We start from the raw sequence: 57,671 nt of genomic DNA on the forward strand, positions 1-57,671 counted from the left end.
GATGCCGGTTGATGCGTATGCCCGAGCCACTCCGCCACGGTCCCCCCGCCATCCATCGTGAACCGTTGGTCCGCGTTCCGTTGCATGGCAATGCCCGCACGAAGGACGGCGATGCGTTCGCTGAAGGAGAAGAGGGACGATGTGAGGATGCCCCACGCAAGGTTGAGAGGGGGCGCAAGGCGTGGCAGCGTGAACCGGACGAAGCCGCGGGAAGGATGATGATAGAGAAGTGCGGGGCGTTCCTGCACGCGCAGCAGATGGCGCGAACCGATCGTTGCCGTGAGCGCCAGCGTGCGGTCGTAGCCGGCAATGAGCAGATGCTGCCCGTTGTCCACGACGTCGCCGGTCACACGGTCGATGAACGACGCCGCACGTCCGCCCGTGCGGGCGCGCTGCTCGAGAAGGACGACGGGGATGCCGGAGGAGGTGAGACGGACGGCAGCCGCGAGGCCGCTCAGTCCGCCACCCACGATCACGACGGGTTGGCTGTCGATGGGCGCTGCCACCACGGACCGCGTTTCAACCAGGAGTACTTGAGGTTATGGCTCAACCAGTAGCGGAACGCGATGAGCACTTTCAGGAATTTCGGGATGGAGATCCTGCGTTCGAACACATTATAGTCGGACGCGATGATGCGGTTGAGCGTATGGGCATAGATGGACCACATGATGCGCGCGGCGAAGAAGTACCGCTTGTCCTCGTCCTTCAGCGCGGCACGGGCGAGGTCGAAGTACATGCTTGCGCGGCGGCATTCGAAACGCATGAGCTCCACGAATGCCGGCGTGTACCGGCTGTGCAGCAGATCGTCCTCGGTGTAGCCGAAGCGCCGCATGTCCTCGAGCGGAAGATAGATCCGCCCGCGCTTCGCATCGTCCTGCAGGTCGCGCAGGATGTTGGTCAACTGCAGCGCGATGCCGAGGTTCACCGCATACTCGTGCGTGGATTCATTCTTGTAGCCGAAGATCTTCCTGCACATCAGTCCGACCGACGATGCCACGAGGTAGCAGTAGTCCTTCAGTTCCGCGAACGTTTCGTACCGGGTCTTGTGCAGGTCCATCTCCATCCCGCGGATGAGCTCATAGAAATGCTCGACGGGGATGTGGAAAGCGTTCGCGGTGGCGCTCAACTGATTGAGCAGCGGGGACGAGGAGGTCCCGCGGATCGCCTTGCCCAGCTCCATCCGCCACCGGCGCAACATGACGGTCTTCTTCCGTTCGTCCCGTTCCTCATCCACGATGTCATCCGTGGTCCGGCAGAACGCATAGACGGTATGGATCGCCTCACGCTCCCGGCGCGGGAGCAGGGAGAACGAATAGTAGAAGCTGGTGTTGCTGCTTCGCGTTATGGCTGTGGCTGTCGCGCTCATATCGGTCGTTGCAGGACTGCGTCGATCAGGATCTTCGCTTTGTGCCGTTTCCTCAATGTGGGCCGTGTGCGGCGGACGTCATAATTGATGTCAGCGATCCGGTCCAGGATCGCCACACCTCCCCGTACGGTCAGGGACAGTTCGAGTTTCAGCCGCCCCGGCACGAGCCCGAGGATCGAGGACCCTCCACGGAGAAATTCCCTTGCACGTTCCACCTGGAACGCCATCAGCTCGCGGAACCGGCCATCCTGGGAGGAGCCCTGATTCTGAACCTCAGTATACCCAAATCGGGACATTTCGTCAAGCGGAACGTAGCACCGCCCCCGGCTGAGGTCGACGGCGTAGTCCTGATAGAAGTTTGCCAGCTGCAGGCCGGTACAAATGGCATCCGACGGGGCGGTGGTTTCGGCCCTGGACTGTCCGAAAAGGTGGAGCACCAGCCGTCCGACGGGATTCGCGGAATACCTGCAATACTCCAGCACATCCTCAAAGGTCCGGTACCGTTTCACGGTCACATCCATCCGAAAAGCATGGAGGAGGTCGAGGAGAAGCTGTTTGGGGATCCCGGTTTCTTCCGCAGTTGCCATAATGGCAATGAAGATCGGGTCGGTGGCATCGCCTTCGTAGGCCTTATGGAGCCCGGATTCCCACGCATCCAGCAGGGCGAGGCGCTCCGCGGGTGTCCGGTCGCCCTCATCGGCGTAATCGTCGGCGGTCCGGGCAAAAGCGTACACGGCCGCGACATACGGCCTGATCCGGGCAGGCAGCGCGAGCGATGCCACGGGGAAGTTCTCATAATGCGACCGGGCGAGGGCTTCACAGTGGGCAAACGCGTCCCTGGCCGGTGATGGATCTGAGGCCGTCATACAATAAAGATATCCTTTGTACGTCTCAAGGTCAAACACCTTGCTCTTTTGCCGGATTTGGCGTATCTTATGAGGCATTATCCGTGGCGGGATAGCTCAGCAGGTCAGAGCAGTGGAATCATAATCCACGTGTCGGGGGTTCGAATCCCTCTCCCGCTACAAGACATGATGGCTGCGTCGTTGAATCTGCCCGCCCGCTTCCGTGCCTTCATCAGGCGCCATGCGCTTCTCACACCGCATGACCGGGTCATTGTGGCGGTAAGCGGCGGCATCGATTCCGCTGTTCTTTTGCACCTGCTGGCCGGGGAGCGCACACATTCGCGTTGCGCATTGCTTGTCGCCCATTTCAACCACGGGTTGCGTGGGGACGAAGCGAACGCAGACGAAGCGTTCGTCCGCCAGCTGGCCGCTGAGTACGGCCTGCCCTTCGTTGCAGGCCGGGCAGATGTCAGAGCCATCGCTGCGTCCAGGGGGAGCGGGATCGAGGAGGCAGCGCGAACTCAGCGCTATTCCTTCCTCGAACACCTGCTCGTAGAACACTCCTGTACCCGTATTGCCACGGGCCACAACGCGGACGATAACGCTGAAACTGTTCTGTTCCATCTGTTCCGTGGTTCGGGCTTGCGCGGACTCGCCGGCATCCCGTTGTCCCGGAACAGCGGCACCATCGTCAGGCCCCTGCTGTTCGCCTCGCGCAGCGAGATCGCTGCCTTTGCGGCTTCAGCGGGGATCCGGTTCCGCGAAGACGCGTCCAATGCGTCGGACGATCATACACGGAACATCATCCGCCACCACATTCTGCCCGTGGTGCGCGAGCGGATCCAGCCGGACGTTGCGCACACGATCCTGCGCACATCCGCCCTGGTGCGTGACGCTGAGAGGTTCGTCACAGACGTTGCACGCACCGGCCTCGACAAGATCCTGACGCGTCGCACCGGCGAGGAGGTGCTTCTGCCACTCTCCCTCCTCTCGCCCTATCCCGATGCCGTCCAGTCTGCAATGATCGTGGAAGCCGTTGCCCATGCAACAGGCCTCCGCCCCGGGTTCGAGGCAACACAGCGCGTTCTTGCCCTGTGCACGGCCCGGACGGGTGCGCGGGCATATCTTCAGAACGGTTGGGTTGCCGCAAAGGTTCGCGCGGGCATCCGGATCGGACGCCTGACGGCAACAGCTCCGTATGCGGTACCGGTCGAATGCGGGATCCCCGTGGCGGTACGCGGCGGGACCGTCACCTGTACTCCGGCGCCGCGGGCGATGTTCGATGCTCACCCCCGGCCCGGGGGAGAATATGTGGATGCGCGCCGTACCGGACTGATCGGATTGCAGGTGCGCTCGTGGCAGCGGGGCGATGCCTTCATGCCCCTGGGTATGCGGCGCAGGAAAAAGCTGAGCGATCTCTTCATCGATGCCGGGGTACCGGCACACGACAAGCACCGGACACCGGTGCTGACCACGGCGGATGGCACGATCGTCTGGGTGTGCGGACTGCGCATCGACGACAGGTTCAAGGTCACCGACAGCACGACCGACGTGCTGCGGCTACAGTTCCAACGGGAGAACACATAGAGGCATGGCGAAGAATCTGAAGGTCAACGGCGATACGTTCGAGCTGATGATCAGCGAGCGTCGCATCAAAACCCGTATCAAAGCCCTCGCGAAGGACCTCAATAAGAGGTTCAAGGGGCAGACCCCGGTGTTCATCGGGATCCTGAACGGCTCCTTCATCTTCTTTGCCGATCTCATCCGCGAGATCACCATCGATTGCGAAGTGGATTTCCTGAAGCTGTCCTCCTACGGCGATGCCAAGATCAGCACCGGAAATGTCCGCCTGCTCAAAGACCTCAACGCCGATGTGGCCGGCCGGCACATCATTATTGTCGAAGACATCGTCGATTCCGGCCTCTCCATGCAATATATCCGGGATCTGGCGCTGAAACAGAACCCCGCTTCGTTCACCGTTGTTACACTCCTGTACAAGCCTGCATCCGTCAAGAGCAATATCCAGCTGGACTACGTGGGCTTCACGATCGACCCGGAATTCGTGATCGGCGACGGCCTCGACTATGCGCAGCGCCAACGGACTCTCCGGGCCATCTACAGAATGAAATCCTGATACGAGACCATGGACGAGAACAAGAACACCGACAACGGCGGCCGCAAAGGCACCGACAATAAACGGAGCTTTCCGCGGGGCCCGCAGCGCCAGCGCAAGCCGGGGCAACAGCTCCGCCCCGAAGACGACTTCAACTGGAATAAGGTCCTGAAGGTCGTCCTCAGCTGGTCCGCGATCATCCTGCTGGTCTTCCTGGTCATGACCCTCTTCAAAGGGACCGAACCAACGGAGATCGAGGTCTCGTACGTCGAGTACCAGTCGTTCCTCGCGTCCGGACAGATCGAACGCGCCACGGTCAGAAAGTCGGAGCTCACCAACTTCGACTTCCACGGCAAGCTGAAGACACCCCAGCACGTCTCCCGCAATGGACGTGATGTGCCGCTGACGCAGTTCGTGCTCACCCTGCCCATCATGGACAGCCAGGTGATCCAGAGCTGGAACGAGCACAAGATCGATTTCACCGTGGAAAAGGAGGACAACACCTGGCTGAGCGCGCTGCTGGGCGCCCTCCCGTGGGTCCTCCTCCTCGTCGTGTGGCTCATCATCATGCGCCGCATGCAGGGCACCGGCCCGAAGGGGATCTTCTCTTTCGGCAAGAGCCGCGCCAAGATGCTGAATGAAGGCGCTCCCAAGGTGACCTTCATCGATGTGGCCGGCGCGGATGAGGCGAAGCAGGAACTGATGGAGATCATCGAGTTCCTCAAAGAGCCCAGCAAGTTCCAGAAGCTCGGCGGCAAGATCCCGCGCGGCGTCCTCCTCCTCGGCCCTCCCGGCACCGGCAAGACCCTGCTGGCCCGTGCGGTCGCCGGCGAAGCAGGCGTGCCGTTCTTCTCGATCTCCGGCGCGGACTTCGTCGAAATGTTCGTCGGCGTGGGTGCCAGCCGCGTCCGCGACCTGTTCGACCAGGGCAAGAAGAGCGCACCGTGCATCATCTTCATCGACGAGATCGATGCCGTCGGACGTCACCGCGGCGCAGGCCTCGGCGGCGGACACGATGAGCGCGAACAGACGCTGAACCAGCTCCTCGTGGAGATGGACGGCTTCGAGCAGAACAGCGGCGTGATCATCATCGCCGCCACCAACCGTCCGGACGTGCTGGACCCTGCGCTCATGCGCCCCGGCCGGTTCGACCGCCAGGTGGTCGTCGACCGCCCCGACGTGAAGGGCCGCGAAGGCATCCTGCGCGTCCACACGAAGAACATCCCGCTGGCCGACGACGTGCTGCTGGAAGTGCTCGCCAAGGGAACGCCCGGCCTGGCCGGCGCCGAACTGGCGAACCTCGTGAACGAAGCCGCACTGCTCGCCGCACGCCAGAACGCGCGCGCCGTCACGATGAAGCACTTCGAAGAGGCGAAGGACAAGGTGATGATGGGCACGGAACGCAAGAGCCTCATCATCTCCGAGAAGGAAAAGAAGATCACGTCGTACCATGAGATCGGCCACGTGCTCGTGGCACGCATGCTCCCCGAAGCCGATCCGGTGCACAAGGTCACGATCATCCCGCGCGGCCGCGCGCTGGGGCTCACGACCTACCTGCCCATCGACGAGAAGCACACGTACTCGAAGACCTATCTCGAGACGATGATCACGTACGCCCTGGGCGGACGCGCGGCGGAGAAGCTCATCTTCAAGGCGCTCACCACGGGTGCCGGGAACGATATCGAACGGGCGACCGAGATCGCGCGCAAGATGGTGTGCGAATGGGGCATGAGCGACAAGCTGGGCCCGCTGGCCTACGGTCAGAAGGACGAGGAGATCTTCCTCGGCCGGCAGATCGCACGGCACAAGAATTACAGCGAAGAGACCGCCATCAACATCGATGACGAGATCAAGAAGATCGTCATGACCGGCATGAAACGCGCCGAGAAGATCCTGTCGGAGAACATGGGCACGCTCCACCGCCTTGCCGCAGCGCTTCTCGAACGCGAGATCCTGGACGGCGTGGAGATCGACGCGGTGATCCGTGGCGAGGAACTCCCTCCTGTTGAACGACGGGTTCCTGTGAAACCCGCCGAATTGCCGCCCGGAAAGAAATGAACGGGTTGCAAAGCGTCGAAACGAGTTACGCGACCGAGCTCATACGGAAGGGGATCCATATGAGCTCGCTCGCCATTCCGGTGGTGTACTACTTCATCACCCGGGAAACGGCGCTCAGCATCCTTATCCCCCTGCTTCTGCTGTTCGGCATCTCCGACCTTGCACGTATCTTCATCCCCGCGTTCGGAAGCTTTTACGAGCGGTGGTTCGGGTTCCTCCTCCGTCGCCATGAACGGGCCGAACAGGGGCACAGGCGCCTGAACGGTGCCACCTACGTGCTGCTCTCCGCAACGCTCTGCGTGTGGCTGTTCCCGAAGATGATCGTACTCACGGCGTTCGCCATCCTGATCGTCTCGGATACCGCCGCGGCGCTCGTCGGCCGCAAGTTCGGCAAACACCGCCTGATGCAACACAAGTCGATCGAAGGCTCCACCGCGTTCTTCCTCTCCGCCCTGATCGTGGTGGCCATCGCACCGAAGGTGCAGTACCTCCCCCTGGAGTACGTCATCGGCGCGGTCGCCGCCCTCGTCGGCGCCGTGGTCGAAGCCGTCTCGGGCGAGATGATCGACGACAACCTCAGCATTCCTCTCAGCATCGCCCTCGTCATGTGGGGACTGTACGCTCTCCTGCTCCCCACCCTCAGCTTCGTGGCCCTCGAAGGCCTCCAGTAATGCGCGCGTACCTTTCCGGCGGCATGGAGTACGTGAACGATGAGGGGCGCTCCTGGCGCGAAGAGATGGAAGAGTGGCTGGCGTCAGCGCTGGGATGGGAGTCGTTCAATCCGAACCGGAACAGCGATGCACTGCTTGCCCGGCGCACGCCGGACGTCCCGTTCCGTACCCTCAAGTCCACCGACCCCGCACGCTATCAGCAGATCGTCGAAGAGATCGTCGCGGTGGACAGCCACGAAGTGGCGGAAGGATCGGATCGTGTGATCTGTCTGTGGGATGACGGCGCAGCACGGGGGGCAGGCACGAAGGGCGAACTCACCATCGCACGGTACTTCAACAAGCCGGTCTACCTGGTAACGACGATGCCCTACGAGGAGATACCCGGGTGGGTGCTGGGGTGCACGACAAAGCGGTTTACTTCATTTGACGAACTGAAGCGCTACCTGCTGGCGAACAACTAACCCATCCAGCAGTCATACCAATATTCTTTTCTGGTCCTGTCTTTCGTTCTCCATCCTCGATCTTCAATCCTCGATCTTCAATTGTTGTCTTCCATCGACGATCGGCAATTGACAACCAGCGATCTTGTCTTCTTTACATTACTTCTCTTCCACTGATTTCTTCCGCCCCATTGGACTCCCGCAGAGCATCCAGATTGTCCAGCGCCCATCCCGCCAACCACAACAGCGTCGGACCGGTGATGTTCACGCCATGATGCGGCTCCGTATGAAGGTCGCCGGCGAACTCACGCCCGGTCACCGCCGCACGTGCGAACGCATCCAGCTTCCCCCGCAACGCAAAGATCGCCGCCTGGAACGTGGAGCACGAGACCGGCGGATTCTCCTCGCCGTGCACAACGTACGCTTCGGGCAACTTCGCCTGGTGCAGATAGCCGTGCCAGTGCGCAAGGGCCATGCCGGATGAGGTGAGCGTGGAAGCGAACCGCGACGACGGCATCATCATCTGCTGGAGCGCGGCGACCAGCGCATTCGCAACGGCATGCGAGAGGATCGTCTGCGTGTCGTACGAAGGCTTGGAATCGATCCCGGAGCAACACCCCGCGGCGTGGCAAAGATGATCTTGCCGCACGACAGCCCGAGCTTCACAAGATCGCGGTGCGGGTCAATATTGGACTTGTCACATCCCGACCGGGTCATCAGCACCCAGACCTCCGGCACCTGCATCCACGCATCGCCCGTCGGAAGATGCGCCTTCACCCAGAGTTGGTCATCGAGCGGAATGAATTCGCCACCAGCCAGTCCGGCACCGAACCGCGCGGCGGCCTCGGTCATCGTGATCACCGGCGCAGGCGTGACGGGAAGCTGCCGTGAGAGGAAACCGTAACTCATCCCCGACCGGTGGTCGAGATACGCAGCGGCAAGCCGCTTGTAGTAGCGGTTGCGGAACTCCAGGCTCTCCAGCGACGTGTGGAAGAGGATGAGGCCGGTATCCGACCAGAGTTTGCCGCTCTCGGTGAAATCCTGGATGTACGGACGGTATTGCGGCTCGCGGAGATCCACGCCTCCCTCACGCACATCGAAGTCGGATGCGTGCGGCGGTACCACCGGGGCCGCGATCTTCGGTACCAGCACGTGGAAGACGTCCCGGTCGAAGGTCTCGTAGGAACAACGGATGAGCGCTCCATTCATCGTGCAGACGGTCCAGACGGTATCGTCCACGTAGATCACGACCTGCACGATGTTCCATGCCAGCATCTTCACGATGCTGTTCAACTTGTCCTGGGAATCCTTCTCCGAGGTCGCGGGACACGGCCCATCCACGATCCCCACCACCGTCGCACGGCGGAGGTTCGTCACGTGGTCCACCGGCAGGTTGCCGGTCTCCAGATCGCCCGGAGCGATCACCACGATGCCTTCGCGGAGTTTGCCCGCGGCCGGATCGCTGAGTGCATCGTTGTACGGGATCACCGTGGTGCTGCAGGTTCGCAGCGATGCCTCGAGCCGCTCGCTGAACGCGCGCACGCGGTCCGATGCCTCGTGGACGGGAAAGAACGTGATCGTGAGACTGCGTGCAAGGGCATCGGGAACGATCGGGACCGGCTTCGTGATGCCCAGGATGGCATTCACGGCGGCTTCCGACAGCACGGGTGTCCTGCTCTGTACGGCGTTATCCATGCATTGTTCCCTTGTCCAACTCCACTCCCTGCAAACGAAAGATCCGGACCAGCCAGTCGCCCAGCGCCGGCCATATGGTTGACGCGACGATAAGGAACTTCGGCCCGGCGAACGACACCACGATCTCCCTGCGCCTCTGACGCACCGCCTTCACCGCTGCCCGCGCCACCGCTGAAGGTGGAAGGCGACGGGACGTCAACGGCAGCTCGAGGCCGTCGATCATCCCCGTATCCACGCGCTCCGGGAAGATCGTGGACGCGAAGACACCCGTTCCCCGCAACTCCTGCCGGAGGACATCCATGAATCCCGTCAGCGCATACTTCGATGCCGCATACGCAGCATCAGGCGGAAGGCCTTTCTTGCCGTCCACCGACGAGATCGCAATGATGTGCCCCGACCGCCGTGCGAGCATCTGCGGCAACACGGCACGGATGAGATGCACCGCGCCGTAATAGTTCGTCTCCATGCACATCCGGATGCTCTCGAGAGAGAGATCCTTCACCGCGCCGCGGATATACACGCCGGCGTTGCACACCACGATATCGATGCCGCCCATGGCTTTCATCGCTTCCGCAACGATGCGGTCGACGTCCGCGGGTGCTGTCACATCGGACGCGACGGTCAGCACGTCTGTCCCGTTGCGTTTCAGCTCCGTTGCGATGGCATCGAGAGCTGTGGTGTTGCGGCCGGAGAGGACGAGCCGTGCGCCATCACGCGCGAACGCCCGGGCGATCTCGGTCCCGATCCCGCCCGTCGCACCTGTGATGCAGACGACCTTTCCGCGTATCCTGTCCGTCCCCAATGCTCAGCTCCTTGGTACACCAGCCTCTCCCCGCCCTATCCCGTATCCTTCGTCCTTCTCTCTTCCCTCGTCTTGACTTCCCCTCTTCAATCTTCAATCTTCAATTCTTCTCAATCTTCCTCAATCTTCTTTCTTCATCCCCTTCTTCCAGACCCATTCCTTCGACCTCACGGCGCCTTCTGCCATGCCTTCGATCCTCGCCAGCAGCGACCCGTCATCTTGCAGGCGATAGATGATGCGCTGCGGAAAATCGTTGTCCACATTCTCGAAGACCACATGGTTCCTGGCGATCTCCTTCAGGGAGAACACGACCGCCGGACGGCCACCGGGCATGGCGGCGTACACCACGGTGCCTGCGAGTGTCTCGATGCGGAGATACTCGAACCAGACGAAGCCCGCGGAATCCACGTCGCGGTGGACACCGAGCATCACGCCCGCGGAGGGACGCATCCAGAACTCTTCCACCTTTGTGGCGCCATCCATCCCCGTCCACATTCCCGCGAGCCATTCGAGGGAGGCAACGCCGCTCCGTTCCTGCCGCGGCCCCGAGCCGGCGAAGGCGCCGGACACGGCGACACACGCAACAACGATGACCCACCGCAGATCACGCATGGCTGAAATTTCTGGAGAAATCCGGAAGTGGCAACGATCTTAGAAATATAGTGTACGAACTCGCCCGTCAAAAATCAACGAAAGCAGAAAGGGCTACAGACCTTCCCGGTGCACGATGTGGCCGCCCACCACGGTCATCTGCACGGGAACATCTCTGATCCTCTCAGGCGGGATCGCGAAGATATCCTCGCCAAGGACCACCATATCGCCCAACTTACCGGGCGTGATGCTCCCTTTGATGCCCTCCTCGAACGACGCGTAGGCATTGTTGATCGTGGTGCAGCGAACGGCCTGCTCCACGGAGACCTTCTGCTCCGGCACCCAGCCATCGGGGTTCTTCCCGTCCAGCGTGCGGCGGGTGACGGCCGCGTAGATCCCTCCGAGGGGATGCAACGGAGACACGGTCCAATCGCTCCCGAAGCATACATGCACCCCCGCATCCAGCATGGAGCGGAACGCATACGTCATCTTCACCCGGTCAGCACCGATGCGTGATGCAGCCCAGACACCATCATCGATGGCGTGGTATGGCTGCACGGACGCGATCACCCCCAGGGCCGCGAACCGTGCGATATCTTCCGGCCGGAGATGCTGCGCATGCTCGATCCGGAACCGCCTGTCCCATGCCGGGTTGGTCCGCACGACCTCCTCGAAGATATCCAGCACAGCGCTGTTCGCGCGGTCGCCGATGGCATGGATGGAAAGCTGCAAACCGTTCCGGTCGGCTTCGAGCGCCCACGCACGCATGCGGCCATCGGAGAGCACTTCCATGGGGAGCCCGCACGTGTCCTCATTGAGATACCGCTCGAAGAACCACGCCGTAGTGGATCCCAGCGAGCCATCCGAGAATGCTTTCATTGAACCCAACCGGAGGAACGCATCGCCGGCATGGTGCGTGATCCTCTGTTCCGCGATGGCGCGATGCCCCGAGAGAGGCAGCCGGGCGAAGATGCGGCAGGTCAGTTCGCCGGCATCCGCCAGCTTCCGGTAGACCGGGATGTGCGACGGTTCGGCGATGTCGTGGATCGAGGTCACGCCGTTCTTCCGCGCAACGACCAGCGCATCGCGCACGCGCCGTTCGAGATCGGCGGCCGTGGGCTTCGGGATGCAGGCGAGCACGAGATCCATGGCGGCATCTTTCACGATGCCGGTCGGCTCGCCCGTGGCTGGGTCGCGCTCGATCTTGCCGCCGACCGGATCAGGTGTTGCACGTGTGATGCCGGCGGCCGCGAGCGCGGCGCTGTTCGCGAGCGCCATGTGCCAATCGAAGCGCGGCAGGAACAACGGGGTGTCCTGTGAGAACGGATCCACCCACTCCTTCCGCGGCAGGATCTTCTCCGCCCAGTGCTCGTGGTCCCAGTCGCCGCCCTTCACCCATGCACCACGGTGCGTGTCCACGAATGTCTGCAGCGCCGCAATGAACTCCGCTTTGCTCGCACAGGTGCGGGTATCCAGTCCGCTGACCGCCTCGCCCCCCAGGACGAAGTGCACATGGTCGTCGATGAAGCCGGGGAGCAGAAGTCTCCCCCCGAGGTCGATGGTCTCCGCGGCGGTGCCCGCGAAGCGGCGGGCATCCGGAGTGGAACCGACGAAAACGATATGCCGGTCCCTGACCACGACGGCCTCCGCCGATGGATGCCGGGGATCAACGGTGTGTACTCGTGCGTTGATGAAGCAGATCATGATGAGGGTTCCATGCGGACACGTTTACGGGAATTGTAGTACAGATACACCGGCAGGCCGGAAAGGATCAACCCGAGCGACGCCAGCAATCCTGCCGCGGGATAGGCGAGGAACGTGCCGACCGCCACGTACAACTGCGAGAGGATCGCCAGCGCTGCCATCCCCTGCCACCATGGCGAGCGGTACGATGGCTTGTAGTCATCCCTCCCACGGAGGAAGAAGATCGCCCCGTAGACGATGCCGTTCTGCAGGGCATACGACAGCGTGAAGTACCCGATCATGTTCTCGATGTCGCCGAGCAGAAAGAGCACCACCGCCAGCACGGCCTGGATCATGATGGAATGATCGGGCGTCAGATACTTCGGATGCAGATGGCCGAACACCGAGAAGAACAACCCATCCCGTGCGATGGCATACTCCAGCCGCGGCTGGACCATGAGGCTGGCGTTGAGCACACCCACCATCGAGATGAACACCGCGACGGCGAAGACCGCTCCCGCCACGCCGGCGCCTATGCCGATATACCGGAACGGATTCACGAAATCGCCTTCTGCAATGAGATCATGCCAGGGCACAATGGCGGACGTGCAGAGGGAGATGAGGGTATATGAGATCATGATGAAGAAGAGCGAGCCGATCAGCGCAAGGGGCAACGTCCGCTCGGGCCGCTTCACCTCGCCGGCCATGTACAGGATATTCGTGAATCCGGCGTACGACCACAACGTGGACGAGATGCCGGCGGTGATGACGGTGGCAAGCCCGAACGTGGTGGCCGGCATCACGCCGCCCGCCAGGTTCCCCGAACCCATGAAGAACATGCCGATGACGACGATCCCGAGGAGCGGCGCGAGCTTCGCAACCGTGAGGAGGATCTGCAGGTTCCCGCCGGTGCGCACACTCCGGTAATGCAGCAGCGCCAATCCGATGATGAGCACGGCGGCCAGGCCACGGGAGATGACGGGATCGGCGAAGACGGGCGAGAAGAATTTCAGAGCAGCGATGGCGCCGAGCGCCACGATCGTGAGCGTCGGCGTGTCGCTGGTCAGAAAGGCGGTCCAGGTGTAAAAGAACGCCAGGAACGGTGAGCCCGCCTTCTGCAAATAGTAGTAGGCCCCGCCCTGGATCGGATAGGCCGTGCCCATCTCCGCCAGAATGAGGATCTGCGGGATCCAGACAACGCCACCCAGGAACCAGATGGCAACCGTGAGGAGGGGCGTCTGGCCGATGCGTGCGACGATGGGAAGACTCAGGAAAACACCGGATCCGATGACCGTGCCGACCACGAGGGAAGCGGTCTGCAGCAGGGAGAGCTCGCGGCGCGGGGCGGGGGTCTGTTCATTCATACTGCTCAAAGTAGCACAATGGGGGCAGACCTGCAACGCTTGCGTTTCGTTCCGCTTCTGGCTACTTTCGGGTCATCATGACGAAAACGCTCTGCATCTTCGAAGACGGGCAGTATGCGAACCTTCTGCCCCTGGCGGCCCTCAGGCCGGTATGGGACCTGCGCTGCGGGATCCTGACGCTCGGACAGAAGATCGAACACTCCTGGCCCGGCTCAAAGGTCCGCCTCGCCTGCCGCTCCTACCTGCTCCCCTGATGCAGGAGGAACACCCCGACCGGCCGTTGAACGCTCCGGCTACCGGTTCATGCCTCTTCGTGAACGGACGGGTCCTTGCCAATGCGGTACTTGCGCGCCACATCATTCCCGAAGGCCCGGACACGGTCTTTGTGCACAACCACACCATCGTCGCCGTTCGCGCGTCCGAACAGACACTGCGCGGACTGGGAACGGACGCCGACGGGCTCCCGGATCTCGCCGCGCTGACAGCCTTGCCGCGGGTGGATGTGGCGTGCACGCTCATCCGCTACCCCTGGGACCTCGTGAATGCCAACGGTGGGGCGATCACCGATGACGCGGCGCTGATCGCGGGCAATGCACCTCACCTGGAGGGAGTGAAACTCTACGACGGAGCGCATCTGGTGAACCCCGGCGCGATCACCGTCGGCCGTGGCAGCATCATCAAACCGGGGGCAGTGCTGGACGCCGAGAAGGGACCGATCGTGATCGGTGCGAACGTCCGCATATTCCCCAACGCGGTGATCGAAGGGCCGGCATTCGTAGGAGGCGGCTCGCTGATCAAGATCGGCGCGAAGATCTACGAGAACACGTCCATCGGCCCCATGTGCAAAGTGGGTGGCGAGGTGGAAGGATCGATCCTGCATGGCTTCGCCAACAAACAGCACGACGGCTTTCTGGGCCATGCCTACCTCTGCCCGTGGGTGAACCTCGGCGCGGATACGAACAACAGCGACCTGAAGAACAACTACGGCTCGGTGCGTGTCACGATCAACGGCACGGAAGTGGACAGCGGTTCGCTGTTCGTCGGCGTGATCATGGGCGACCATGCCAAGAGCGCGATCAACACCATGTTCAACACCGGCACGGTGGTGGGCGTGGGGAGCAACGTCTTCGGTGCGGGGTTCCCACCGAAATACATCCCGGCGTTCTCGTGGGGAGGGGCAGAAGGGATCGAGACCTACGCGATCGACAAATGCATCGACGTCGCACGGAAGGTGATGCTCCGCCGGAACCAGACGCTCACATCGGCCGGCGAAGCGCTCCTGCGGCATGTCTTCACGTTGACGCAGAACGAACGCACGCAGAGTGTGCGAACGTAGTACTGCGGGAACGTTCTCATCATTTCACTCTTGCCCCGGCCGCCTCCGACAGAGCGGCGACCAACTCACGGCAGAATGCGGGGATGTCGGCAACGACCCGTCCCCACACCAGATGACCTTCACGAAACGCAGGCTGATCCACCCAGAGCCCCCCGGCGTTGATCAGGTCGTCCTTGATCCCAAGTGAGCCTGTCGCGTGACGACCCCGGACGATGCCTGCCGAGATAGCCACCAGGCCTCCGTGGCAGATGATCCCGACCGGTTTCCCCGCCATATCCATATCCCGCACCAGATCCGTGACATGGACAGAGCGGCGGAGTTTGTCGGGGGCCCAGCCTCCCGGGATGACCAACGCGAAAAGATCCCGGGCATGAAGCGAATCGATCCGTGCCGAGGGTTGGATCTCCAGGCCATTCTTGCCGCGAACGGTGTCCACATCGGGGGCCGCTGAGATCACCTCCGCCCCTTCCTCCTCCAGCCGCATTAGGGGGACAAAGTATTCCAGCTCTTCAACCCCGTCAGCGACAAGGATCGCGATCTGTTTTCCTGAGAGGCGCATCCGGTTCTCCCTTCCCATGGTACGGAACGATGAGTGTACGTTAGTTCTGTCCCTGCACGCGCGGCAACGGCCCCATCTCCAGCTCCAGCACTCCACCCTTCATCAGATCGCTGTGCGAGAACGCCAGCGTCCCGAGCTTCGCACCGTTGAGCTTCGCGCGCTGAATGTACTTGTTCGTGGGCGAATTGTTGTGCGCCTCGACGCGGAACGTGCGGCCATTCTCCAGACGGATGGTCACTTCGGAGAACTGTGGACTCGTAATGGCATAGACCGGCACGCCAGGTGTGACGGGATAGAACCCCATCGCACTGAAGACGACAAATGCGGACATCCCACCGCCGTCCTCGTCGCCGGGGATGCCGAAGACCGTATCGTTGAACCATGTTTCGAGAAGAAAGCGGGTCCATTTCTGTGTCTTCCAGGGCGCGTCGGTGAAATTGAAGAGGTACGGAATATGAAAGCTGGGTTCGTTCCCCATCGAGAACTGCCCCACCAGCCCGGTGGCGTCAGGGAACGTTGCCCAGAGACTGTACTTGCTCCTCCCCAGCCCTTCGCGGAAGAGCTGGTCAAGCCGCGCCTCGAATCCACTCTTCCCGCCGAGCAGTTCAATGAGGCCGGGAATATCGTGCTGAACCTGCCAGAGATAGGTCCAGCCGTTGTTCTCATCATAGTAGTCACGCCCACCCATGCCGCCATCGAACGCGGGGTCGATCGCGATCCACGTCCCCCGATCATCTTTGGGCATGAACATGCGCTTGTCTGCGTGCCAGAGATTCTGATAATTCCGTGAGCGCGCCTGATACCGCGCCGCCACGTCCTTACGCCCGAGCTCCGATGCCATCCCGGCCACGGCCCAATCGTCGTAGCTCGCTCCCAGGGTCACCGCCACCGATTGCCGCTTCTCCCAGGTATCCACCAGTGGCTCCGTCTCCTTCTCGCCGGGATGAAGTGCCGGAAAGTATCCACGTGCCTCATAGAAGTTGTCCAGATCGCACCGTGGGCCGTTGCGCCAGGGTACCATCGTGGCATGATCCCCGTTCTTTAGCATCCCGGCAAAGGCGCTATCCACAGAGAAGTCCCTGATCCCCTTCCGCCAGGCATCCAGGAACACCACGGAGGAGTGAAAGCCGTTCATGCAGGCGTGGTCACCATAGATGACCGGGAAGGTCGGCATCCAACCGCTCTGCTGATACATCCGCACATACGACTGCAGCATGTCGGCTTCCATGGCCGGATGAAGGACCATGCGCAAAGGGTGATGGGCCAGATACGTGTCCCAGGACCAGTCATCCACGTAGAACGGCCGGCTCTCCGCGTGTACACTGTTGTCGAAACCGCTGAAGTAGGACCCCGATTCCGAAATGTTTACCATGCGTTCGTGAGAGCGCCACAGGGCAGTATAGAAACTCCGTTTCCACGCCTCGGTGCCGCCGCGTACGGTGATCTGGTTGATCACTTTCGACCATGCCGCTTCCCCCGCCGGCAGAGTTCCGCGAACGCAACCCCTTCCACCTCGTTGCGGAAATTGATGCGCGCCTGTTCCTGGCTGACGAACGAAATAGCATAGCGGAATTCCACTTCTTTCGGAGCCTTCGCCGGGAAGGTGAGATGCAGGTTCTCTCCCACGGGTCCATCGACGCCGGGCAGTGCACTGCTCTGGCCGTAGAGATACACCGTCACGTTCTTGAACTTCTCGTGGCCGGAGATCTCACGGCCGTTCACCTGAAAGGCTCCACCCGGATGATAATGCCCCAGCAGCACGTGCTTCTGCGCCGTGTCCGGGAACGTGAAGCGGAAGATCGCCGAGCGCGCCCCCACGGCATACTCCACCCTCACTCCCATGTCGATCAATGAGGTCGAGCAATACCAGGGCCGGTTGATCTCCAGATCATGATCCCATGTCATCCGTGCCTTCAGACCCTCGTCGGTCACGACGCCGACCGCGGGCTTGATCGTGAAGGCCTTCGCTATCCGGTGCGAGATCACGGCCAGCGGAAAACAGGAGATCTGATCATCGAGGTAGTCCCGACGGTCAGGATAGATGCGCATCATCTGGTTGGGCAATTGCACCGCCGGCCGGGTCGGCTCAAGGATGAGGCCGACATTGCCGATGGTCATGTCGACGTACGGAAGACCGTCCTGGCCCGCCGCGTCAACTGGTCCGGCGGCGAGAGCGAGGAGCAACACACCTATCCTGCCGGCATACATGGAGAGCACCATGGTCGTGAAGCTTCTCATCGAGTGAACACCCTTCTTCACAAATGATGTGAACGCACGGTGTGACCGCCGGACCGGTCCGTCACTATGCCCGGCGGGTCCGGGCACCTACTTCTTCGGGTAGAGGAAGTTCTCTTCCGCTTTGATCCTCGCCACCTTCCCGTCCGCCCCCATCTCAAAGTACACCAGCTCCCCGCTCCCGTCATCACCACTCACACGGAAGACACCGTCCTTCTCGTAGGCCAACTCGGACAACGACCCCATCGGATCATCCTCGGGTGGATAGCTGAACCCGTACATCATCAATTTGTTGTCCATGATCAGCACCTTCGTCTCCCATCCCGCGGGGTCCGTGTAGGTACCGGTATACTTCTGCCACGCCGGGTCGAACTTCGCCGGCGGCGCGGGCACAGCAGTGATCTTCGCGATCGCGGGGGCAAGCATCGCCATCGCACGCGCGGCAAAGAAGCCCGGCTCGCCATCGTCGGCATTCACCATCACGATCACGGCAACCTTCTCTTTCGGACTGACCGTGAACTGGGACCGGTTCCCTCCCACCCATCCACCATGGCCATACGTAGAACGCCCGTCACCCTTCGACACCGAAAAGCCGAGCCCCGCCCCGCCTGTCCACGACTTGTTCACCCACTGCGCACGATGCATCTCGCGCAGCGTGCTCCCCTTCAGCACCTGTCCGGGAGTGTTCTTTCCTTCGAGCATGTGGAACGACGCCCACCGCCCGAGATCCTCCACCGTCGAGGAAATGTTCGCGGCGGAAACCAGCCCGCGCGCATCCAACATGTCGACCGCTTTGCGCGAACCGTCGTCCAGTTTCCGGTCATACCCTGTGGCCCACCGTCCGCGGAGCGCCTCCTGCGGATGGACGCTGGTGCTCGCCATCCCGAGCGGCTCCAGGATGTTCTTCGTCACGAACGCATCGTACGGCATGCCGGATGCCGCCGCAACGATCTCACCCAGGATCGCCATGCCCAGATTCGAATACTTGTACCGTGTCTCGGGTTCGAAGACACTCTCCTGATCGTGGAACGCCGCGATCATCTGCTCGCGCGTCGGAAAGATATGGTCGGTCCAATAGGGGAATGCCGCCTCGCGTGGCAGGCCGGAGGTATGCGTCAGCAGCTGACGGATGGTGACCACGGGACCGTCGGCATGCCGGTTCTTGTACGTGAACCACGGGAGATGCGCGCTCACGGGATCGTCCAGGCGCAGCTTCCCGCGGTCGCGCAGGAGCATGACCGCCGTCGCGGTGAACGTCTTCGTGATCGACGCGATGCGGAACACCGTTCCTGGCGTTACCGGCGCCTTCGTCGTCAGGTCGGCGACGCCGAAACCGCGCGACCACACGATCTCCTGGTCATGCACGACCGCGATGGAAAGGCCGGGGATGCTCCGATAGGTGCGTTGGGCCTCGATCCACTGCTCCAAGAGTGCGATCTTCGGCGCAAGGTCGGGATGCTCACGCAGCGGCCCGGCAAGGACGGGAGGGAGGAACAACGCGCAGAAGAGGACACAGAGCAGCGACACGATGAGCGGACGCTTCATGGAGAACCTCCGGTGGTCAGATGAGAGTTGGTGTCACCGCTTGGGGACCCAGGCCATACAGATGGATGAACGCCCTCCCCAGAAATGATGTCCGACGCTCCCCTCGTACAGAAGCACGATCCAGGTATCGTTCTCGAAGAGTGCCGGTGTCCATATCGCTCCGCCGTCCGGCCCACCGTGGATGCCTGCGCCAAAGATCGGGTTCCCGGGATGACGGTCCCAGTGCGTGAGGTCCTTCGATCGCGCCAGCCCGAAGAACTCCGGCTCGTCCGTGTCACCCGCACTCCCTCCATACATCAGATAGACCCAGCCGGCGGAAGCCCAGATGCGGGGGGAGGTGATCGATTGTGCATCCCAGTCTCCCGTCTTCCCCTGGAACACCGGCTGATCGCCGATCTCGTAGAACTTGCGTCCATCAGTGGAGAAGGCCAGATGCATCCTGTACCCATCGCGGTGCAGGCGCTGGAAGACCATGTACAGCGTATCACCCAGGACGACGAGGTCCGGCGAACTGCCGCTGATGACGGGGCCGACCTTGACGTACTGCTCCCCGTTCGCACTCACCGCGAGTCCGATGGTCTGCGCGCTGTCACCGGTCCCCGCATAATACAGATGGATCTGCCCTTTGAACAGGACCGCCGCCGGTGTCGATGCGCCGTTCCGGTCGAAGGCACCCGCTGCCCCGGCATCGATCACCGGAAGCCCCCGGTTGATCTCCTTGAGCGTGAGCCGGCCCGCTCCAAAATCCTCCACCTCCACCACACCGATCCTGTTCATCGGCGTGGTGGATCCACCCAGCACGCCCGTGCCGTGAAAGAACAGCAGGGTCTTCGTCTTGAACAGGAGCAGTTCCGGGCTCCCCACGCCCCGGCTCTTCCAGGTCGTGCCGGTGGTGCCAAAAACAGGATTGTCGTTGTACCGGCTCCAGGCGAGCACGTTCGTGGTGAACGTGTTCGAGAAGAGGTCCCACAGATTCTGCGCAGAACACCGGCCGGCGCCGAGCAGCACCATGCTGCACAGTGCAGCATACCGCACACGGCGTTCCGTCATCACACACATTGCCGACCAGTTGCGACGCATCATTGCCTCATCGTATGAGAAGATGTTCTTTGAAGGTCGGCTGTGTGCCGGCCATCTTCAGGAACACATCGAGCGGCACCAGCGCGAAGTCGGAGCCGAGCTTGTCCAGGATACCCTTCACGCGGCGGATGTCGCTCCACTGGCGCACGTGCATCACCAGAAAATAGGGGCGCGTCTCATTCAGCGCGGCGAGTTCCTTGAGGTCCGCGACCGCATCCTCCTCGGGCCGGGTCTCGGAAAGGTAATAGTCGAACGACAACAGGGGGCGCCCATCACGCACCATGAACGAATGCGACGGCGCATACCCGTTCAGGAAACCGATCGCATCGGGCATCCCTTTGTAGAACGCGTCCATGACCTCGGGCGTGACGTCGGAGTTCCCCTCCACCGTCGCCCCTTCGGAATAGTCCATGATCTCAAAGACATTCAGATCGAGCTGCTGCATCAGCTCACGCGCCTTCGCCACCGCTCCCGGCAACGCGGCCGGCGGAATGGCCTTCGGGTACATGTACCCCGGCCCTCCAAGCGAACCGATGAAGTAGTCGTTCGGGGTCGCCATGCCATAGAAGTATTCGAGCATCGTGGGCGCAAGCCATACCCAGTTCATCGTCACTTCCCATGCATAGGGGATCTCGCCACGCCCCGGCTTCAGCCATGCACCGAGGCCGAGACAGTCGGTCTGCACACAGGTGATGTACACCTTCTTGCCGGGTGTATAGGTGACGCCGGGTTTGACGGTATGGTTGTTCTTGAACGTGAAGCCCGGGGTCACGGTGGTCTGACTGCTGAAACTCATGTTCGGGAGTGTGTGGAGTCCATCCACGCGGAGGGTGTAACTGGATGCGAGGCGGACGTGGTCCCGTTCCTTGTCCTTGGCGTAGGAATGCCATCCCATCACCATGGACATCGGCTTCTGGCCGGACATGATCTTCTTTGCGAGCGCATACTCCGCGGAGTCCACGGGTTCGGTGGAAAGGTCCGTGAAGAACGCCTGCTTCAGGATCCCGAAATCCGCGACGCCCGGCTTCATGATCTTTCCGCTTTCACCGCCCATCCACACCACGAATTCCCGGCTGCACCGGTCCCAGTACCGGTCATAGGCCCATTGATATATCTGAACATCACTCTGGCCGGCGAATGTTCCACGCAGGTCCATCACCGGCTTCAATCCCGCGGCCTCCGCCATGGGAATGAGGTCCTCGCTCACCACGACCGCCTTCTCCAGCCCGGCGATGGTGAAGGCGACGATCAGCGACGTCCGGACGTTCTTGTCCCACACCACGTACCCCTTGACGTACTGCCTGAACGTGTTCAGCGCACTCTCGGGCGTGGTGAGTTCCGTGAACGCATACTGGTGCTTGTTCTTGTAGAATTCAAGCACCGACGGCGTGAACAGGAAGTCCCATTTTTCGGGATACACGAAGTAGAGCCGCGGTCCGCCGGTATTCGCCAGCCCCTGCAGACTGATCAGCATCGCATGCACCGGCAGCTTGCCATCGATGGCCCAGTTGTCCGCCAGCTTCATCATGTACGCCTGCCGCACATCGGCGCGGGTGAACGTGTACGTCGGCATGGAACCCTTCGGACGCGTGGGGCGCACCTGCTTCCACGTGAGGATCGTGCCGTTCTCCGACAGCGTGAACCAGTGCTCGGTGGTGAGCGACCGCTCACCCTGCGATACCAGCAGCGGGTACTTCTCGGTCACCACCAGCGTCTCGCCCTTCTTTTCCCACCGCGCGGAGAGCTCGCGTGTGGAGCCCGGCTTGAGGCGTACGCCCATGAAGACGTTCGTCGGCCACACGCGGTCGCGGACGGCCGCAGTGTGCACCTTCCCATCCACCGGCAACGTCACGGTATCCCGGAATGCACGTCCGCCGCCCCACGTCTGCTGGATGGTCACCGCGTTGCCCGCGAGCACGATCTTCAGTGCCACGGTGTTGTAGAGCTCGATCCCCGAACTCTTCTCGCGAAGCATCTTCCACTCGCCATCGATGCCCGCGGCATATACGCCGCCCGCCAGCAGCATCATCGCCACGGCGGCACCAAGCACAGAATACATGATACGTTTCATGGTCATCTCAATGATAGGTCAATGTCCGGTGGTCTTGAACCGCTCCTTGAATGTCGGCTGCTGGCCGGCCATCACAAGGAACTTGTCGAGCGCTACGACCTCGAACTCCGGCCCGAGCTTGTCCAGGATCCCCTTCACCCGCTTGATGTCGCTGGATTCGCGGATGTGGACGAGCAGGAAATACGGCCTGGCCGGATTCACCCGCGCCAGTTCCTGAAGATCTGCAACGGCATCCCCTTCGGGGCGCTCGGGCGAGAGATAGTAGTCGTACGACAGGAACGGCCGCCCGTTGCGGACGGCGAACGTATGCGATGGCGCATAGCCGTTGATGAACCCGATCGATTCCGGCAGGCCATCGTAGTACATCTTCACGATATCCTCCGGCAGGTCGGTGTTCCCTTCCACCGTTGCGCCTTCGGAGTAATCCATCGTCTCGAAGACCCGGAGGTCGAGTTCTTTCATCTGCTCACGCGAAATGGCGATGAGCTTCTTGAGTAGCGGCGGCGGCACGGCCTTCGGATACATGTAGCCGGGGCCGGACAGGCATCCGATGAAGTAATCGTTCGGCGTTGCCAGGGTATAGAAGTACTCCGCCATCGCCGGTGCCATCCAGGTGTAGTTGGTCAGCACTTCCCATGCATAGGGGATCTCGCCTCGTCCGGGCTTGAGCCACGCGCCCAACCCGATGCCGTCGGTCTGCACACACGTCACATAGACCTTCTTCTCCGGCACGTAGGTCTTCCCCGGAACGATCGTATGGTTGTTCTTGTACGCGAACCCGGGTGACGCCGGCACCTGTGCGCTGAAACTCAGGTCTGGAAGCGTATGCAGCCCTTCCACCCGGTGGCCGTAGCGCGATGTGAGCGTGACGAACTCACGTTCGAGGTCCTTCTTGTACGAATGCCACCCCATCACCAGCGACATCGGCTTCATTTCAGAGAGGAGCCTGTCAGCCAGCCGGTATTCCGTCGTATCCGTCAGACGGCAGGAGAGGTCGCTGAAGAACGCGCCCTTATAGATGCCCCAATCGGCGACCGCGGGCTTCATCACCTCGCCGAACTCACCGCCCATCCAGATGATGAACTCCTTGTTGCAGCGTGCCCAGTACCTGTCGTAGGCCCAGGTATAGATCTGCGTGTCGTTCATGCCCGCGAACGTTCCACGGAGATCCACAACCTTCTTCAGCCCGGCCTTTTCCACCATCGGGATCAGCTCTTCGCTCACCACCACCGCACTTTCGAGCCCGGCGATGGTGAACGCAACGGTCAGTGAGTTGCGTACCTTCTTGTCCCACACGATATACCCTTTGACAAACTGCTTCAGGGTGGTGATGGCAACTTCGGCGGTCCTGAGCTCCTGGAACGAATAGTTCCGGGTGTCGCGATAGAACCCGAACACGGAAGTGACGTAGGTGAACGGCCAGTCCTCCGGATACATGATGTACATGAGGGGGCCATTCTTGTTCACCACGCCCTGCAGACTGATCAGCATGGCATTCACGGGAAGCTTGCCGCCGATCTCCCAGTTATCCTCCAGCGTCAGCACATACGCCTGCTTCCAACCCACCTTCTTCAACTGGTAGACGGTCGGCGGACCCGAGGTACGTGTGGATCGCTCAACGGCATACGTCAGAACCTCACCGGTCCCGGCGGTGGTGAAGCGGTGGCGCGCGGTGACGGACGTTTCACCCTGCGACCCGCGCAGGCGGAACGTCTCTTCCACGATGAGCCCGTCCTTTCCCGGCACCACATGCACGGCGCGTTTCGAGCCGGCCACCATGGAGAGCCCCATGAAGACGTTGGTCGGGAAGGCGCGCTCGGTCACGGGCACCTGGACCACGCTCCCGTTCAACGGCAGAACGAGAGAATCCACGAAACGGCGGACGGTGCCGAACTGGCGGACGAGGGTGACGTGCGACGGCGTGGTGGTGATACGGACGAACAGGGTACCATACAGATCGATATCGGTGCTCTTCGCTTTCATCGCCTCCCAGGAACCGTCGAGCGAAGGCACGGCGCTCCAGGCAAGCGAGATGGTGACGATGCTGAGGGCAAGAAGTCTGCGGACTGCGGAGAACATGGAAGCGTTCCTTAGGTTGTCAGGTGCGATGGCGGCCGGTGAAAAAGGGGGTGTCGCCGGAAGGACCCCGCATGCGGGGTCCAAGGAAGATACGCCTTTTCAAGGGGTTATCAAACGCACCGTGCACCAACGGTGAAACGACCAGCGGCAAACCGTCAGCGGTGACACCGGCACAGCGAGACCGTCACGGCGCAACTGCTACCGATGGAACGGTCGGCGGTAGAACCCCTGGCGGTGAACTGTGAGCAATGAAGCGCTCAGCGGCGCGACCGGATAGTGACGGCATTGCCGAAGATCTCTTCGCCCGTGATACCGGCCGCGGCGTACATCGCAAAGATGTTGGCCACCGGAGTTTCGGGCGGAATGGTGTGCGACGCGGCAAGGATGAACCCGCCGCCATCCGCGGTCATGACCTCGATGAGATCGCGTGTCGCGGCATACACGTCGCCTGCGCTCCCGCGGGGGATGAGCCCGATGGTGTCGAGCCCGCCCATGAAAGTCAACGACGCGCCAAAGTCCCGTTTGAGCGCGGCGGCATCCATGCCGGAGCAGCCGTGCTGGATGGGGTTGAGCACGGTGATGCCGATCTCGATGAGGTCGGGGATGATGTCGCGCATGGCCCCGCAGCAATGGTAGGCAACGGGCACGTTGCGGGTTGCACCGGCCGCAACGATGCGGGCGAGGTGGGGTTTGATGAGCGAGCGCCACTGGCGGGGGTTCATCATCATGCACTGCTGCCCGGCCACATCGTCGCCCGTCCAGAGCCAATCCAGCGGCAACGTCCTGAACGCTGCATCGGTCAGTGCGAGCGAGAACTCCGTTGCCCGCCCGAACAGCGAGGCGGAGACCTCCGGCTGCAGTGCCAGGTCCTCGATGGCCTGCTCCATGCCGCGGACGCGGCAGAGAAGTTCGAAGAGACAGGGGGAGACATCAGCCCCGATGAAGCTGGTGCCGGCATACGGACGGATCCGCTCGAGCTGCTGCATCAGATGCGGGATCGCGCCATACGGGAATGTATACGCAGCGAGCTCTTCTTCGGATGCCTGTGCGAGCGGAGAGTGCCGCACCTGGTTGAACTGCCCTTCGCGTACCCACGTGATGCCCCACGCATCCGTGTGGGTCTCCCCTTCGTGCTCATGGACGATCCCCTCCATGGCATAGTTGTTCCCCACCCACACCTGCCGTACGTCGTTCCCCATCGCTTCATCCACCTGATGGGGGGCGATGCCCAGATGCTTCGCAAGAATGGCCGCCGTGTCGGGATGGAACCACATGAAGACCGGCACACGGTCCACCGGCTGACGCAGGAGGGCGGCAGTGACGCGTTCGCGCGATGTCATAGACGGCTGAACCGTTCGAGGAACTGCTGTTCCTGCGGGGTGAGCTGTTCGATGCCGGCGGTGTCGATCTTCGCCATGATGCGGTCGAATTCCGAACGGTTCACCTCATGCATGCCCGTGCGGTCAATGGACCGCCACCGCTGCACATCCGTTTGCCCGAAGGACGGGAGCGGTACGATGAACTTCAACCGGCGCGCCCGCGACTTGCGGTCGCGCAGGACGAGATACAGATACCCACCCACGAACCCGCCCAGATGCGCCCAGTGTGCCGTATTCCCACCGCCGCTGAACCCTCCCCAGACGCTCATGGCGGTCATGACGATCACAAGCGTGCGCGCCTCCACGGGAATGATGCCCCAGATGAGGATCTGCTCACGCGGCCAGAAGCGAGCGAAGGCGAGGAAGACGCCGTACACGCCGCCCGAAGCACCGATGATGGGTGTATGCGGGGTGATGTACGAGAGCAGCGCGCCGCCCATCCCCGCGATGAAGTACAACAGAAGGAAGTCGCGTCCGCCCATCTCCGCTTCGAGCCGTGGTCCGAAGAAGAAGAGTCCGAGCATATTGAACAGGAGGTGAAAGGTGTCGGCATGCAGGAACATGTACGTGACGAGCGTCCAGGGATACTGCAGGATCTCCGCCGGCACCATGGCGAACTGTTGCCGGATCCCGGGAGCGGCATAGGACAGGATGAAGATCACCACATTTGCAATGATCAACCGTATGGTCCACGACTGCATCATACCATCACCTTGCTTTCGAAAAGAGAGATCCACCCGGCCGCTTCTCGCGGCCGCAATGCACGGTCACACCTATTGCTGCGGCTGGGCTTTGGGTTTGCCCGACCGCGCCTGGAAGAGTATCCCGCCCATCACCAGGGCGATGAAGATGATGGATTCCAGGAAGCCCCCCACATGGAGGGCATGGACGACCAGATAGGCGCCGAAGATCGACGACAGCAGGATCAGCGCCCACTTGACGATGAAGAAGGCGAGGATCACGCCGATCACCGCGCCCACCGCCATGGGGATCCAGGGAAACGTCTCGGCTCCCCATCCCGCCTGCATCGCGATCACGTATCCCGTATAGGCACCGCCAAACACGCCGGCGACCACCACCGCGACCTTCTGCACGAAGAACGCGATGAACACGCCGATACCGCCGCCGACGAGGGCTGCGATGATCAGCACGGTCGATGATGCGTTCCCGAACAGTTGCGTGGCAATCGTGAGTCCCGCAAAGAACCCGACCGCCCCGAGGAGCAACCCGAGTCCTTTCCTGCCGAACGCAAGCAGCGCAAGTCCGACGAGGATCTCGATGTAGGTCACATAGGTCATGAATGGCCTTTCGTCATATCATTACATGTCACACGCGTGAACGGTCACGGCCGCGCCCCGTAATGGGCACAGGCCTTCTCCAGAAAGCTATCGAACGCACTGCCATACCGCTCGATATCCAGGAACTCCGTGATCATCGCCCGTTCGCGCTGTCCGTAATCCGGACACGAGAACGGGTTCTCATGGATGCCGATCGGCAGTTCAAGGAGCGGGACGCCGGTATCGCGCCGGATCCCCTGTAACGCATTCATCATCGCTCCCGCGGGCATCACCTGATCTTCCGTCCCCGCGATCGCCAGAAGCCTTGGCGCGAGCTCCTTCAACCGCGCGTCCAAACGGGCCCGGTTGGGCATGAGGCCAAGAAATGCGTTGAACCAGGAGGCTTCGCTGTGATGCTCGAGCCAGTGCTTGCAACGGCCCGACATCATCTTGTCGCGGTACTTCACGTACATCTTCATCAGCGCCACTTCCGCGGCGTGGTCCAGGATCAGGATCGACGACAGGTTCACGTCCCTGATCGCGGCGCACGATGCGAAGATCACTCCCCGGCTCTGCGCGAACCACCCCTTGTGGTTCTCCAGCAGCAGCGCGAGCGCCACATATCCGCCCGCGGAGAAACCAAGCACATCCACACGTGCATCCGCGGTGAAGTGCGGATGCCTCCCGGCACGGATCTCCGCCACGAGATCGATGAGGTCCCAGTACGCCTGCAACGCACCCCAGATGAACCGTTCGGGGTGGACGCCGAGGCGCTCACTGATCACCGCGTTGAAGCGGTGCGCGAACTCGTTCCCCGGGATCTCCTGACGCCGCCGGTAGATATCCTGCTGCTCCTCCGCCCACTCCCGGCGCACCCGGTTGATGTGGAAGGGCAGCGGAAACATCGCCACGGGGATCTGCGCGTTCGTCCAGATCTGATATGCCCACGGGATGTACTTGGTGAAGCTCCGTTCATTCAGCCCGTGCAGCAGGATCACCACATGGTCGTGCTTCCGCAACGGGCCCGTGCTGTGTTCTCGCAGCAGCGGAAAGCGGAACACGCTGTTCTCCTCGATACGGCAGTCGATCGGCTCGCCGATCGTCGGCTCGGCGGGGAACTCCAGTCCATGCTCGGGACAGACATAGCCTTCCTGTCCCATGAGGTACGATGCGTGCCGCGACCGGTGTTCCAGATAATACAGGTCCACATTTTCGTCGGCATACGACAGCGGTACCGTATCCGACCATGCATCGTTATGGCGGAACCGCTTGGCGATCTCTCGATAGTCGGGGTGTTTCACCTGTTCCTCATGCCCGGGCGGGCGGCTCCACAGCCTCCAGCAGGAGTTCGGCGATATCCTTCACCGCCACCTGTTCCGCTGCGCCCTTTTCTTTGATGCCGTCCGTCAGCATGGTCATGCAGAACGGACAGCCGGTACCGATCACATCGGGTTTGAGTTCGAGCGCTTCTTCCGTGCGCTCGATGTTCACGCGCTTCCCTTCCCGCTCCTCCATCCACATCCGTCCGCCGCCCGCGCCGCAGCAGAAACTCTTGTCGTGCGACCGCCGCATCTCGGCAGGCTGAGCGCCGTTGACGGCGGCGATGAGCTCGCGCGGGGCATCATACTCGCCGTTATAGCGCCCGAGGTAACACGGGTCGTGGAAGGTGACCGTCCCCTGCGCACTCTGGCGCAGCTTCAGCTTCCCTTCCTTCACGAGCTGCTCGAGGAAGGTGGCATGGTGGACGACCTCGAACTCGCCCCCGAACTGGCGGTACTCCTTGCCGAGCGACTGCAGACAGTGGGGACACGTGACCACGATCTTCTTCACGCCGTAGCCGTTGAGCGTGGCGATGTTGTCGGTCATCAGCGTCTGTGCAAGATACTCGTTCCCCATCCGCCGCGCCGGATCGCCGTTGCACTTCTCTTCGTTCCCGAGGATGGCGAAGTTCACGCCGGCCATCTTCATGAGCTGCACGAACGCACGGGAAACCTTCTGGTACCGCGCGTCGTAGGAGCCCGCGCATCCCACCCAGAACAGGACGTCGGCCGTCCGCACATCCGCCATCACCGGAACCTCCAGCCCCTGCGCCCAATCCGCGCGCGTGGAGTGGCTGAAGTTCCACGGGGTGAAGTTCCGTTCCAGGTTCGAGAACGTGACCTTCAGTTCGTCGGGGAAGCGCGATTCGTTCAGCACGAGCCCGCGGCGCAGATCCACGATCGCATCCACGTGCTCGATCATCACCGGGCACTCCTGCACGCATGCCATGCATGTGGTGCACGCCCAGAGTTCCTGTTCGGTGATGAAGTTGTCCAGCAACTGATGCCCCAGCACCTCCTGCACATCTGCTTCTGCCGTGTCGGCCGCGATGCCGGCAAGCGGGGCCTTCTCCATTGTGCGCGCACGGATATCCACGAAGATCTTCCGCGGATTCAGCAGCTTCCCCGTGGTGTTGGCCGGGCATGATGCGGTACAGCGCCCGCATTCGGTGCAGGTATAGCCGTTGAAGAGCTGCTTCCAGCTCAGGTCATCCACATCCGTGGCGCCGAACTTCGTGGCGGTTTCATCGGCGAGGTTGATGGGCTTCAGCGCCCCGCGCGGCTCCAGGTTCGTGAAGTACACGTTCGGCACGGAGGTGAGGACGTGCAGGTGCTTCGAATACGGCAGATAGTTCAGGAAGCCGAGCACCGCCAGCATGTGCCCCCAGAAGAAGATGCCATACCACACGGCCACGCTGCCGGCATCCATACCCGCGAACATCGCGGCGAGCGGCGAGGAGATGAACCGCGCGCCGTCAGCGAACGAAGGATGCAGGATGGTGCGGGCAGCGTTCTGCCCGAACATCGTGACCATCACGGTGAGGATGAGCCCGAGGATCAGGATGGCGTCCCATTTGGAATGCCCTTCCACCTGCAGGCGCTTCGGCGGCGCGATGAGCCGGCGGAGGATGGAGACGACGACCGCCAGCACGACGAGGCATCCGATGAGGTCCTGCAGGAACACGAGCGGCGGATAGAGCGGCCCGAGGAACGCGAAGCTCGCGCCGGGGGCGAGGCCTTCCAGCACCGACTCGACGATCGCGGAGAGCAGGATGACGAACCCCCAGAAGATCATGAAGTGCAGGAGTCCGGCGACGGGCTCGCGCAGGAGCTTGGACTGTCCGAAGGCGATCTTCACGACCATCCCGATGCGTTCGCCGATGCGGTCGAAGCGGTTCTCGGCTTTGCCGATGCGGAGATAGCCGATCAGGCGGAGGGCGCTGCGGCCGAAGAGCGTGAGGGCGCCGGCGAGGACGAGGCCGAAGATGACCGATTGTACTGGCATAGCGTGGACTCCCTAACTGAAAATCGATCTCCGATGACTCTTCTGGATCTCGGAATGGACCCGGAGGTATGCTCCTCCATCGGAAACTCGGATCTTGTGGAAACTGCACCGGGGCTCCCACACATCCAGCCGCTCCCGACACGAGTTTCCGCTGGAGGAGCATACCTCCGGGTCTGTCACCAGCATTGCATCCCAGCGGGCGGGAGGAGCATCCCCACCAGCATCCCATCCGATCGAACAGCATCTCCTCATCTGTATGCCAACCGAACGAACAGGATCTTCCCACCAGTGTGCCATCCGAACGGACGACAGCTCTCCGCCTCCCCGTCCCCTTCGCGTGCTTCCCTACAATCTGTACAGACAGAGCTTCTTCTTTTCCTGCACGTACACGAGGGTGCCCTTCTGCACGAAACACGTCTCCATCACGGCGCCTTTGGCTTCGCGTGCGAGCACCACGTCGTGCACGATCTTCCCCTTCTTCTTCTCCACCACGGCGAGCACGTGCTCGAGCCGGGAGATGCCGAGGAGCTTGCGCTGGACAGCGGTGGCGGCAACGAAGAATTCGGGAAGGTCCATCATTTCGACAGGGCCAACGATCTCACCGGAGTTCCATTCCTTGAGCACGAGCGCACCCTGCGGATGCGCGCCACACCGCTCAACGGTCACCGGCTCGGGATACGTCACGCCCGTCCACCACTCCGCTCCACTGTCATTGGTTTGCTCGGGCTCGCCGAAGATCTCTTCGCCCGTGCGCGCGTCGACGAGAATGTTCGGGTCGTACTCTTTCCCATCCGTCAGCACGCGGAGTGTCCGGCCACGCACAACGTCAAGGGTCCAGAGCGGCTGCGACCAGAGCTGCTTGCCGGTCGGTATGTCCACGACCGTGATCCCGCGGTGCATGGGCATGTCCGGCGAGACGAACCCATGAATGAACAACAGGTCGCCTTCGACCCGCTCGATGCCGGTCCACCACTGCTCGTCCACCGTGAGCCCCTCCCAGAGCATTGTCCCTTCCGGGAATGCAAGGGCAAAGAACGCAACCCGGCGGTTCTCGGTGTCGCGCAGCTCGCCGACGAGCCTGCCGTTCACTGCGGGGTGGACACGCCAGACGTTCGCGCCGGGCGAATAGATCACGGTACGTTTCACCAGGCAACCTCGGCCAGCTTCTTCTTCATCGCCATGATCGCCTTGCCGCGATGACTGAGGGTGTTCTTCATCGCCACGCTCATCTCGGCAAAGGTCTGCGTGTACCCGTCGGGCAGGAAGATCGGATCGTACCCGAATCCGCCACCACCGGAGGGGGCTTCCGTGATGACGCCGGGACAGACACCTTCCACGCAGTGGACCGTCTTCCCATCGGGGACGAATGCGAGCACGCAGCGGAATTGCGCCTTACGGCGGCGCGGGGCAACACCCTTCATCTCCGCGATGAGCTTCCTGCAATTGTCGGCATACGTGGCGCCTTCGCCCGCGAACCGGGACGAATACACACCCGGACGACCATCGAGATAGAACACTTCGAGCCCGGTATCGTCGGCCAGCGACGGCAGCTTCGTCCGCTCCCATGCCTCCATGGCTTTCTTGATGGCATTCCCTTCGAGCGTCGGAGCATCCTCCTCGGTCGGCGGGAACTGCGGAAAGTCCTTGAGCGTCTTCAGCGTGATCGACAGTTCCGCAAAGGCAGAGCGGAATTCCGTCGCCTTGTCTGCGTTGTTGGATGCAAGGAGCAACTGCTTCATGAGGTCTGTATCCTGGTGAGAAGGGAGGCAAGTTCGGTGCGCGCGGCTTCAACCGTCCGCGGAAGATCCAGTGTGCGATGCATGCCCTCGCGGTACAGCCACACACCATCCACCATCACCGCGGACACATTGTCCGGGTTGCCGGTATGGACGATGTTCCCGGCGATGGACTCCGCATCGAGGGTTTGCGGTGCGTTCCAGTATTTCGTCAGATCCAGCAGGACGATGTCTGCCTTCTTTCCCGGCTCGATGCTGCCGGCCTCGGTGGCGATGCCGAGCGCCGCGGCTCCGCCCATCGTGGCAAGCCGGAGGACGTCCAGCGCCCGCATGGCGGTCGGCCCGTGCACCGGCTTCTGGATGAGCGCCGCAAGCCGCATCTCCTGGAACATATCCAGGGTGTTGTTGCACGGCGCACCATCGGCGCCGAGGGAGACCGGGATGCCACGCTCCAGGTACCTCGGAATGTCGGCGATGCCCGATCCGAGTTTCATATTGGACGACGGGCAGTGCAGGACCTTCGCCTGCGCCTGCGCCATGAGGTCCACTTCATGATCGTTCAGCCAGATGCAATGCGCGAGACAGGTGACGTGGTTCAGGATGCCGAGGAGATCGAAATACTCAACGTTGTCCATGCCGCACCGCTTCCGCACGGCTTCCCGTTCGTGACGGTTCTCGGAGGCGTGCGTATGAAAGAGCATCCCCGGGAATGCACGCGTCATCGCATGGGCTTCCTTCAGCAGCGCGTCGCTGCACGACAGGATGAACCGCGGTGCCACGGCGTACCGGATGCGCCCGTTGGCGCTCCCGTGCCATTGCTCCGCCTGCCGGTGCGCCGAGGTGATGGCCGCATCGGTGTCTTCCTTGAGGAGCGGATACATCTCATTGACATCCATGAGCGCCTTCCCGAGGAAGGCGCGGATACCGGATTCCGACACCGCACGCACCACATCCTCCTCGTGATGCACGCTCCCCATGTCCATGATGGTGGTCGTACCCGAACGGATGAGCTCGGCGAGGCCGATGCGCGCGGAGGCATACATGGACGACGGCGAATGCGCCGCTTCGAACGGGAAGATGCGTCCCTGCAGCCAGTCCAGCAACTCCAGGTCTTCCGCAAGCCCCCGGAAGAGCGTCTGGCAGAGATGGATGTGCGTCTGGATGAACCCGGGGATCGCTACGAGCCCCGGCGCATCCACCACATGCCAGTCCTCGCGTTGCACCCCCCGCAGATCCTCCGGCGTCAGCACCCGGGCGATCGCATCGTTTTCCACGGCGATGGCGCCACCCTGAACGACGGTATTCCGCGCATCCATGGTCATGATGGCACGGGGAAGGATCAGGGTGCGGTTCATTTGCCGCTCCCGAGCAGCGCTTCGAGCGCAGCAGTGATCGTATCGACCTCCACGAGCGTGATGCCCGGCGGCGACGTCCGACCTTTCTGTATGTTCCGGCACGGCACGATGCACCGTGCGAATCCCATCTTGCGCGCTTCCGCGAGCCGCTTCTCCATCTGATGGATCGAGCGGATCTCCCCGCCCAGTCCGATCTCGCCGATGATCGCGGCATCGGCACGCACGGGTGTGTCGCGCAGGCTCGAAGCAATGGCAACGGCCATGCCGAGGTCCGCCGCCGGCTCATCGATACGCACACCGCCGGCAACGTTCACGAACACATCGTACTGCCCGAGCCTGAGCCCGGCGCGCTTCTCGAGCACGGCAAGGATCATCTGCAGACGTTTGCTGTCGAACCCTGTCGCCGTGCGTTGCGGCACGCCGTAGCTCGTCGGCGCCACCAGCGCCTGCACCTCCACCAGGAGCGGCCGCGTCCCTTCCATGGCAGCCACCACGGCGGATCCCGATGCATCCGTGCGGCGCTCGGCAAGGAACACCGCCGACGGGTTCTCCACCTCGCGCAATCCGGTGTCGTGCATCTCGAAGATACCGATCTCGTTCGTCGAGCCGAAGCGGTTCTTGATCGCGCGGATGATGCGGTAGGAATAATGCCTCTCGCCCTCGAACATCACCACCGCATCCACCATGTGTTCCACGACCTTCGGTCCGGCGATGACGCCCTCCTTGGTGACATGGCCGACAAGGAAGACCGGGACGTTCTTCGCTTTCGCGTGACGCATGAAGAGTGTCGTGGCTTCGCGGACCTGGCTCACCGTGCCCGGCGCGCTCTCGAGCTGCGGGTGGTACATGGTCTGCACGGAATCCACAATGATGAGGTCCGCCGGCGTGTCATCGATGGCCGCAGCGATGAGCTGCAGATCGGTCTCGGCGAGCAGCAGCACGCGATCCGATGGCTTCGGATCGAGGCGTTCGGCACGCAGGCGGATCTGGGAAGCGGATTCCTCACCCGTAATATAGAGGGTGGTCACATTCTTGACCGTGGCCGCGAGCTGCATCATGAGCGTCGATTTCCCGATGCCGGGATCGCCGCCGATCAGCACCACGGAGCCAGGCACGATCCCACCGCCGAGCACACGGTCCAATTCAGGGATGTGCGTGCGGATACGGGGTTCCGGAGCAACGGGGATATCGCCGATGGGGACGGCCGCGGTCGCGGCACCCTTCCGGCGTTCCGTTTTGCCACGGGCCGGAGATGCGACGCGCGTCTCCTCAACGAGGGAATTCCAGGCACTGCAGTTGGGGCAACGTCCTACCCACCGGGCGGACTCGTATGCGCATGCCTGGCACACAAACATGGAATGATCACGGGCCATAGAAGTCCTTTAATATAGCGAAAGGGCGGTATTTTTGCATGACGATTTCATGGGGAATTATCGTACATTGTCACCTGTTTGGTACACCGGTGGAGGCCCCGGAGGTATGCCCCTCCAGCGGAGACTCGCGTCGGGTCCGGCTGGATGTTTGGTAGCCCCGGTGCGGTTTCCACAAGATCCGAGTGTCCGCTGGAGGGGCATACCTCCGGGGCCAAACTGCAAAGCTTCGAATTTCTACCCGAGGGGCATACCTCCGGGCCAAGCCAAGGCTCCGAATTTCTACCGAGGATCAGCGCCTCGGGGCAACGTAGTCGGCTCGTTGCACACGATGTGCACATTGAACCTGACACGAACGTGATACCGCCCGCATGGTGCTTTTCCGACATACCGCTGTCCTGATCCTCCTGGCCGTCCTCCCCGCGGGCGCATTCTCCGCATCCAATTCCCGTCCCATCGCCCCCCCGAAGACCGAACTGCGCGCGATCTGGGTGACCACGGCCGCAGGGCTGGACTGGCCCCACTCCACCGACCGGCGCCAGCAACAGCAGTCGCTCCGCACCATCGTGCTCACCGCCAAAGAGATGGGGTTCAACACGATCTTCTTCCAGGTGCGCCCCCGCGGCGATACCTACTTCCGTTCAAAATTCGAGCCGTGGGCCGATCGCCTGACAGGCACGATCGGTAAAGACCCCGGATGGGATCCACTCGCGATGCTCCTCGCCGTGGCCCATGCCGAAGGCATGGACGTCCACGCCTGGGTCAACGTCTTCAAGATCCGCGGCCCCAACCCGGTCGGCGAAAGCACTCCCCGCCACCCATCACGCGCACTGGCTGCATGGTGCGTGGAGGATGCCGGCGAGATCTGGCTCGACCCCGGACGCCCCGAAGTGCGCACGTATCTTCTCAACGTCGTGATGGACCTCGTGCGTTCCTACGATATCGACGGCCTCAATTTCGATTTCATCCGCTACCCCGGCCATCGGTTCGACGACGCGGAGACCTATGCGCGGTATGGCAAGGGCATGGCACTCAACGATTGGCGCCGCGCGAACATCACCGCGTTCGTGCGGGATGCGTACAAGCAGGCGACGGCAGCGAAGCCACGGCTACGCGTCGGTTCCTCGCCCCTCGGCGTGTACCGCAGCGATGCCAACGGCGACCGCCGCGGAAGCTACTACTGGGTGTTCCAGGATTCCTATGGGTGGCTCAAGGAAGGGATCCACGACTATGTGTCGCCGCAGATCTACTGGATGAATGAACCGTGGAACCGCGAACCGCCATTTCACCGTGTGGTGAAGGACTGGAAAGGATTGACCGGCGGGCGCCACGTGTATCCCGGCATCGCTGCCTACCGTCCGGAGATCCAGAAGGACCTCGGCGCATACATCGACACCGTGCGGTCGTCGGAGCTGCACGGACAGGTGTTCTTCCGCTGGGAGAATATGATCGAGCCCGGTGCGCGCACGAACCGCTACCGGATGCCGGCCAACATCCCGGCGATGCCATGGAAGGATCCCGTCCCGCCGATGCCGGTCACGGACCTGGCCGTCGAGGAGCCCTCACCGGGGATCTACCGCCTGCGTTGGACGATGCCCCCGCCTGCCGACGATGGCGATACGGCGGCGTACTACAATGTGTACCGTTGGACGAACGCACAGATCCCGATGCATCTCCCGGAGTCGCGGATCGCGATCACACGCCCCGGGACGCACTCCCTTGTTGACTCGACCCACTCCGATGGGAAGTCGCGGTACTATTACGCCGTCACGGCATTCGACCGCTCTCACAACGAAAGCGCCCCGTCCCCGGTCATTTGCAGCGTCACGGAGCAGGTCATGGGGCCGGCACTCGCACCGCTCCCTCCGACCCCACCCAAACCCGTGACGCTCGGCGTCACGATCGAGCATTCCACGGGACGGCCGACGCTGGTGCAGTATTCGATCCCGGAACGTACACGGGTGGCAGTGGACATCATCCGCCGCCGCGAGGGGATCCCCGATACGCTGCAATCCATGCTCGTCCGCGCGGTGCAGGACGGGGGTACCTACTCCGTCTCGCTCGACGGCATCCCTCTCGATCCGGGCGCCTACACGATCCGGCTCACCACCAGCGAGAAGAGCATCGAGCAGCAGATCCGGGTGGGACAGTAAGAAAGGAGGAGGGAAGAACGCAGTTGAGCTCTCTGTAGACTCTGTGACTTCCTTCCTTCCTCCTCCGCTTCAACTCTTCGTACGCCGCGCCCTCAACGCCCTGTTCAACGTCTCCAGATACCCCCTCGCTGAACTCTCGATGACATCGGTGCTCACGCCCCGGCCATGGAACTCGTCGCCGTCGATGCGCACACGCACGAACACCTCCACAAGCGCGTCGCCACCACCACTCACCGCTTTCGTCAGATATTCGGTCAACTCCCCGCTGATCCCCGTCGCCTTCCCGATCGCACGATAGGCAGCATCCACCGGGCCGTCGCCTGTCGCGGTTTCCCGGAACCGCTCACTCCCCCGACGGATCTCCACCGTGGCCTCGGGGCGCAACCGTGTGCCGCTGTGCACCTGCAGCATCTCCAGGTGGAACTGGTTCTCCGTGTCATCCCCGCCGCCGCCAAACAGCGCGAACAGGTCCTCGTCCAGCACTTCGTGCTTCTGCTCCGCAAGCTGCTTGAAGAGCGGGAACACGCGCGCAAGATCGTCCGCGGTGAGCGTGCAACCCAGCTCCGCATAGCGTGCCTGCAACGCAGCAGCATCGCTCTCCGTGCCAAGCACCGTATGCTCTTCTATCATGCCCACGAGTCCGGGGGTGAGGCGGCGCGTCGAGCCATGCGCCGCGCTCCCCGTCTGGCCGGACGCATGGAACACGCCGGCCCCGACGATCGGCTTCATGCGCGGCACGGGCATGCCGGTCATGCGCCCCACCAGGCGACTGGCGGCAGCGAGTTCTTCCGTATGGAGATCGGTGGTGCATCCCCAGTACCCCGGATTGACCCAGGCTGCAAGGGCGACCTCTTCGAGCGGCGCGATCCCTGCCCGTTCCCCGACCCCATGCATGCTGCAGACGATCTCGCGTGCGCCCGAACGGACCGCACTGAGGCTGTTCGCCACCGCAAGGCCGAGGTCGTTGCGACAGAGGGCTCCAAGGACGACATCCTCGGCACCGGAGAGCCGTTCACGCACGGCACGGAACATGGCCCCGAAGTTCTCGGGCAGCGCATACCCCTCGCCGTCGGCAAGCACGATGGTCGTGGCACCGGCACCGACGGCACGATAGACGTACTGCAGCAGTTCCTCCGGAGAGAATGATGTCGCCTGCGTGAAGTGGACCGACACATCGGCACAGTGGTCGGTGGCAGCACTGACGCCTTCCTGCACGCTGGCGAGCGCCCGGTCCTTCTCCTCCTGCGGGAGTCCTCCGCACGCATCCACGATCACACAGAGCCGCGGCATGCGCGCGCCCTGCAACGCCTCCCACGCACGGTCGACGTGCGCCCGGATGGGCCGGCAGCGCGCACTCACACCGCACTGCCCGATCGTCCCCGCGATAAGGCGGACCGCCTCAAAATCTTCCCCCGATGCCATGGGCTCACCCGCATCGATGGTGCTCACACACAGCCGTTCGATCTGCCGCGCGATGCGCAGCTTCTCCTCCGGGTTCATCGCACACCCCGGCACCTTCTCACCCTCCCCGATCGTCGCGTCGTGGATCTTCAATGTATCATTCATGGAGAGCCCCCGCGCATGCACCCCGCCGGCGGTGGTCATTGGCCTTCCGCCTTCGGCGCGACCACAAGCAGCCCGTATTCCACGCTGTCCACGAGCGCACGCCAGCTCGCTTCGATGATGTTCGCGCTCGCCCCCACGGTGCTCCAGCGGTTCACGCCGTCCTGCATGTCGATGAGCACGCGCGTGATCGCTTCGGTGCCGTTGTGGCTGTCCAGGATACGTACCTTGTAGTCCGCGAGGTGGAACCGCTCGATCGCCGGATAGTGCGGCGCCAGGGCCTTGCGCAACGCACGGTCGAGGGCGTTCACCGGCCCGTTCCCCTCCGCGGCTGTATGCGCGAGCTCGCCCTTGACGCGGATCTTCACCGTCGCCTCGGCGAACGTTCCGCGCCCTTCACGGTGCTCGACGTTCGCGACATGGTCCACAAGTTCAAAGAGCGGGACATATGCGGGGTTCTGGCGCTTCAGCATCATCGCCACGGACGCTTCGGCGGATTCGAACGAGAAGCCGCGCGATTCGAGTTCCTTGATCTCGGACAGCACGTTGGAGATCGCCGCTTCCTTGTGCCCTTCCAGTCCGTGCTCCTCGGCCTTCGCCACCACGTTGCCGCGGCCGGAGAGCTCGGAGACGACGATGCGCATCTGGTTCCCCACCACCTCGGGGTCGCAATGCTGGTACGACTTCGTCGTGCGGCGCATCGCCGCAACATGGATACCGCCTTTATGGGCGAAGGCGGATTTCCCGACGAACGGCAGATGCTCGTCCGGCGCGAGGTTCGCGATCTCCGCCACGAAGTGCGAGATGTCCGTGAGCTGCGCGAGCTTTCCTTCGGGTAGGCACCGCTCGCCCAGCTTGAGTTCGAGGTCTGCCATCACGGAGACGAGGTTCGCGTTGCCGCACCGTTCGCCATACCCGTTGATCGTTCCCTGCACCTGCGTTGCACCGGCGCGCACCGCGGCGAGCGAGTTGCTCACGGCACATTCACCGTCGTTGTGGCAATGGATGCCCAGCTCGCCGCTCACCTGCGCACGCACGGTGCGGACCACGGCCTCGATGTCCCACGGCAGGCTGCCGCCGTTGGTGTCGCACAGGATCACCACCTCCGCGCCGCCCGCGAACGCCGCCTTCACCGTGCGGAGGGCATAGTCCGCGTCTTCCTTGTAGCCGTCGAAGAAATGTTCCGCGTCGTAGAAGACCCGCCGTCCCCGGGAAGCAAGATACGCGACGCTCTGTTCGATGATACGCAGGTTCTCTTCCGGTTCGGTGCGGAGCACTTCGCGCACATGGAGCATGGAGGTCTTGCCCACTACAGTGCAGACCGGCGTTCCGGCGTCGAGGAGTGCGATCACGTTCGGGTCCGTGGCGGGGTCGCCGCCCACACGGCAGGTGGAGCCGAACGATGCGATGGCGGCATGTTTCCACTTCATCGTGGCTGCACGCTGAAAGAATTCCACGTCCTTCGGGTTCGAGCCGGGCCATCCGCCTTCAATGAAGGCCACACCCAGGTCGTCGAGCCGCTGCGCGATGCGGATCTTGTCGTCACAGGACAATGAGATCCCTTCGCGCTGGGTCCCATCCCGAAGCGTGGTATCATAGATGCTGATCATCGCAACTCCTCCATGGTGATGATGCTGCTGTTGTCGTGACAGAACACAACCGCCCGCTGCTCACCAGAGGCGAACCGTGCAGTGACCGTTACAGGAATATCGTGTGGAGGGTGTGCGCTGCCGTCCTCTGGTGCCGCTGTCAGCCGATGCTATGAATCGACGGAGCGCCCAGGGGCAGGGAAAGCGCGGTAATTCGGATATTGATCATGGAACGAACAACGCCGGGGAGGCGCTGGGAGCGCGCCTCCGGCCGCTGGAGCGTGGCGTTATGGACGTTGTTCTTCATGATGATGTCTGAATACAATATACGAGTCTGGCGGGCGATGTCAAGAAGAAAAGATCATCGCACGCCGAGTGCCTGTACCAGGAACAGACTGAGCTCCGGCACGTACGTGATGAGGAGCAGGGCCAGAAGAAGGATGATCGTGAACGGTATCACCGACCGCACCACCGTGAAGACCGGTGTGTGGAACCGGAGGCTCGAAATGAACAGGTTCAGGCCGACCGGCGGCGTCAGGTACCCGATCTCCAGGTTCGCCAGGAAGATGATCCCGAGATGGACCGGATTGATCCCGTACGCGCTGGCGATCGGGACGACCAGCGGCACCACCACGATGATGGCCGAGAAGATATCCATCATCATGCCGACCACGATGAGGAACATATTCAGGACGATAAGGAACAGCACCGGACTGCTGATGAAGGTCTTGGTGTATTCGAAGAGCTGCATCGGCACTTCTTCGTCCACCAGATAATTCGTCAGCCCCATGGCGGTGCCGATGATCATCAGGATCGCGCCGACCAGCAGCATGCTCTCGCGCATGACGCGCGGCACGTCCGAGAAGAGCTTGATGTCTCTGTACACGAACACTTCCACGACAAGCACGTAGAACGCGGTCACGGCAGCGGCTTCCGTGGCCGTGAACAGGCCGGAGTAGATGCCGCCGATGACAAGGACCGGAAGCGGGACCTCCCAGGCGGTGGCCCTCAGCGCAATGAACACCTCGCGCCAGGAGAACGGGGTCCGCGGCACGCGTTGGACGATTCCCTGCCGGATGCTGTAGGCCCCCAGTGCGACCACCAGAATGAGACCCGGAATGATACCGGCCGCGAAGAGCTGATCCACACTGATCTTCGCGATCACGGCATACAGGATCAGCGGGAGGCTCGGCGGGAACAACAGCCCCAGGCTTCCGGAGGTGGTGACGAGTCCGAGCGAGAACCGCTCGCCATACCGCTCATTGGTGAGGATCGGATACAGGAGCCCGCCCAGCGCAACGATGGTCACGCCGGAGGCGCCGGTGAACGCCGTGAACACCGCGCACGTGATGAGCGCAACAACACCGAGTCCGCCGGGGATCCAGCCGAACAGTGCACGGGAGAGATTCACAAGGCGCGTGGGCGCCTTGCTCTCCGCCAGCATATAGCCGGCGAAGGTGAAGAGAGGAATGGCAACGAGCGTGGGGTTGCTGCCGATGCGGTACAATTCCACGATCACCGCGGAAGCATCGATCTCCTGCGCGGTGAAGGCAAGCATCGCCGTTGCACCGATGATGGTGAACAGCGGCGCCCCGAAGAGCGCAAGAATGGCGAAGCCAGCAGCGATCAGCCAGGTACCCATGGTCAGGCACCCCTTTCTGCCGGCGGGTGAACGGTCCACCAACCGTGCTCAACCACCTTCAATGCGAAGTGGAGCATGATCATCACATACCCGGCAGGGATGATGGCCATCGCCGTCCAACCCGGAAGCCCGAGCACGAACTCGCCACCCGCTTCCATCTCCGCCGTCAGGAACGTCCACGATGCCACCGCAAGGTAATAGCAGACGATGGTCCCGAAGAGATGCGTGATCGCCGCCGACGCATGCTTGACGCCTGGAGAGAGGAACTTGGTGAGCGCATCGATGCTGATGTGCCGCCCCTCGAACGCCGCCAGGGCGCCGCCGACGAAACCGGCCCAGAGGACCATATGGCGGACGATCGTATCGCCCCAGACCAATCCGGTGCCGAACACGTTCCGCAATACGACCTGCGCGAAGGCGAGCAGGACCATGGTGCCGAGGAAGATCACCAGCAGGACCGTCTCGGCCTTTGCCAGCCCACGGTCAACGGCGAGGACATATCTCATTACTTTTTACCCCGCTGCGTTGCACGGAAATCGGCGATGGCCTTCTCGACGCGGTTCAGGAAATCCTGGTCGAACAATTTTCCAACGAGCGACTGCCGCGCCTTCTTGCCGGTCGCGGCGAATTCCTTCAACATGTTCGGGTCGGCCACCTCCAGGATGGTGACGCCGTTCTTCCGCATCGTCTGGATCGCGGCGGCATTCTCATCGCGGCTCTTGCGCGTGAGCTCGCCCATGTACTTCCGGCCGTTCCTCAGAAGGATCTCCTGAAGGTCCGGCGGCAGCGTGTCGAACTTCTTCTTGGACACCACGACCGCACCCGAGGCATCCGCCAGCGGCACGTTCAGCATGTACTTCACACGCGTGTTCCATTGCAACGCCACGGCAGCCAGCGGCGCCGTGTACGCACCATTGATCAGTCCGGTCTGCAGCGACGTGAGCACATCGGTCACCGACAGCGGAATGGGGCTGACGCCCAGCGACTGGAACGCGGCCGCGGCGATCGGATCGCCTTCCCATGCCCACATCTTCACGCCGTTCATATCGGCAACGGAGCGGACCGGCTTGTTGGTGAGCACGTACACGAACCCGACCTCGGCCCAGCCCAGGTTCACAAAATCATTCTTCGCGAACTCCGCGTTCAGTTCCTGCTCGAAGGTCTTGAGGAAGAAGTCCACTTCCGCCGGGTTCTCGAACAGGAACGGCGCATCGTGGATGCGCAGCTTCGACGAGATCTCGCCCACCCCCACACCGGTGATGCCGGCGCTGTGGAGCTGGCCGAGACGGATCTTGCGCATGACGTCCTTGTCCTCGCCCTGCACGCCGCCGGCATACAGCTTGAATCCCAGGCGCCCGCCGCTTTCCTTCCGGACCGCGGCATCGTATTCCCGCATGACGTTCAACCACGTCGTGCCGTCCGTGGCCAGCGTGGCGAACTTGATGGTGTACTGCTGTGCGGACACCGGGATGGCAGCAATGATGGCCAGACACACGACGGCCATGATCTTCAGAAAATTCTTCACTCGATCTTCCTTTCTCATCAGAACAGATCAGCACGACGGTCCATCAGGAGCCGTGCCTTCTTCTTGGCAAATGCGTTGGCGAGCCGGAACTCAGGGAGGATATCAATGGAGGTTTGCTCGACCTTCGCCAGGCTCTCGTCGAACAACGTCTCATCGAGAGTCTGGACCGCGACCGAGCGGGCAAGGTACACATACGTCATCAGGAACTTCCCGCCATTGATGCGCAGCGCGGCATCAAAATGCTTCCGGGCGAGGTCCACATTGCCGCCGAGCATCTTCGGACGGCTTCCATACAGCGTGCCGAGGAACACATGCGCACCACCATAATAGTAGGTGCTGTCGTGGCGGACCACGAACTCCATCAGCGCTTCGGCGCGCGGAAGGTCTCCGATGGCGTCAGGGTTGTTCAGACTGAGATAGATGTAGCTCCCCCATCCGAAGGCCGCCCAGAAGGCGCCGGGAACAAGATCCTTGTCCTTCTTCGCGAGGACCGCCCTCAGGTCATCGATCGTCCCGTCCAGCGCCTTCGCCACATCTTTGTCCTGGCGGAGGATGCGGATCCCGTAGTCCCTCCCGCGGAGATAGAACTCACGCGCACGATCCTGCAACGAATCCTCGAGATACCCCAGCGCATAACTGCTGTACCCCTGACTGCACAGGGTGAGCAGGGTCGTGTTGTTGGGGTCGCTCTTCAACATCACTTCGAGCAGCTTGATGTTGCCGGGAAGGGCCTGCCCGGCAAAATCCATGTCCGCATCGGAGGTGATGGCCGAGAACCCGTCATTGACGATGTTCCCGACAGTGGAAACGGCGATGGTCTGCACGCAGCCGGTGAACAGGAGCAGGCCGGAGAGAAGGATGAAAAGGACAGGACGCATATGGGAGCTCAAAGTCATGGGAATACGGAAAATATACGCAGAAGGGCAGAGTATAGCAACATGCCCCAGGGCCCCGACCTTTGCAAATCGCGCAAAAAACCGCTAACTTTTCGCATGCGCATTCTGGTGGTGGAAGATGAGAAGAAAGTGGCGCGATTCATCCAGCAAGGACTGGAAGAAGAGCACTATGCCGTGGATGTGGCCCACGACGGCCTCAACGGACTCGCCATGGCTGAGTCGCAGTCGTATGATGCGATCGTGCTGGACGTGATGCTCCCCGGCAAGGACGGCGTGGAAGTGACGCGCGAGCTGCGCGCGAAACACAAGTCCACCCCCATCCTCATGCTGACCGCCAAGACCTCCACCGAGGACAAGGTTGCCGGGCTCGACAGCGGGGCGGACGACTACCTCACCAAGCCGTTCGCATTCGCCGAACTCCTCGCCCGCCTCCGCTCGCTGCTGCGCCGCGGAACGCAGGAGAAGACCACGGTCCTCGCTCTTGCCGACCTGGTCCTCGACACCGTCTCGCACAAGGCACGCCGCGGCGACCGCAGCATCGAACTCACCGCGAAGGAATATTCCCTGCTCGAGTTCTTCCTCCGCAACAAGGACCGCGTGCTGAGCCGCACGATCATCGCCGAGCATATCTGGGATTACCACTTCGACACCGGCACGAACCTGATCGACGTTTACATCAACCACCTCCGGAACAAGGTGGACACCGGATTCGAAAAGAAGCTCATCCACACCGTCCGCGGTGTGGGGTACGTCATGAAAGAGGACTGAACCGATGGCATTCATCTTCCGTTCGGTCCGCACCCGGCTCACCCTGTGGTACACGCTCCTCCTCCTGTCCACACTCATCGTCTTCGGCGTCCTCGCGTACTACGTGACAGGCGAGACGCTCTCCGAGAATCTTGACCACTCCCTCCGCGCGGAGGCACGGTGGATGCGCGATTTCATCCAGCCCCAGGCGAGCAAGATCAAGCCGGGGAAGCGCTCCATCGACATGATCCTGAACCCGCGGACCCGCAAGCCGGGGCCGATCGCCCCCACGGGCGAGGACAGCCTCGCCGCGGAATCCGACGAGATCTGGAACCAGATCTTCCGGCACAGTCTCCAGAACACGAAGAAGACCTACTTCCAGTTCAGCGATGCCCGCGGAAGGATCCTCCACCGCTCGTACAGCCTCGGCACCGACAGCCTCGCGGTGCCCGATACGCTGCAGCCGAGCAACATCATGCTCACCACCGTGTACCTGAACGGCGAACCGGTGCGGGTGGCGGCAACACGCGACCGGAACTTCACGTACACTGTCGGCTATCCGATCGGTGATCTCCGTGACCTTCTGGACAACCTGTTCTCGATCTTCCTGATCCTGATCCCGGGCGCCGTGGCCATTTCCGTGTTCGGCGGCCTCGCCCTCGCCAAGAAAGCGCTCCAGCCGGTGGACGAGGTCGCCACCGCCGCACGCCGCATCACCGCCGAGAACCTGGACCAGGTCATTCCGATCCGCACCGGCGACGATGAGATCGGGCGCCTGACCGTCACGATCAACGATATGATCGGCCGCCTCCACGGCTCCTTCGCCCAGGTCCGCCAGTTCTCCGCCGACGCTTCCCACGAACTCCGTACGCCGCTCACCGTGGTGCGCGGCGAGATCGAACTCGCCCTGCGCAGCAAGAAGACCCCGGAAGAGTACCGGCGCGTGCTCGAGAGCGCGCTGGAAGAGATCCTCCGACTCACGACGATCATCGACAACCTGCTGACGCTCGCAAAAGCGGAACAGGGGCTGTCTCAACCCAATTTCTCGGAAGTGGACCTGAAGGACCTGGTCGAGGAGCTGTACGAGGACAGCACGATCCTTGCACAGTGGAAGAAGATCACGGTCTCGCTCGAGTCCATTTCATCGATGTCGATCGTGGGCGACCGGGTACGCCTGCACCAGCTCTTCCTGAACCTGATCGACAACGCCATCAAGTACACACCCGAAGGCGGCTCCGTGATCCTTGCGATGGAGCGGAAGAACGGCACGGCGGTGTTCAGCGTGCGCGATACCGGCATCGGCATCCCGCAGGAGGATCTGGGGAAGATCTTCGACAGGTTCTACCGGGTGGACAAAGCCCGTTCCCGCGAGCTCGGCGGCACAGGACTGGGGCTTTCGATCGCGAAGTGGATCGTTGACCTGCACCGGGGAACCATCACCGTGACGAGTGAGACAGGCGTGGGGTCGACGTTCACGGTGAGCCTGCCTTTGGGATGAAGCACAAGTAAATGATCGAAGGGAGACGGGAAGAGGCAAGGGGGAAAAGGGAGAGGAGAAAGGGAGTGGAGGAAAGGTGCAGGAGGAACGGAAGCGGAGGAAGGGGGAAAGGTAGAGGAGGAAAGGGGCAGGAGGAACGGTGTAGGGGACAGGATAGAGGGGACAAGGCAGAAGGGATCAGCGGCAAAAAGAAGGAAGAAGGTAAAAGGAAGAAAATGCCGGAGCGCGTTCCATGCTCTCTTTCTTCCTTCTACCTTCTTCCTTTCGTTTAGAAGTCCAGGCCTAACGAGAAATAATACTTCGGCGGCGAGAACGAGTTGTAGTCCCATGCCCACGCCACATCGAGCCGGAGCAGGAACGCCAGGAAGAAGATCCGCGTACCGGTTCCCATCCCCATCAGAAGGTCCCGCGTCACCGTCGCACCATTCTCGTTCTTCGTGAACGCCACGTAGTTGCGCTCCTTGTTCCACGCACTTCCCATATCGAAGAACATCACGCCGCCCAGGCTCTGAAGCCCGAGCGGGAGCGGACCCGCCTGGAGGAACGCGAACAACGGGTACCGGAGCTCGAAATTGAACAGCGTGTACTTGGAGCCGATCGCCGCATTGTAATTGTGGCCACGCAACGGCAGGCCCGCCTGCAGGAAGATGTAATCCTCCGCATTCTCCAGCGGGATGTAGCCGCCCTCGAACGTGTGGTTGATCCAGTTGTCCACACCGCCAATGATGTACTTCTGCGGATTCTTCCCGAAGCTCCCGCCACCCGCCAGACGGAGCGCGATACTGTAGCCACGCCCCAGACGCAGGTAGGTCCGGTAGTCCCCCGTCACGTTCACGAAACTCAGCCCATTCGCCCCGAGCTTCGGCGTCCCGTACAGGTCGAACCGATAACGCGATCCCGCAACCGGATTCAGCAGCCCCCACAGCGAGGTGTCGTGGGTGTAGCTGATGCTCGGCACGACAACGCTGCGCGACTGTGCCGGGTCCGAGGATACGTCCAGATTCTCACGGGAAATATTGAACCAGCTCAATCCCATCTCCAACCGGCGATACCGGTCGAACGGATACAGCGCCATCACGTTCGCACCGTACGTACGGAAGCGGTACAGGCTCCCGCCGTACACGTCGTTGACGATCACGAAGCGCGCACTGTGGAACCCGCCGAACCCGAAGTCCCAACGGTTCGGCAGATAGTAGTACTGCAGCGCGTAGTCGCTGTTCTTCAGGTCCAGCAACAGGTTCGTCGCAAAAACGATCTGGTGGTCGCCCAGCATGTCGCTGAACGCCATGATCGTGGAGCCCGTCACGCCATAGAACGTGTCGTACCCGGCATTGCCGTACACGATGTCCGGCGAGAAGTTCAACTTGTACTTGTTCACCCGGAACTTCCCGTCCTCCGTCATGTTCCCCGCGATGCGCGGAAGACGGGCCAAGGACGAATCCTTCGGCACCATCTCGGCCCGGGGTTCCGCAAAGACATAGTTCGAGAAGTCCAGCTGGATGTCCTGACCGTACAGGCCGCTCGTGTCCTTCGGGGCCGGCGCAAGCGTGTCCGCGGTCACCGCGGCCACCTGCACTGCGGTCCCGAGAGAGTCCCGCACCGGTGCTCCGGCAGTATCCGGCGCTGCGGTTCCGGGAGGATCCTGCGCCACGGCCTTCGCCGCAACCGCCGTCGTGTCCTTTGCCGGGGCCGGGACATCCCCCACCTTCCGGAACACGGTCGGTTCGACCTGCGCGATCTTGAGGTCACGCTCGAACGGACTCCGCATCACGAAGATGTCGAACCCGGACTGGTTCAGCGACGAGAACGCAAGCTTCGAGCCATCCGCCGACAGCGATAACTGATACACGCCGCTGAGGGAATTGGTCAGCGGCCGGATCACGCCCGATGCGATCGTCAATTCATAGATGTTGTTGATGCCGTTGTGGTCCGAGACGAACAGTACCTTCTTGCCATCCGGCGAAGCGACCGGCGAGGTCTCGCCGCTTTCCATCCAGTCCGTCAGCCGCGTGACGCTCTTCCCCGCCACATCGATCTTGAACAGGTCCAATTGATGGCGCAGCAGCATCACGTACGCGTCCGCTGTGGCACCTTCCGCACTCGCCCGGTCGGAAGAGAAGAAGATCGTGCTGCCATCCGCCGACCAGCAGGGCTGCTCGTCGCTGTACACGTCATTGGTGAGGTTGATGAGTTCGCGCGTGGCCAGGTCGTACGTGTAGATGTCCGATTGCCGTGCGGTGTTCCCGACGAACGCGAGCCTGTCGCCCTTCGGCGACCAGTCCACGGAGAAGATCCCCTCGAGATCGAAGGTCAGCTTCTCCATCTCGCCGCTCTTCACGTCCACCAGCATGATCGCATCGCGCTCACCGGCCTTCGTCGCGATCGCGAGACGCTTCCCATCGGGCGACCACCCGATCCCCGGCGTCAGCAGATGCAACTCCTCGAAGTTGTTCGTCTGCTGTCCGTCAACGATCTTCTCCAGGTCCTTGCCGTCCACGGCGTCCATGACGAACACATCGAAGAAGTCGTTCCGGTTCGAGATGAACGCCACCCGGTCGCCCTGGGGCGAGATCGCCGGACTGGTGTTGTAGAACCCGCCTTCCTTCTTGTGATTGGTCAGCCGGCGCGCATAATCACCCGGATCCTCCCGCCGTGCGATGTCCGGCCAGTAGGTCACCTTCTGGTCCTTCTGCCAGCGCTCGGACAACTCTTCCACCGTGAGGCCGATGGACGAGCGCATGCCCTGCTCCACATTCCGGGCGCTCTTGATCTTGTTCAGCATCTCGCCGATCTTCTGCTCGCCGTACTTGCGGGCGATATAATAGAAGACCGACTGCCCGCCGCGGTAGGCGAAGTATCCGTACAACTGATTGATGGGCGGAAGGTATTCATGCACGGTGGCATCGCGCAGGAACATGTCGGAATCCGTGTCCCACTTGAGCGCCGCGTATTCCGCCAGCCCCTCGCTGAACCACAACGGGAGCTGCAGCGAGATGTTGTTCGAGATGATCGACTGGATGCTGCCGCCGTAGAACATGTCGTTCATCACGGCATGCACGAGTTCATGGTGGATGACGTGGCGGAACTTGCCGTAATCCCCTTCATAGGGGACCACGACACGGTTCTTGAAGAGCTCGGTCACGCCGCCGATCCCTTCTTCCATGTACTCGCTGATGACGTTCGTCTGCTGGAACTCGTTATGCGAGTTATAGATGACGAACGGGACGCGGTTCACGAGCTGATACCGGAAGAGGGTGCTGATCGACGCATAGGCGGATTCCGCCGCCATCGCCGTGAACTGCGCAAGCGCTTCACCATCGCCGGCAAAATAGATATCGAAGTGATCGGACTGAATGAAGGACCAGGTGAAATGCTTGTACTGGACCTTGTTCTTCCCGAAGTTATCGGGTTGCGCCACAGCGGCCGTGCCCAGCACGGCCACCAGGGCCAGCACACCCGCGATTCTCCTCACACGCTGAGTCATCTTCCCACCTTTGGTTGCCTCTTTAATATACAAAACCACCCGCTGTGTCAAAAGTTCCGCCGGGGCTTCGGGACCGGCACGATCGCCAGATTGAGCTCCCGGTGCTCCGGATCCACGCTTACCGTGCGTACCCGGATGTGGTCCCCCAGCCTGTATTGGCGCCCGCGCGACCGCCCCCGGAGGGCATACTGGCGTTCATCGTACATATAATAGTCATCGTCCAGCTCGCGGACGTGCACGAGCCCCTGGATCAGCAGGTCGCGCAATTCCACGAACAGCCCGAATTCCATGACCCCGGTGATCACGCCGTCGAATTCGTCGCCGATATGGCGTTTCATGTACTCGATCTGCATCACCTTCACCGATGCCCGTTCCGCATCCACCGCCACACGCTCCCGCTCCGAGGACTGCCGGGCAATGTCCGGCAGGGTCCCGTGCAGCTCGTTCAGCCGCTCCGCGGACATCTGGCTGGTGTACTCCGCCAGAAGCCGGTGCACGATCAGGTCCGGATACCGGCGGATCGGCGAGGTGAAATGCGTGTAATGCTTGAATGCGAGCCCGAAGTGGCCGATGTTCTTCTCGGAATACACGGCCTTGGCCATGGACCGCAGGGCCACTTCGTTGATGACATCCTCCACCTCGCTCCCCTTCACCTGGTCCAGCAGTTTTTGCAGCTCCCGCGAGCTCACACCGCTCTTCACATCCAGAGAGAAACCGAACTGCTTGACGAATTTCCCGAGGTCCGCCAGCCGTTCGGGGTTCGGCAGATCATGCACACGATAGATGAACGGCGCCGCACCCCCGGGCACTTTCAGGTGCGAGATGTGCGCGGCAACGATCTTGTTCGCGAGCAGCATGCACTCTTCCACGAGGCGATGCGCATCCAGGCGCTCCTTCCGGACGATCTTGTCCGGGAACCCCTGCGCGTCGAATGTGAACTTCGCTTCCGGCGTCTCGAAATCCAGACTCCCGTTCTTGTGCCGGCGCTTGTACAGCGCACGGGCGAGCGTCCGGAGCCGCAACAGTTCCTGAACGAACTCACCCTTTCCCGCTTCCATGATCGCCTGCGCCTCTTCATATGCGAAGCGCCGCTTGCTGTGGATCACCGAACGGGCGAATTCATATTTCTCCACCTTCCCGTCCGCTGTCACATCCATCATCACGCTGTACGTGAGGCGGTCGGTGGCCGGCCGCAGACTGCACAGATCGTTCGACAACCGTTCCGGCAGCATCGGCACCACTTCGTTCACGAGATACACGCTCGTCCCGCGCGTGTACGCTTCGCCGTCGATCACCGACCCTTCGGTCACATAGTGGCTCACGTCGGCGATATGCACGCCGAGACGGAACATGCCGTCCCCGAGGTCCTCGCACGACAACGCGTCGTCGAAGTCCTTGGCGTCGATCGGGTCGATGGTGAAGCACACCGTGTTCCGCAGGTCCAGCCGCCGTGCGATCTCCGCCGCGGGGATGGTGCCGGGCAGTGATGCCGCGGCATGTTCCACATCGTCAGGGAATGACGGCGGAAGGCCGAAACTCCGCGCCACGCTGAGCACTTCAACGCGCACGTCGCCGGAGGGGCCGAGCACTTCGACGATCGTGCCTTCAGGATTGAGATGCTCATCCTCCCAGGGCTCGAGCTCCACCACCACCTTGTCGCCCGGCTTCGCCTTGCGGGCTTCTTCCGCGGTCACGTAGATGTCCCGCGAGATGCGCATATCATCCGGGATCACGAACGCGAAATCCTTCCGCTGCTCCATGCGCCCGGTGATGCGCGTGACGGTCCGCTCCACGACGCGTACGATCTCGCCTTCCGGCCCTTCGTCGCGACGCTGGGTCCGCGGCCGCGCAAAGAGCGAGACCTCCACGAGGTCGCCGGAAAGCGCCGTGTGCTGGAACTTCGGCGCGATGCGGATGTCCTTCTCGACCCCCTCCACGCGCACGAACCCGAGGCCGCGGCGCGTGACCATGAGCCTGCCGGTCAGGACGCGCGGCTGTGCCTGTGCGCTCTTCTTGCGCTGGACCACATAGCCGAACCGGCCGCGGTCATCAGCATCCACAGTCCCCTTCCGTTCGAGGTCATCGATCAGTGTGCGGAGGTCCTGGTATTGTTCCTTGCCATTCACCTTCAATTTCCTTGCGAGGTCCTTGAGGGTGATACGTGTGCGGGGATGACCGGCAAAATGAGCCATCACCTGTTTTTTGAGATCGCGCAATGCGCATCCCTTTCAGAGAATGAATTTCAGAATGAGAATCTATAGAAGAGACGTGCGGAGTTGGTCCGCTTAAGGTCGTTGGCCTGTCCGAAGGTCCCGCGCTCTACCTTGCTCTCGAGCTCCATCATGAGATTCCGGAGCGTGGGAGTGTTGAAGATGCTGCCGAAGGAGTACAGGACGCTGAAGTTGGCGTTCCCCAAAGGATCGTCGAGGATCTGGCCGCCGTACCGCCAGTAGCCGTTCCACGCCTGCCCGCTCAATCGGATGTCCGCGGTCTCGCCGGGACCGCCCCTGGTGTTCCAGTTCAGCTCGACCTGATTGATGATGCCCGTCTGCGCCCGCAGGAACTCGGACAACGTTCCGGTGAGCAGCGACGACGCACCCGTCAGCACGGATTTGGTGAGGGTATTCCCGACCTCCGCGGACATCTCGCCGCGCTCGGCAACGGTCAACGGGAACGACCCATAAATGATGAACCCGATGGCATCGGATTGCACATCGTTGGACTTGAGCCCGCGGTACGACGCATAGTCGACGTCGTCGATGGTCATGTTCATCACCAGGCGCGGCGACTGCCGCGGCCCCCTGATGTCCACGGTCACGACCACACGCTCCTCACGGTTGCCCAGCGTATCGATCACCGCACGCGCGCCCTTGTACGTCGCGCGGATGTCCAGCTCCGGATTCATGAACGGCCCGGTGAAGTTGATGCGCCCTTCCGCATCGAACCTCCGGTAGAAGCTGTAGTACGCACGGGAGATCGCCAGATCGCCCAGCCACCACCGGCCGTCTTCGGTGATCGAGAACCGCCCGTCGATGTTCGCCACGAGCTCTTCGCTCGAGATCGGATTGAAGATCATGCGGATGCCCGTCGTCCCACCGGTCGCATCGATGTCCAGATCGTACCGCAGGCCATCCATGAACGACACCGTCCCCTCGATGTTCTCCGCCGCATGCATCGCCCCCGCAGAGCGGGCGCCCGCAAAGTACCGGTCCGCCGCCGACAGCACGGCCTTCTCCCCGTACTTCGAGGTATCGTCGTAGATGATGATCGGCACGGACAACGCCGACTCTTTCACCACCACCTGCTGCGTGGGCGGGAAGATGAGATTGGAGTTGCGGATCAGCACCCGCCCCTTGATCAGCGACCGGTCGATGTTCCCGGTGAACTTGAGCCCGCCCTGACCGATCTCGACGAACAGGTCACCGTACATTTCCAGCGAGGACTTCCGCGTGGCTTCTTTCACCGCATGCAGGGTTCCGGTCGCGGTAAGATTGAAATCGCCGGGCGTGAAGTTCCGCAGCGCGAAGTCGCCCCCGAGGTGCACGATCCCCTTCTCTCCCTTCCCCTCATCGGCGGCGACGTTCCGCAGGGTCGCCTGCGTGACGGCGATACGCTCACCCGATGCGTGGAACGTTCCATCGAGGATGTAGTACATGTTGTTCGGCTCGAACAGGAACTGGCCTTCCGTGAGCTTCAGATCGCCCGCGTAGCGCGGATGCTCCGCCGTCCCGCCCAGGGTCAGATCGCATTCCAGCATCCCCGAGAGGTCGTTGAAGTTCGGCAACAACGGGTCCAGGATCGCGATGGGCGTCCCCGCCGAGCGAATGGTCAGCCGGAACTGCCGCTGGTCATCCAGCGGCTCGCTGTCGTCCGAGATCAACGGGATCGAACCTTCGGCGATGAGCTCCGGGCCGTCGGGCACCCGGCCGTTCGTCACATCCGCCTTCACCGACAGGTCGAGCACATCGTTGCCATAGCCGATGGTACCGCTCACCTTTCCGAATGAAATGCCGCGCAGCGCGATGCTGTCCGCCTCCACGCGCGCCGAAAAGGTCGGAAGCGCGAGCTTCCCGCCCAGCGTCATGTCTGCATCCATGATCCCGGCGAACGCATGTTCCGTCGAGGGTTGCTCCGACTCCGGCAACACATAATCCAGGTCCCCGAGGTCGAGGTGCGTCCCGCGCGCGCGGGCATCCAGCATGCCGTTCACCCCGATCCGGCCGTCGACCTTTACGAGTGCATTCCCGCGGTGCAGCAACATATCGCCGACGGTGATATGGTCGGTGCCGATCGTCATCCGCGCCCCGGGCTCGGCATCCCACCGGAAATCGCGATGCGCGATGGTGAAACTCGAGACCGTGCAGAGGATCGAGTCGCCCTTCAGCCGCGCTTCACCCGTCGTGTGCGCACGGGAGTCCCGGTTCAGCGCACCGTTGAGCAGATAGCTGAGATGGCGGTTCTTGAGATGGATGTCCACACTGGCGCTGTCCAGCTCCGTGCCGCTGATATCCAGCCGCCGCGCCTCCGATACCACATGGATGTCCGCGTCCGCATAATTGCGGTACGGGCCGATGTCGGCGGCCTGCACGAGCACCGAGCCGCCTTCCACGAGCAGCCCGGAACTGGCATCGCCGTAGTAGAATTCCGTGACGCCGAGACGGGTCGACGTGGTGAGCCCGGTGATGTCCCCCTGCAGCGTCCCTTCGAGATCGGCCATGCCGTCGAAGCTGCGCTCCCCCACCACCCGCGAGACCAGCTGCAGGTCCTTCACATGCAGGTCGTACTTGCAATCCACCGGCTGCCGGTCGGATTCCAGGCGCTTGCGGAGCGCCGTCAACGCAACGGTGTCCACATCGAACTGGAACGTCGAATCGAAGCTGGCGAAGTTCTCCTTCACCGCCTGCGCCGTGTTGTTCACCTGGAACCGGACCAGCTTCGCCAGGTTCGCGATATCGAACCGGCCCGTCACCGATGCATCCAGTGCCGGCGAGGTGATCGTGAAGGTCTTCGCACTGCTGTCGGATTGGTCGAGCACGATGTGCACATCCCCATCCTCCATCGGGTAGTCGCCATACCGCGAATCGGTGACACCGACATGGAAGTCGCCGCCGAGGGTCTCCAGGGTCAGGCCATGCCCGTTCAACTCGAGTGCCATGTTGAGCGAACTCTGATGCCGCGCTTCGCCCGTGAGTTCGGCGAGATCCACACCCGTGGCATCGCCGTTCAGTGCGAAGGTGGGCACCGGCTGCGCCCCTTCATCGAGGACGGCGTTCAGATGATACTCGGCGGCACTGATCCCGAGCTGCAGCACAGCATCCACTTTCCTGTCGCGGGCGCGGACCTGCATATCGGCGTTCCGTACGGCGAAGCCGCGGAACGTGGACGAGTCGAGCTTGGCATGCATGGTCCCCAGGATCCGCCGCAGATCGACGCCAGCGCCCTCGAGTTCGATCGTACCGTTCAGGCGCGATGCCAACCCCGGACGTTCGAGCGCGCGGCCGAGGTCGAATGCCTCCACGGCCACGGTCCCGCGGTACCGCAGTTTACGTGGGCCGCCGATCGTGAGGGCGAAGTCCTCGGTGCGCACCGCACCGGCCTCGGTCTCCAGCGCCAGCTTCGTGCGGAAGTCGAGAGGCGTGCCGCGAAACTCCACCGTGAGGTGCGTCATTCCCAGCGGCCGGAGGTCCGGCAGCGAGAACGACGGCATCAATGCGAGCGGATCCGCCGGGTCGATGACGCTCTCCCGCATGCGCACATCGAGGGCCAGGTGCTCCGGCGTGTGCAGGTTCTTCACCACGCCATCGAGGTGGAGCTCGCTGCGCCCGAACTTCAGGTCGAGCCCCGTTACCGGCAAGGCGCCGAAAAGCCCGGCCGCCCTGAGATGACCGCGGATGGTGCCGTTCAGGAACGCCGTCGGAGGCAGCACCTGCCCGAGCTCGCGGAAGTTCAGCGGCTCGATGCTCAGGTCCACCATGGTGGAGCAGTACTGCATCTCCGCCAGTGCGGCCCCGCCGAGGATGTCCGCTCCTTCCATCAACGCCTGCAGCCGCACATCGGAACTGTCCGTCCTGATCCGCACATCGGATGCACGCGCGCCGCGCGGCGATGCCTGGAACTTGCCGGACAGCTCATGCAGGTGGATCGGCGTGCCACGCACATCGAAGCGGAGGCTCGCAATATCGGCCTTGTGCACTTCCTTCTGCGAGGAGAACGACAGGGCCAGCCAGAAGTTGTCCAGGAATATTTCGTCGTAGTCCACGGCATGGAGGGGGCGGTCGGGATCGACCGCGTGCACCAGTGTCGTCGAATCCACGATCACCACCATGCCGTTCCGGAGCTCGAGACTCTTGACCATGATCGCCCAGTCGAAACGGGACGTGGTGGTATCGTCGTCGGTGGGACGGGCGATGCGGCCGATGTTCCAGCTCCCGTTGTGGGACCGGAGCAGGCGCACCACCGGACGGTCGAGCGCGAGGTGGTGAATGGCAATGGTCTTGCCGGGGATCTCAAAGAGGTCGTACCGCAGATCGAGGTGCGAGGTGCTGACGATCGTATCGCCGTCGAGCGTCATCGACATCCCGTCGATCTGGAATCCGGTGACGAGGTTGCCATGGATCTCGCCGAGCGAGACCTTCGCGATGAGTGCGGAATCGAGTTCAGCGAGGGCAAAGGAACGCAGACGGTCGCGGAACACCTGCGTCTGCGTCAATCCGGCCACCACGAGGAGGAGAAGGACGATCCCCCCCGCCGCATACAGAGCGATGCGCAGTATGCGTTTCAGCGTCTTCATCGATCACCGTGCAGGTGCCGGATCCGTCGGGCCATGGTACACATCGAGGACACGTTGAATGACATTCGTGGTGGACCGGCCTTTGGTGAGACGGATGCGGCGGACCGAACCGCCATGGGCTTCCACGATGTCGCCGCCAACGATCTCACCCTTCTTCCAGTCAGCACCTTTCACAAGCACATCCGGTATCAATGTACGGATCAGCCGCTCGGGCGTATCATCCCCGAACAGCACAACATAGTCGACACAGCCCAGCGCGGCCAGCACTTCGGCACGGTCGCGGTTGGGATTGATCGGGCGCTTCGGCCCTTTGATGCGGCGGATGGAGGCGTCGGTGTTCAACCCAACGATCAGCACGTCGCCCAGTTTCCGCGCCGCCTGCAGGTACGCCACATGCCCGCGATGGAGGATATCGAAGGTCCCGTTGGTGAAGACCACGGTCTTCCGCTTCTTCTTCAGCGTGTGACGCATGCGCTGCATGGCCACCGTGGAGAGGATCACGCCCATCAGTGCTTCCCTCCCTGTCGTGTAAATATGAGTGCCGACGCACGGAGTTCGTCCGGACGGACCGGGACGATCCCTACTGCTCCAACAACCACGCCGCTCGCGCAGTTCGCCAGGGTACAGGCTTCCCGCATCGTCGCCCCGCCCGCCAGCGCCATGGTGAGCGTGGCGATCACCGTATCGCCCGCGCCGGAAACGTCCTGTACGTTCGTGGCAATGGTCGGCGTGTGCGTGATGGTGCCATCCGACTCGAACAGCGACATCCCGTCCTCGCCGCGCGTGAGCAGCACATTCTCTGCGCGGAGC

At 62.3% G+C, this 57,671-nt stretch carries 46 protein-coding genes, 1 tRNA gene and 1 pseudogene (2 of these 48 only partly in view); 12 read left to right on the top strand and 36 right to left on the bottom strand.

What is annotated here, in order from left to right:
- The 3 genes in view from IPI01_12740 to hpnC are tightly spaced (each overlapping or abutting the next) and all read right to left on the bottom strand, a layout consistent with a single transcriptional unit that may run on beyond the window.
- On the bottom strand, positions 1–509 hold the 5' end (the start) of the coding sequence (locus IPI01_12740; protein ID MBK7258642.1) for an FAD-dependent oxidoreductase. It extends 820 nt beyond the left edge of the window; 509 of the gene's 1,329 nt are visible here — the first part of the coding sequence; the start codon lies at positions 507–509; the stop codon falls past the left edge of the window.
- Positions 473–1,366: a presqualene diphosphate synthase HpnD gene (gene hpnD / locus IPI01_12745; protein ID MBK7258643.1), complete on the bottom strand. Its 894-nt coding sequence runs from the start codon at positions 1,364–1,366 to the stop codon at positions 473–475. The genes IPI01_12740 and hpnD overlap by 37 nt, the downstream gene beginning before the upstream one ends.
- Positions 1,363–2,232 (bottom strand): squalene synthase HpnC, encoded by an 870-nt coding sequence (gene hpnC / locus IPI01_12750; protein MBK7258644.1) that lies wholly within the window; start codon positions 2,230–2,232, stop codon positions 1,363–1,365. The genes hpnD and hpnC overlap by 4 nt, the downstream gene beginning before the upstream one ends.
- Before the next feature lie 85 nt (positions 2,233–2,317).
- On the opposite strand from hpnC, the gene IPI01_12755 reads away from it, so the two are divergent.
- The 6 genes from IPI01_12755 to IPI01_12780 all read left to right on the top strand — a co-directional run bounded on the left by IPI01_12755 (position 2,318) and on the right by IPI01_12780 (position 7,514).
- Positions 2,318–2,391: transfer RNA gene (locus IPI01_12755), tRNA-Met, on the top strand.
- A 6-nt stretch (positions 2,392–2,397) separates the two neighbouring features.
- A complete protein-coding gene (tilS, locus tag IPI01_12760; protein MBK7258645.1) occupies positions 2,398–3,798 on the top strand; it encodes a tRNA lysidine(34) synthetase TilS in 1,401 nt (466 codons plus the stop codon).
- Between the two features lie 4 nt (positions 3,799–3,802).
- Complete coding sequence (hpt, locus tag IPI01_12765; GenBank protein MBK7258646.1) at positions 3,803–4,345, top strand: hypoxanthine phosphoribosyltransferase; 543 nt, start codon at positions 3,803–3,805, stop codon at positions 4,343–4,345.
- 9 nt (positions 4,346–4,354) lie between these two features.
- Positions 4,355–6,382 (top strand): ATP-dependent zinc metalloprotease FtsH, encoded by a 2,028-nt coding sequence (gene ftsH / locus IPI01_12770; GenBank protein MBK7258647.1) that lies wholly within the window; start codon positions 4,355–4,357, stop codon positions 6,380–6,382.
- Positions 6,379–7,053, top strand: a complete 675-nt coding sequence (locus IPI01_12775; protein MBK7258648.1) for a dolichol kinase — start codon at positions 6,379–6,381, stop codon at positions 7,051–7,053. Before ftsH ends, IPI01_12775 begins: the two co-directional genes overlap by 4 nt.
- Positions 7,053–7,514 carry a hypothetical protein gene (locus IPI01_12780; protein MBK7258649.1) on the top strand — a complete coding sequence of 154 codons (462 nt, stop codon included), beginning with the start codon at positions 7,053–7,055 and terminating at the stop codon, positions 7,512–7,514. The genes IPI01_12775 and IPI01_12780 overlap by 1 nt, the downstream gene beginning before the upstream one ends.
- A 133-nt stretch (positions 7,515–7,647) precedes the next feature.
- Here IPI01_12780 and IPI01_12785 read toward each other — a convergent pair whose 3' ends face one another.
- The 6 genes from IPI01_12785 to IPI01_12810 all read right to left on the bottom strand — a co-directional run bounded on the left by IPI01_12785 (position 7,648) and on the right by IPI01_12810 (position 13,628).
- The gene (locus tag IPI01_12785) at positions 7,648–8,016 is read right to left on the bottom strand and encodes a hypothetical protein (GenBank protein ID MBK7258650.1); all 369 of its coding nucleotides are present in this window, start codon (positions 8,014–8,016) and stop codon (positions 7,648–7,650) included.
- Complete coding sequence (locus tag IPI01_12790; GenBank protein ID MBK7258651.1) at positions 8,013–9,188, bottom strand: hypothetical protein; 1,176 nt, start codon at positions 9,186–9,188, stop codon at positions 8,013–8,015. Before IPI01_12790 ends, IPI01_12785 begins: the two co-directional genes overlap by 4 nt.
- Positions 9,181–9,990 (bottom strand): SDR family NAD(P)-dependent oxidoreductase, encoded by an 810-nt coding sequence (locus IPI01_12795; protein ID MBK7258652.1) that lies wholly within the window; start codon positions 9,988–9,990, stop codon positions 9,181–9,183. The genes IPI01_12790 and IPI01_12795 overlap by 8 nt, the downstream gene beginning before the upstream one ends.
- Positions 9,991–10,110: 120 nt before the next feature.
- Positions 10,111–10,602, bottom strand: a complete 492-nt coding sequence (locus IPI01_12800; GenBank protein ID MBK7258653.1) for a hypothetical protein — start codon at positions 10,600–10,602, stop codon at positions 10,111–10,113.
- Positions 10,603–10,695: 93 nt separating this feature from the next.
- The gene (locus IPI01_12805) at positions 10,696–12,285 is read right to left on the bottom strand and encodes an amidohydrolase (protein ID MBK7258654.1); all 1,590 of its coding nucleotides are present in this window, start codon (positions 12,283–12,285) and stop codon (positions 10,696–10,698) included.
- Entirely contained in the window at positions 12,282–13,628 is a 1,347-nt protein-coding gene (locus IPI01_12810; protein ID MBK7258655.1) for an amino acid permease, read from the bottom strand. Before IPI01_12810 ends, IPI01_12805 begins: the two co-directional genes overlap by 4 nt.
- A 77-nt stretch (positions 13,629–13,705) precedes the next feature.
- Between IPI01_12810 and IPI01_12815 the strand changes: the two genes are divergently transcribed.
- On the top strand, positions 13,706–13,882 hold the full coding sequence (locus tag IPI01_12815; GenBank protein MBK7258656.1) for a hypothetical protein: 177 nt from the start codon (positions 13,706–13,708) through the stop codon (positions 13,880–13,882).
- Positions 13,883–13,908: 26 nt separating this feature from the next.
- Positions 13,909–14,964, top strand: coding sequence for a transferase (locus IPI01_12820; protein ID MBK7258657.1), 1,056 nt, complete (start codon positions 13,909–13,911; stop codon positions 14,962–14,964).
- Between the two features lie 19 nt (positions 14,965–14,983).
- Here IPI01_12820 and IPI01_12825 read toward each other — a convergent pair whose 3' ends face one another.
- From IPI01_12825 to radA, 15 genes and pseudogenes are all read right to left on the bottom strand, one after another.
- Positions 14,984–15,523, bottom strand: a complete 540-nt coding sequence (locus IPI01_12825) for a type 1 glutamine amidotransferase (protein ID MBK7258658.1) — start codon at positions 15,521–15,523, stop codon at positions 14,984–14,986.
- 40 nt (positions 15,524–15,563) lie between these two features.
- A pseudogene (locus IPI01_12830) lies at positions 15,564–17,743 on the bottom strand (GH92 family glycosyl hydrolase).
- Positions 17,744–17,848: 105 nt separating this feature from the next.
- Positions 17,849–19,303, bottom strand: coding sequence for a serine hydrolase (locus tag IPI01_12835; GenBank protein MBK7258659.1), 1,455 nt, complete (start codon positions 19,301–19,303; stop codon positions 17,849–17,851).
- A 33-nt stretch (positions 19,304–19,336) separates the two neighbouring features.
- On the bottom strand, positions 19,337–20,386 hold the full coding sequence (locus IPI01_12840) for a hypothetical protein (GenBank protein ID MBK7258660.1): 1,050 nt from the start codon (positions 20,384–20,386) through the stop codon (positions 19,337–19,339).
- 4 nt (positions 20,387–20,390) lie between these two features.
- Positions 20,391–22,460: a hypothetical protein gene (locus IPI01_12845; protein MBK7258661.1), complete on the bottom strand. Its 2,070-nt coding sequence runs from the start codon at positions 22,458–22,460 to the stop codon at positions 20,391–20,393.
- 12 nt (positions 22,461–22,472) lie between these two features.
- Positions 22,473–24,533 carry a hypothetical protein gene (locus IPI01_12850; protein MBK7258662.1) on the bottom strand — a complete coding sequence of 687 codons (2,061 nt, stop codon included), beginning with the start codon at positions 24,531–24,533 and terminating at the stop codon, positions 22,473–22,475.
- A gap of 257 nt (positions 24,534–24,790) precedes the next feature.
- Positions 24,791–25,873, bottom strand: coding sequence for a hypothetical protein (locus IPI01_12855; GenBank protein MBK7258663.1), 1,083 nt, complete (start codon positions 25,871–25,873; stop codon positions 24,791–24,793).
- Positions 25,870–26,616: a rhomboid family intramembrane serine protease gene (locus IPI01_12860; GenBank protein ID MBK7258664.1), complete on the bottom strand. Its 747-nt coding sequence runs from the start codon at positions 26,614–26,616 to the stop codon at positions 25,870–25,872. The genes IPI01_12855 and IPI01_12860 overlap by 4 nt, the downstream gene beginning before the upstream one ends.
- A gap of 69 nt (positions 26,617–26,685) precedes the next feature.
- Positions 26,686–27,210: a hypothetical protein gene (locus tag IPI01_12865; protein ID MBK7258665.1), complete on the bottom strand. Its 525-nt coding sequence runs from the start codon at positions 27,208–27,210 to the stop codon at positions 26,686–26,688.
- A gap of 44 nt (positions 27,211–27,254) precedes the next feature.
- Positions 27,255–28,490, bottom strand: coding sequence for a hypothetical protein (locus IPI01_12870; GenBank protein MBK7258666.1), 1,236 nt, complete (start codon positions 28,488–28,490; stop codon positions 27,255–27,257).
- Positions 28,491–28,497: 7 nt separating this feature from the next.
- Positions 28,498–30,513: a (Fe-S)-binding protein gene (locus tag IPI01_12875; GenBank protein ID MBK7258667.1), complete on the bottom strand. Its 2,016-nt coding sequence runs from the start codon at positions 30,511–30,513 to the stop codon at positions 28,498–28,500.
- A 345-nt stretch (positions 30,514–30,858) separates the two neighbouring features.
- Positions 30,859–31,659: a DUF4905 domain-containing protein gene (locus tag IPI01_12880; protein ID MBK7258668.1), complete on the bottom strand. Its 801-nt coding sequence runs from the start codon at positions 31,657–31,659 to the stop codon at positions 30,859–30,861.
- Positions 31,656–32,252 (bottom strand): RdgB/HAM1 family non-canonical purine NTP pyrophosphatase, encoded by a 597-nt coding sequence (gene rdgB / locus IPI01_12885; protein MBK7258669.1) that lies wholly within the window; start codon positions 32,250–32,252, stop codon positions 31,656–31,658. Before rdgB ends, IPI01_12880 begins: the two co-directional genes overlap by 4 nt.
- Positions 32,249–33,604 carry a 5'-deoxyadenosine deaminase gene (locus IPI01_12890; GenBank protein MBK7258670.1) on the bottom strand — a complete coding sequence of 452 codons (1,356 nt, stop codon included), beginning with the start codon at positions 33,602–33,604 and terminating at the stop codon, positions 32,249–32,251. Before IPI01_12890 ends, rdgB begins: the two co-directional genes overlap by 4 nt.
- Positions 33,601–34,977 (bottom strand): DNA repair protein RadA, encoded by a 1,377-nt coding sequence (gene radA / locus IPI01_12895; protein MBK7258671.1) that lies wholly within the window; start codon positions 34,975–34,977, stop codon positions 33,601–33,603. Before radA ends, IPI01_12890 begins: the two co-directional genes overlap by 4 nt.
- A 368-nt stretch (positions 34,978–35,345) precedes the next feature.
- Between radA and IPI01_12900 the strand changes: the two genes are divergently transcribed.
- Positions 35,346–37,127 (top strand): family 10 glycosylhydrolase, encoded by a 1,782-nt coding sequence (locus tag IPI01_12900; protein MBK7258672.1) that lies wholly within the window; start codon positions 35,346–35,348, stop codon positions 37,125–37,127.
- 69 nt (positions 37,128–37,196) lie between these two features.
- Here IPI01_12900 and IPI01_12905 read toward each other — a convergent pair whose 3' ends face one another.
- The 7 genes from IPI01_12905 to IPI01_12935 all read right to left on the bottom strand — a co-directional run bounded on the left by IPI01_12905 (position 37,197) and on the right by IPI01_12935 (position 44,324).
- Positions 37,197–38,732 (bottom strand): 2-isopropylmalate synthase, encoded by a 1,536-nt coding sequence (locus IPI01_12905; protein ID MBK7258673.1) that lies wholly within the window; start codon positions 38,730–38,732, stop codon positions 37,197–37,199.
- Positions 38,729–40,300 carry a citramalate synthase gene (locus IPI01_12910; GenBank protein ID MBK7258674.1) on the bottom strand — a complete coding sequence of 524 codons (1,572 nt, stop codon included), beginning with the start codon at positions 40,298–40,300 and terminating at the stop codon, positions 38,729–38,731. The genes IPI01_12905 and IPI01_12910 overlap by 4 nt, the downstream gene beginning before the upstream one ends.
- 139 nt (positions 40,301–40,439) lie before the next feature.
- Entirely contained in the window at positions 40,440–40,586 is a 147-nt protein-coding gene (locus IPI01_12915) for a hypothetical protein (protein MBK7258675.1), read from the bottom strand.
- A gap of 54 nt (positions 40,587–40,640) precedes the next feature.
- A complete protein-coding gene (locus IPI01_12920) occupies positions 40,641–41,921 on the bottom strand; it encodes a TRAP transporter large permease subunit (protein MBK7258676.1) in 1,281 nt (426 codons plus the stop codon).
- Between the two features lie 2 nt (positions 41,922–41,923).
- Positions 41,924–42,427 carry a TRAP transporter small permease gene (locus IPI01_12925; protein MBK7258677.1) on the bottom strand — a complete coding sequence of 168 codons (504 nt, stop codon included), beginning with the start codon at positions 42,425–42,427 and terminating at the stop codon, positions 41,924–41,926.
- Positions 42,427–43,446 carry a TRAP transporter substrate-binding protein DctP gene (dctP, locus tag IPI01_12930; protein MBK7258678.1) on the bottom strand — a complete coding sequence of 340 codons (1,020 nt, stop codon included), beginning with the start codon at positions 43,444–43,446 and terminating at the stop codon, positions 42,427–42,429. Before dctP ends, IPI01_12925 begins: the two co-directional genes overlap by 1 nt.
- 17 nt (positions 43,447–43,463) lie before the next feature.
- A complete protein-coding gene (locus tag IPI01_12935) occupies positions 43,464–44,324 on the bottom strand; it encodes a hypothetical protein (protein ID MBK7258679.1) in 861 nt (286 codons plus the stop codon).
- Positions 44,325–44,438: 114 nt separating this feature from the next.
- On the opposite strand from IPI01_12935, the gene IPI01_12940 reads away from it, so the two are divergent.
- From IPI01_12940 to IPI01_12950, 3 genes are read left to right on the top strand one after another with little or no spacing between them, the layout of a single operon-like run.
- Positions 44,439–45,110 carry a response regulator transcription factor gene (locus tag IPI01_12940; GenBank protein MBK7258680.1) on the top strand — a complete coding sequence of 224 codons (672 nt, stop codon included), beginning with the start codon at positions 44,439–44,441 and terminating at the stop codon, positions 45,108–45,110.
- Between the two features lie 4 nt (positions 45,111–45,114).
- Complete coding sequence (locus IPI01_12945; GenBank protein ID MBK7258681.1) at positions 45,115–46,587, top strand: HAMP domain-containing protein; 1,473 nt, start codon at positions 45,115–45,117, stop codon at positions 46,585–46,587.
- Between the two features lie 11 nt (positions 46,588–46,598).
- Positions 46,599–46,859: a hypothetical protein gene (locus tag IPI01_12950; protein MBK7258682.1), complete on the top strand. Its 261-nt coding sequence runs from the start codon at positions 46,599–46,601 to the stop codon at positions 46,857–46,859.
- Here IPI01_12950 and IPI01_12955 read toward each other — a convergent pair.
- The 5 genes in view from IPI01_12955 to rfaE1 are tightly spaced (at most 47 nt apart) and all read right to left on the bottom strand, a layout consistent with a single transcriptional unit that may run on beyond the window.
- On the bottom strand, positions 46,856–50,071 hold the full coding sequence (locus tag IPI01_12955; GenBank protein ID MBK7258683.1) for a PD40 domain-containing protein: 3,216 nt from the start codon (positions 50,069–50,071) through the stop codon (positions 46,856–46,858). The genes IPI01_12950 and IPI01_12955 overlap by 4 nt on opposite strands.
- A 47-nt stretch (positions 50,072–50,118) precedes the next feature.
- A complete protein-coding gene (gene rnr, locus IPI01_12960; protein MBK7258684.1) occupies positions 50,119–52,287 on the bottom strand; it encodes a ribonuclease R in 2,169 nt (722 codons plus the stop codon).
- Between the two features lie 26 nt (positions 52,288–52,313).
- Entirely contained in the window at positions 52,314–56,861 is a 4,548-nt protein-coding gene (locus IPI01_12965; GenBank protein ID MBK7258685.1) for a translocation/assembly module TamB domain-containing protein, read from the bottom strand.
- Between the two features lie 3 nt (positions 56,862–56,864).
- On the bottom strand, positions 56,865–57,368 hold the full coding sequence (gene rfaE2, locus IPI01_12970) for a D-glycero-beta-D-manno-heptose 1-phosphate adenylyltransferase (GenBank protein ID MBK7258686.1): 504 nt from the start codon (positions 57,366–57,368) through the stop codon (positions 56,865–56,867).
- Positions 57,368–57,671, bottom strand: the end of a protein-coding gene (gene rfaE1, locus IPI01_12975; GenBank protein ID MBK7258687.1) for a D-glycero-beta-D-manno-heptose-7-phosphate kinase. Its footprint extends 707 nt past the window's final position; only the last 304 of its 1,011 coding nucleotides appear in the window; its start codon lies off the right edge, out of view — the gene reads right to left on this strand; its stop codon occupies positions 57,368–57,370. Before rfaE1 ends, rfaE2 begins: the two co-directional genes overlap by 1 nt.

The sequence above is a fragment of the Ignavibacteriota bacterium genome (assembly GCA_016707525.1).
Taxonomy (GTDB): domain Bacteria; phylum Bacteroidota; class Ignavibacteria; order UBA10030; family UBA6906; genus JAGDMK01.

Bases quoted from the DNA above. Each gene is read 5' to 3' on its own strand.
- IPI01_12810 (MBK7258655.1), bottom strand. From the start codon at position 13,628: ATGAATGAACAGACCCCCGCCCCGCGCCGCGAGCTCTCCCTGCTGCAG.
- IPI01_12840 (MBK7258660.1), bottom strand. From the start codon at position 20,386: ATGATGCGTCGCAACTGGTCGGCAATGTGTGTGATGACGGAACGCCGT.
- IPI01_12940 (MBK7258680.1), top strand. From the start codon at position 44,439: ATGCGCATTCTGGTGGTGGAAGATGAGAAGAAAGTGGCGCGATTCATC.
- hpnC (MBK7258644.1), bottom strand. From the start codon at position 2,232: ATGACGGCCTCAGATCCATCACCGGCCAGGGACGCGTTTGCCCACTGT.
- IPI01_12835 (MBK7258659.1), bottom strand. From the start codon at position 19,303: ATGAAGCGTCCGCTCATCGTGTCGCTGCTCTGTGTCCTCTTCTGCGCG.
- IPI01_12785 (MBK7258650.1), bottom strand. From the start codon at position 8,016: ATGATGATGCCGTCGTCGCGGTTCGCTTCCACGCTCACCTCATCCGGC.
- IPI01_12900 (MBK7258672.1), top strand. From the start codon at position 35,346: ATGGTGCTTTTCCGACATACCGCTGTCCTGATCCTCCTGGCCGTCCTC.
- IPI01_12920 (MBK7258676.1), bottom strand. From the start codon at position 41,921: ATGGGTACCTGGCTGATCGCTGCTGGCTTCGCCATTCTTGCGCTCTTC.
- IPI01_12965 (MBK7258685.1), bottom strand. From the start codon at position 56,861: ATGAAGACGCTGAAACGCATACTGCGCATCGCTCTGTATGCGGCGGGG.
- rdgB (MBK7258669.1), bottom strand. From the start codon at position 32,252: ATGAAGCAGTTGCTCCTTGCATCCAACAACGCAGACAAGGCGACGGAA.
- IPI01_12815 (MBK7258656.1), top strand. From the start codon at position 13,706: ATGACGAAAACGCTCTGCATCTTCGAAGACGGGCAGTATGCGAACCTT.
- IPI01_12790 (MBK7258651.1), bottom strand. From the start codon at position 9,188: ATGGATAACGCCGTACAGAGCAGGACACCCGTGCTGTCGGAAGCCGCC.
- IPI01_12825 (MBK7258658.1), bottom strand. From the start codon at position 15,523: ATGCGCCTCTCAGGAAAACAGATCGCGATCCTTGTCGCTGACGGGGTT.
- IPI01_12875 (MBK7258667.1), bottom strand. From the start codon at position 30,513: ATGCCAGTACAATCGGTCATCTTCGGCCTCGTCCTCGCCGGCGCCCTC.
- IPI01_12945 (MBK7258681.1), top strand. From the start codon at position 45,115: ATGGCATTCATCTTCCGTTCGGTCCGCACCCGGCTCACCCTGTGGTAC.
- radA (MBK7258671.1), bottom strand. From the start codon at position 34,977: ATGGCCCGTGATCATTCCATGTTTGTGTGCCAGGCATGCGCATACGAG.
- IPI01_12910 (MBK7258674.1), bottom strand. From the start codon at position 40,300: ATGATCAGCATCTATGATACCACGCTTCGGGATGGGACCCAGCGCGAA.
- IPI01_12935 (MBK7258679.1), bottom strand. From the start codon at position 44,324: ATGCGTCCTGTCCTTTTCATCCTTCTCTCCGGCCTGCTCCTGTTCACC.
- IPI01_12775 (MBK7258648.1), top strand. From the start codon at position 6,379: ATGAACGGGTTGCAAAGCGTCGAAACGAGTTACGCGACCGAGCTCATA.
- IPI01_12845 (MBK7258661.1), bottom strand. From the start codon at position 22,460: ATGACCATGAAACGTATCATGTATTCTGTGCTTGGTGCCGCCGTGGCG.
- IPI01_12925 (MBK7258677.1), bottom strand. From the start codon at position 42,427: ATGAGATATGTCCTCGCCGTTGACCGTGGGCTGGCAAAGGCCGAGACG.
- ftsH (MBK7258647.1), top strand. From the start codon at position 4,355: ATGGACGAGAACAAGAACACCGACAACGGCGGCCGCAAAGGCACCGAC.
- IPI01_12950 (MBK7258682.1), top strand. From the start codon at position 46,599: ATGATCGAAGGGAGACGGGAAGAGGCAAGGGGGAAAAGGGAGAGGAGA.
- hpt (MBK7258646.1), top strand. From the start codon at position 3,803: ATGGCGAAGAATCTGAAGGTCAACGGCGATACGTTCGAGCTGATGATC.
- IPI01_12850 (MBK7258662.1), bottom strand. From the start codon at position 24,533: ATGTTCTCCGCAGTCCGCAGACTTCTTGCCCTCAGCATCGTCACCATC.
- hpnD (MBK7258643.1), bottom strand. From the start codon at position 1,366: ATGAGCGCGACAGCCACAGCCATAACGCGAAGCAGCAACACCAGCTTC.
- IPI01_12800 (MBK7258653.1), bottom strand. From the start codon at position 10,602: ATGCGTGATCTGCGGTGGGTCATCGTTGTTGCGTGTGTCGCCGTGTCC.
- IPI01_12905 (MBK7258673.1), bottom strand. From the start codon at position 38,732: ATGACCACCGCCGGCGGGGTGCATGCGCGGGGGCTCTCCATGAATGAT.
- IPI01_12780 (MBK7258649.1), top strand. From the start codon at position 7,053: ATGCGCGCGTACCTTTCCGGCGGCATGGAGTACGTGAACGATGAGGGG.
- IPI01_12955 (MBK7258683.1), bottom strand. From the start codon at position 50,071: ATGACTCAGCGTGTGAGGAGAATCGCGGGTGTGCTGGCCCTGGTGGCC.
- rfaE2 (MBK7258686.1), bottom strand. From the start codon at position 57,368: ATGGGCGTGATCCTCTCCACGGTGGCCATGCAGCGCATGCGTCACACG.
- IPI01_12865 (MBK7258665.1), bottom strand. From the start codon at position 27,210: ATGACCTATGTGACCTACATCGAGATCCTCGTCGGACTTGCGCTGCTT.
- IPI01_12855 (MBK7258663.1), bottom strand. From the start codon at position 25,873: ATGACATCGCGCGAACGCGTCACTGCCGCCCTCCTGCGTCAGCCGGTG.
- IPI01_12915 (MBK7258675.1), bottom strand. From the start codon at position 40,586: ATGAAGAACAACGTCCATAACGCCACGCTCCAGCGGCCGGAGGCGCGC.
- IPI01_12805 (MBK7258654.1), bottom strand. From the start codon at position 12,285: ATGATCTGCTTCATCAACGCACGAGTACACACCGTTGATCCCCGGCAT.
- IPI01_12860 (MBK7258664.1), bottom strand. From the start codon at position 26,616: ATGATGCAGTCGTGGACCATACGGTTGATCATTGCAAATGTGGTGATC.
- tilS (MBK7258645.1), top strand. From the start codon at position 2,398: ATGATGGCTGCGTCGTTGAATCTGCCCGCCCGCTTCCGTGCCTTCATC.
- IPI01_12890 (MBK7258670.1), bottom strand. From the start codon at position 33,604: ATGAACCGCACCCTGATCCTTCCCCGTGCCATCATGACCATGGATGCG.